The organism is Bacillus sp. ISL-75 (assembly GCF_018613095.1).
This window is the reverse complement of the sequence record NZ_JAGGQX010000007.1, coordinates 1-57,395: the sequence shown is the minus strand read 5'-3', so window position 1 is coordinate 57,395 and position 57,395 is coordinate 1. Positions and strand designations below refer to the sequence as shown.

The 57,395-nt window shown below is 39.1% G+C and carries 60 protein-coding genes and 1 pseudogene (1 of these 61 running past the window's edge); 42 read left to right on the top strand and 19 right to left on the bottom strand.

Features of this window, described 5'->3' with window-relative positions; genetic code table 11:
- The 4 genes from J7E63_RS30290 to J7E63_RS02360 all read left to right on the top strand — a co-directional run.
- A protein-coding gene (locus tag J7E63_RS30290) for a GlgC family sugar phosphate nucleotidyltransferase (protein WP_308161882.1) crosses the window boundary here: on the top strand, positions 1 to 260 show its 3' portion. The gene continues 235 nt to the left of window position 1, outside the view; the window shows 260 of its 495 coding nt (coding positions 236-495); its start codon lies off the left edge, out of view; it ends in the stop codon at positions 258 to 260.
- Positions 261 to 397: 137 nt separating this feature from the next.
- The gene (locus J7E63_RS02370; RefSeq protein WP_215010120.1) at positions 398 to 1,189 is read left to right on the top strand and encodes an HAD family hydrolase; all 792 of its coding nucleotides are present in this window, start codon (positions 398 to 400) and stop codon (positions 1,187 to 1,189) included.
- A 347-nt stretch (positions 1,190 to 1,536) separates the two neighbouring features.
- The gene (gene brnQ / locus J7E63_RS02365) at positions 1,537 to 2,916 is read left to right on the top strand and encodes a branched-chain amino acid transport system II carrier protein (RefSeq protein WP_215010119.1); all 1,380 of its coding nucleotides are present in this window, start codon (positions 1,537 to 1,539) and stop codon (positions 2,914 to 2,916) included.
- 189 nt (positions 2,917 to 3,105) lie between these two features.
- Positions 3,106 to 3,306 carry a cold-shock protein gene (locus J7E63_RS02360; RefSeq protein WP_007083691.1) on the top strand — a complete coding sequence of 67 codons (201 nt, stop codon included), beginning with the start codon at positions 3,106 to 3,108 and terminating at the stop codon, positions 3,304 to 3,306.
- Positions 3,307 to 3,553: 247 nt separating this feature from the next.
- On the opposite strand, the gene J7E63_RS02355 is transcribed toward J7E63_RS02360, so the two are convergent.
- Entirely contained in the window at positions 3,554 to 3,904 is a 351-nt protein-coding gene (locus tag J7E63_RS02355) for a hypothetical protein (RefSeq protein WP_215010118.1), read from the bottom strand.
- Positions 3,905 to 4,186: 282 nt separating this feature from the next.
- A complete protein-coding gene (locus tag J7E63_RS02350; RefSeq protein ID WP_251033321.1) occupies positions 4,187 to 5,029 on the bottom strand; it encodes an HAD family hydrolase in 843 nt (280 codons plus the stop codon).
- A gap of 252 nt (positions 5,030 to 5,281) precedes the next feature.
- Between J7E63_RS02350 and J7E63_RS02345 the strand changes: the two genes are divergently transcribed.
- The 6 genes from J7E63_RS02345 (at position 5,282) to J7E63_RS02320 (ending at position 8,787) form a co-directional block, all read left to right on the top strand.
- Positions 5,282 to 5,563 (top strand): hypothetical protein, encoded by a 282-nt coding sequence (locus tag J7E63_RS02345; protein ID WP_215010117.1) that lies wholly within the window; start codon positions 5,282 to 5,284, stop codon positions 5,561 to 5,563.
- Between the two features lie 118 nt (positions 5,564 to 5,681).
- Entirely contained in the window at positions 5,682 to 5,867 is a 186-nt protein-coding gene (locus J7E63_RS02340; protein ID WP_088088472.1) for a DUF2187 family protein, read from the top strand.
- A gap of 290 nt (positions 5,868 to 6,157) precedes the next feature.
- Complete coding sequence (locus tag J7E63_RS02335) at positions 6,158 to 7,750, top strand: long-chain-fatty-acid--CoA ligase (protein WP_215010116.1); 1,593 nt, start codon at positions 6,158 to 6,160, stop codon at positions 7,748 to 7,750.
- Between the two features lie 182 nt (positions 7,751 to 7,932).
- Positions 7,933 to 8,067 (top strand): hypothetical protein, encoded by a 135-nt coding sequence (locus J7E63_RS30060; RefSeq protein WP_282599543.1) that lies wholly within the window; start codon positions 7,933 to 7,935, stop codon positions 8,065 to 8,067.
- 44 nt (positions 8,068 to 8,111) lie between these two features.
- Positions 8,112 to 8,258 carry a hypothetical protein gene (locus tag J7E63_RS02330; RefSeq protein ID WP_215010115.1) on the top strand — a complete coding sequence of 49 codons (147 nt, stop codon included), beginning with the start codon at positions 8,112 to 8,114 and terminating at the stop codon, positions 8,256 to 8,258.
- An 82-nt stretch (positions 8,259 to 8,340) separates the two neighbouring features.
- Positions 8,341 to 8,787, top strand: coding sequence for a redoxin domain-containing protein (locus J7E63_RS02320; RefSeq protein ID WP_251033331.1), 447 nt, complete (start codon positions 8,341 to 8,343; stop codon positions 8,785 to 8,787).
- Between the two features lie 54 nt (positions 8,788 to 8,841).
- Here J7E63_RS02320 and J7E63_RS02315 read toward each other — a convergent pair whose 3' ends face one another.
- Entirely contained in the window at positions 8,842 to 9,429 is a 588-nt protein-coding gene (locus J7E63_RS02315) for a guanylate kinase (RefSeq protein WP_215010113.1), read from the bottom strand.
- A gap of 287 nt (positions 9,430 to 9,716) precedes the next feature.
- On the opposite strand from J7E63_RS02315, the gene J7E63_RS02310 reads away from it, so the two are divergent.
- From J7E63_RS02310 to J7E63_RS02280, 7 genes are all read left to right on the top strand, one after another.
- The gene (locus J7E63_RS02310) at positions 9,717 to 9,995 is read left to right on the top strand and encodes a hypothetical protein (protein WP_215010112.1); all 279 of its coding nucleotides are present in this window, start codon (positions 9,717 to 9,719) and stop codon (positions 9,993 to 9,995) included.
- A gap of 130 nt (positions 9,996 to 10,125) precedes the next feature.
- Positions 10,126 to 10,791 (top strand): LbetaH domain-containing protein, encoded by a 666-nt coding sequence (locus J7E63_RS02305; protein WP_215010111.1) that lies wholly within the window; start codon positions 10,126 to 10,128, stop codon positions 10,789 to 10,791.
- A 101-nt stretch (positions 10,792 to 10,892) separates the two neighbouring features.
- Complete coding sequence (locus J7E63_RS02300) at positions 10,893 to 12,065, top strand: DUF3800 domain-containing protein (protein ID WP_215010110.1); 1,173 nt, start codon at positions 10,893 to 10,895, stop codon at positions 12,063 to 12,065.
- A gap of 159 nt (positions 12,066 to 12,224) precedes the next feature.
- The gene (locus tag J7E63_RS02295) at positions 12,225 to 13,325 is read left to right on the top strand and encodes an FAD-dependent monooxygenase (protein ID WP_215010109.1); all 1,101 of its coding nucleotides are present in this window, start codon (positions 12,225 to 12,227) and stop codon (positions 13,323 to 13,325) included.
- Positions 13,326 to 13,463: 138 nt separating this feature from the next.
- On the top strand, positions 13,464 to 13,913 hold the full coding sequence (locus J7E63_RS02290; RefSeq protein WP_215010108.1) for an SgcJ/EcaC family oxidoreductase: 450 nt from the start codon (positions 13,464 to 13,466) through the stop codon (positions 13,911 to 13,913).
- 203 nt (positions 13,914 to 14,116) lie between these two features.
- Entirely contained in the window at positions 14,117 to 15,118 is a 1,002-nt protein-coding gene (locus tag J7E63_RS02285) for an LLM class flavin-dependent oxidoreductase (protein WP_215010107.1), read from the top strand.
- A gap of 296 nt (positions 15,119 to 15,414) precedes the next feature.
- Complete coding sequence (locus tag J7E63_RS02280; protein ID WP_215010106.1) at positions 15,415 to 16,581, top strand: pyridoxal-phosphate-dependent aminotransferase family protein; 1,167 nt, start codon at positions 15,415 to 15,417, stop codon at positions 16,579 to 16,581.
- 120 nt (positions 16,582 to 16,701) lie between these two features.
- Here J7E63_RS02280 and serC read toward each other — a convergent pair whose 3' ends face one another.
- Positions 16,702 to 17,799 carry a 3-phosphoserine/phosphohydroxythreonine transaminase gene (serC, locus tag J7E63_RS02275; RefSeq protein ID WP_215010105.1) on the bottom strand — a complete coding sequence of 366 codons (1,098 nt, stop codon included), beginning with the start codon at positions 17,797 to 17,799 and terminating at the stop codon, positions 16,702 to 16,704.
- 188 nt (positions 17,800 to 17,987) lie between these two features.
- Positions 17,988 to 19,283, bottom strand: a complete 1,296-nt coding sequence (locus J7E63_RS02270) for an MFS transporter (protein WP_215010104.1) — start codon at positions 19,281 to 19,283, stop codon at positions 17,988 to 17,990.
- Between the two features lie 204 nt (positions 19,284 to 19,487).
- Here J7E63_RS02270 and J7E63_RS02265 point away from each other — a divergent pair, with 204 nt between their 5' ends.
- On the top strand, positions 19,488 to 19,991 hold the full coding sequence (locus J7E63_RS02265) for a hypothetical protein (protein ID WP_215010103.1): 504 nt from the start codon (positions 19,488 to 19,490) through the stop codon (positions 19,989 to 19,991).
- A 170-nt stretch (positions 19,992 to 20,161) separates the two neighbouring features.
- Here the strand turns inward: J7E63_RS02265 and J7E63_RS02260 are convergent, their stop codons facing one another.
- On the bottom strand, positions 20,162 to 20,503 hold the full coding sequence (locus J7E63_RS02260; RefSeq protein ID WP_374193694.1) for a hypothetical protein: 342 nt from the start codon (positions 20,501 to 20,503) through the stop codon (positions 20,162 to 20,164).
- Between the two features lie 179 nt (positions 20,504 to 20,682).
- Here J7E63_RS02260 and J7E63_RS02255 point away from each other — a divergent pair, with 179 nt between their 5' ends.
- Complete coding sequence (locus J7E63_RS02255; protein ID WP_215010102.1) at positions 20,683 to 20,937, top strand: DUF1292 domain-containing protein; 255 nt, start codon at positions 20,683 to 20,685, stop codon at positions 20,935 to 20,937.
- Positions 20,938 to 20,996: 59 nt separating this feature from the next.
- Here J7E63_RS02255 and J7E63_RS02250 read toward each other — a convergent pair whose 3' ends face one another.
- The 3 genes from J7E63_RS02250 to J7E63_RS02240 form a co-directional block, all read right to left on the bottom strand.
- A complete protein-coding gene (locus tag J7E63_RS02250) occupies positions 20,997 to 21,233 on the bottom strand; it encodes a hypothetical protein (protein ID WP_168244628.1) in 237 nt (78 codons plus the stop codon).
- Between the two features lie 129 nt (positions 21,234 to 21,362).
- Positions 21,363 to 22,283, bottom strand: a complete 921-nt coding sequence (locus tag J7E63_RS02245; protein ID WP_251033320.1) for a DMT family transporter — start codon at positions 22,281 to 22,283, stop codon at positions 21,363 to 21,365.
- A 172-nt stretch (positions 22,284 to 22,455) separates the two neighbouring features.
- Positions 22,456 to 22,593 (bottom strand): hypothetical protein, encoded by a 138-nt coding sequence (locus J7E63_RS02240; protein WP_168244534.1) that lies wholly within the window; start codon positions 22,591 to 22,593, stop codon positions 22,456 to 22,458.
- 161 nt (positions 22,594 to 22,754) lie between these two features.
- Here J7E63_RS02240 and J7E63_RS02235 point away from each other — a divergent pair, with 161 nt between their 5' ends.
- The 4 genes from J7E63_RS02235 to J7E63_RS02220 all read left to right on the top strand — a co-directional run bounded on the left by J7E63_RS02235 (position 22,755) and on the right by J7E63_RS02220 (position 27,164).
- Entirely contained in the window at positions 22,755 to 23,483 is a 729-nt protein-coding gene (locus tag J7E63_RS02235; RefSeq protein ID WP_215010101.1) for a gamma-glutamyl-gamma-aminobutyrate hydrolase family protein, read from the top strand.
- Positions 23,484 to 23,519: 36 nt separating this feature from the next.
- Entirely contained in the window at positions 23,520 to 24,635 is a 1,116-nt protein-coding gene (locus J7E63_RS02230) for a cysteine desulfurase family protein (RefSeq protein ID WP_215010100.1), read from the top strand.
- A gap of 341 nt (positions 24,636 to 24,976) precedes the next feature.
- Positions 24,977 to 25,963 carry an aldo/keto reductase gene (locus J7E63_RS02225; protein ID WP_215010099.1) on the top strand — a complete coding sequence of 329 codons (987 nt, stop codon included), beginning with the start codon at positions 24,977 to 24,979 and terminating at the stop codon, positions 25,961 to 25,963.
- A gap of 418 nt (positions 25,964 to 26,381) precedes the next feature.
- The gene (locus J7E63_RS02220) at positions 26,382 to 27,164 is read left to right on the top strand and encodes a putative protein N(5)-glutamine methyltransferase (protein WP_215010127.1); all 783 of its coding nucleotides are present in this window, start codon (positions 26,382 to 26,384) and stop codon (positions 27,162 to 27,164) included.
- Between the two features lie 361 nt (positions 27,165 to 27,525).
- Here J7E63_RS02220 and J7E63_RS02215 read toward each other — a convergent pair whose 3' ends face one another.
- From J7E63_RS02215 to J7E63_RS02200, 4 genes are all read right to left on the bottom strand, one after another.
- A complete protein-coding gene (locus J7E63_RS02215) occupies positions 27,526 to 28,305 on the bottom strand; it encodes a Cof-type HAD-IIB family hydrolase (protein WP_215010098.1) in 780 nt (259 codons plus the stop codon).
- A 398-nt stretch (positions 28,306 to 28,703) separates the two neighbouring features.
- Positions 28,704 to 29,384, bottom strand: coding sequence for a zinc metallopeptidase (locus J7E63_RS02210; RefSeq protein WP_215004110.1), 681 nt, complete (start codon positions 29,382 to 29,384; stop codon positions 28,704 to 28,706).
- A 182-nt stretch (positions 29,385 to 29,566) separates the two neighbouring features.
- Positions 29,567 to 29,848 (bottom strand): hypothetical protein, encoded by a 282-nt coding sequence (locus J7E63_RS02205; RefSeq protein WP_088088321.1) that lies wholly within the window; start codon positions 29,846 to 29,848, stop codon positions 29,567 to 29,569.
- An 81-nt stretch (positions 29,849 to 29,929) separates the two neighbouring features.
- Positions 29,930 to 30,121 carry a hypothetical protein gene (locus tag J7E63_RS02200; protein ID WP_215010097.1) on the bottom strand — a complete coding sequence of 64 codons (192 nt, stop codon included), beginning with the start codon at positions 30,119 to 30,121 and terminating at the stop codon, positions 29,930 to 29,932.
- 232 nt (positions 30,122 to 30,353) lie between these two features.
- On the opposite strand from J7E63_RS02200, the gene J7E63_RS02195 reads away from it, so the two are divergent.
- From J7E63_RS02195 to fsa, 4 genes and pseudogenes are all read left to right on the top strand, one after another.
- Positions 30,354 to 30,923: a class I SAM-dependent methyltransferase gene (locus J7E63_RS02195; protein ID WP_215010096.1), complete on the top strand. Its 570-nt coding sequence runs from the start codon at positions 30,354 to 30,356 to the stop codon at positions 30,921 to 30,923.
- Positions 30,924 to 31,031: 108 nt separating this feature from the next.
- On the top strand, positions 31,032 to 32,195 hold the full coding sequence (locus tag J7E63_RS02190; RefSeq protein ID WP_215010095.1) for an iron-containing alcohol dehydrogenase: 1,164 nt from the start codon (positions 31,032 to 31,034) through the stop codon (positions 32,193 to 32,195).
- A 226-nt stretch (positions 32,196 to 32,421) separates the two neighbouring features.
- Positions 32,422 to 32,547, top strand: a pseudogene (locus J7E63_RS29460) (phosphogluconate dehydrogenase (NAD(+)-dependent, decarboxylating)); the annotation flags it as partial.
- Positions 32,548 to 32,586: 39 nt separating this feature from the next.
- Positions 32,587 to 33,249 carry a fructose-6-phosphate aldolase gene (fsa, locus tag J7E63_RS02185; RefSeq protein ID WP_215010094.1) on the top strand — a complete coding sequence of 221 codons (663 nt, stop codon included), beginning with the start codon at positions 32,587 to 32,589 and terminating at the stop codon, positions 33,247 to 33,249.
- A 158-nt stretch (positions 33,250 to 33,407) separates the two neighbouring features.
- On the opposite strand, the gene J7E63_RS30285 is transcribed toward fsa, so the two are convergent.
- Positions 33,408 to 33,506: a winged helix-turn-helix transcriptional regulator gene (locus tag J7E63_RS30285; protein ID WP_308161885.1), complete on the bottom strand. Its 99-nt coding sequence runs from the start codon at positions 33,504 to 33,506 to the stop codon at positions 33,408 to 33,410.
- A 205-nt stretch (positions 33,507 to 33,711) separates the two neighbouring features.
- Here J7E63_RS30285 and J7E63_RS02175 point away from each other — a divergent pair, with 205 nt between their 5' ends.
- On the top strand, positions 33,712 to 34,935 hold the full coding sequence (locus J7E63_RS02175) for an AraC family transcriptional regulator (protein ID WP_215010093.1): 1,224 nt from the start codon (positions 33,712 to 33,714) through the stop codon (positions 34,933 to 34,935).
- Positions 34,936 to 35,157: 222 nt separating this feature from the next.
- Entirely contained in the window at positions 35,158 to 37,281 is a 2,124-nt protein-coding gene (locus J7E63_RS02170) for a glycoside hydrolase family 3 protein (RefSeq protein ID WP_215010092.1), read from the top strand.
- 70 nt (positions 37,282 to 37,351) lie between these two features.
- Here J7E63_RS02170 and J7E63_RS02165 read toward each other — a convergent pair whose 3' ends face one another.
- The gene (locus J7E63_RS02165; RefSeq protein WP_215010091.1) at positions 37,352 to 37,756 is read right to left on the bottom strand and encodes a YsnF/AvaK domain-containing protein; all 405 of its coding nucleotides are present in this window, start codon (positions 37,754 to 37,756) and stop codon (positions 37,352 to 37,354) included.
- Between the two features lie 73 nt (positions 37,757 to 37,829).
- Positions 37,830 to 38,354: a YsnF/AvaK domain-containing protein gene (locus tag J7E63_RS02160; RefSeq protein WP_215010090.1), complete on the bottom strand. Its 525-nt coding sequence runs from the start codon at positions 38,352 to 38,354 to the stop codon at positions 37,830 to 37,832.
- Between the two features lie 255 nt (positions 38,355 to 38,609).
- Between J7E63_RS02160 and J7E63_RS30055 the strand changes: the two genes are divergently transcribed.
- The 3 genes from J7E63_RS30055 (at position 38,610) to J7E63_RS02145 (ending at position 42,448) form a co-directional block, all read left to right on the top strand.
- Positions 38,610 to 39,773: an SEC-C metal-binding domain-containing protein gene (locus J7E63_RS30055; protein WP_285289910.1), complete on the top strand. Its 1,164-nt coding sequence runs from the start codon at positions 38,610 to 38,612 to the stop codon at positions 39,771 to 39,773.
- A gap of 14 nt (positions 39,774 to 39,787) precedes the next feature.
- Positions 39,788 to 40,777 carry a Gfo/Idh/MocA family protein gene (locus J7E63_RS02150; RefSeq protein WP_215010088.1) on the top strand — a complete coding sequence of 330 codons (990 nt, stop codon included), beginning with the start codon at positions 39,788 to 39,790 and terminating at the stop codon, positions 40,775 to 40,777.
- A 975-nt stretch (positions 40,778 to 41,752) separates the two neighbouring features.
- Positions 41,753 to 42,448: a YoaK family protein gene (locus J7E63_RS02145; protein ID WP_215010087.1), complete on the top strand. Its 696-nt coding sequence runs from the start codon at positions 41,753 to 41,755 to the stop codon at positions 42,446 to 42,448.
- Positions 42,449 to 42,530: 82 nt separating this feature from the next.
- Here the strand turns inward: J7E63_RS02145 and J7E63_RS02140 are convergent, their stop codons facing one another.
- Together J7E63_RS02140 and J7E63_RS02135 are read right to left on the bottom strand one after the other, a co-directional pair.
- The gene (locus tag J7E63_RS02140; RefSeq protein WP_215010086.1) at positions 42,531 to 42,788 is read right to left on the bottom strand and encodes an HPr family phosphocarrier protein; all 258 of its coding nucleotides are present in this window, start codon (positions 42,786 to 42,788) and stop codon (positions 42,531 to 42,533) included.
- A gap of 72 nt (positions 42,789 to 42,860) precedes the next feature.
- Complete coding sequence (locus J7E63_RS02135) at positions 42,861 to 43,070, bottom strand: hypothetical protein (protein WP_215010085.1); 210 nt, start codon at positions 43,068 to 43,070, stop codon at positions 42,861 to 42,863.
- Between the two features lie 87 nt (positions 43,071 to 43,157).
- Between J7E63_RS02135 and J7E63_RS02130 the strand changes: the two genes are divergently transcribed.
- The 5 genes from J7E63_RS02130 (at position 43,158) to J7E63_RS02110 (ending at position 51,301) form a co-directional block, all read left to right on the top strand.
- On the top strand, positions 43,158 to 43,484 hold the full coding sequence (locus J7E63_RS02130; RefSeq protein ID WP_308161880.1) for a heterocycloanthracin/sonorensin family bacteriocin: 327 nt from the start codon (positions 43,158 to 43,160) through the stop codon (positions 43,482 to 43,484).
- Positions 43,485 to 43,660: 176 nt separating this feature from the next.
- The gene (locus J7E63_RS02125) at positions 43,661 to 45,625 is read left to right on the top strand and encodes a putative thiazole-containing bacteriocin maturation protein (protein WP_215010083.1); all 1,965 of its coding nucleotides are present in this window, start codon (positions 43,661 to 43,663) and stop codon (positions 45,623 to 45,625) included.
- On the top strand, positions 45,622 to 47,568 hold the full coding sequence (locus tag J7E63_RS02120) for a TOMM precursor leader peptide-binding protein (RefSeq protein WP_215010082.1): 1,947 nt from the start codon (positions 45,622 to 45,624) through the stop codon (positions 47,566 to 47,568). Before J7E63_RS02125 ends, J7E63_RS02120 begins: the two co-directional genes overlap by 4 nt.
- A gap of 24 nt (positions 47,569 to 47,592) precedes the next feature.
- The gene (locus tag J7E63_RS02115; protein WP_215010081.1) at positions 47,593 to 49,170 is read left to right on the top strand and encodes a SagB family peptide dehydrogenase; all 1,578 of its coding nucleotides are present in this window, start codon (positions 47,593 to 47,595) and stop codon (positions 49,168 to 49,170) included.
- A 331-nt stretch (positions 49,171 to 49,501) separates the two neighbouring features.
- On the top strand, positions 49,502 to 51,301 hold the full coding sequence (locus J7E63_RS02110; protein WP_215010080.1) for a S9 family peptidase: 1,800 nt from the start codon (positions 49,502 to 49,504) through the stop codon (positions 51,299 to 51,301).
- A 193-nt stretch (positions 51,302 to 51,494) separates the two neighbouring features.
- Here J7E63_RS02110 and J7E63_RS02105 read toward each other — a convergent pair whose 3' ends face one another.
- A complete protein-coding gene (locus J7E63_RS02105; RefSeq protein ID WP_215010079.1) occupies positions 51,495 to 52,172 on the bottom strand; it encodes a cell wall hydrolase in 678 nt (225 codons plus the stop codon).
- A gap of 313 nt (positions 52,173 to 52,485) precedes the next feature.
- On the opposite strand from J7E63_RS02105, the gene J7E63_RS02100 reads away from it, so the two are divergent.
- The 5 genes from J7E63_RS02100 to J7E63_RS02080 all read left to right on the top strand — a co-directional run bounded on the left by J7E63_RS02100 (position 52,486) and on the right by J7E63_RS02080 (position 57,063).
- A complete protein-coding gene (locus tag J7E63_RS02100) occupies positions 52,486 to 53,844 on the top strand; it encodes an amino acid permease (RefSeq protein WP_215010125.1) in 1,359 nt (452 codons plus the stop codon).
- A 264-nt stretch (positions 53,845 to 54,108) separates the two neighbouring features.
- Positions 54,109 to 54,837, top strand: a complete 729-nt coding sequence (locus tag J7E63_RS02095; protein ID WP_088088296.1) for an amino acid ABC transporter ATP-binding protein — start codon at positions 54,109 to 54,111, stop codon at positions 54,835 to 54,837.
- A 15-nt stretch (positions 54,838 to 54,852) separates the two neighbouring features.
- On the top strand, positions 54,853 to 55,659 hold the full coding sequence (locus J7E63_RS02090) for a transporter substrate-binding domain-containing protein (RefSeq protein WP_215010078.1): 807 nt from the start codon (positions 54,853 to 54,855) through the stop codon (positions 55,657 to 55,659).
- Between the two features lie 90 nt (positions 55,660 to 55,749).
- Positions 55,750 to 56,388, top strand: coding sequence for an amino acid ABC transporter permease (locus tag J7E63_RS02085; protein ID WP_215010077.1), 639 nt, complete (start codon positions 55,750 to 55,752; stop codon positions 56,386 to 56,388).
- Positions 56,389 to 56,400: 12 nt separating this feature from the next.
- On the top strand, positions 56,401 to 57,063 hold the full coding sequence (locus J7E63_RS02080) for an amino acid ABC transporter permease (RefSeq protein WP_215010076.1): 663 nt from the start codon (positions 56,401 to 56,403) through the stop codon (positions 57,061 to 57,063).
- The last annotated feature ends 332 nt before the right edge of the window (positions 57,064 to 57,395 follow it).

Below are 57,395 nucleotides of genomic sequence, written 5' to 3'. Positions count from 1 at the left end.
AGTCCGTTGTGTATAGCGGTGTAAAGATTGGAAAGGGGGCGCGAATTAAAAAAGCAGTCATCTTGCCAAATACCATTGTTGAAGAGAACACCTGGATTGAAAATGCGGTCATCGGCAGCCAAACGGTAGTCAAGAATGGGGTCATCATTGTCTCGAAGGATCCTAATACCCATTTAATGGTTGTTGGAAATAATGTAACAGTCGACCCGGCGCTTCAAGATGTAGGATCCAAAACCAATGTGTTAGCAGTATCATCCTAAGAAATTCCATGAAGCGTTTACCGCTTGATTATCGGTTCCCTTGTCAAATAAAAGAATAAAAAATTCACAATTATATATTTTCAATATTTAAAATGGTAAACTAGAAAAAATATCTTTTATACAAGGGGAAGGTTACGATGATTAAAGCGATTTTTTTTGATTTAGATGATACACTGCTATGGGATCAAAAGAGTGTGAAAGAAGCCTTTGCAGCTACGTGTAGAGTAGCTGAGGAACGGTATGGGGTCGATGCGGACCAACTAGAAGAGGCCGTTCGAGAAGCAGCAAGAAACATTTATGCTTCCTATGAATTTTACCCTTTTACGCAAATGATTGGGATTAATCCGTTTGAAGGGTTATGGGGTAATTTTTTAGATGATCAGGATGATTTTAAAAAGATGAAGGAAATGGTTCCTACCTATCGAAAGGACGCTTGGACAGCTGGTTTGAAATCCTTGGGCGTGGATGACACCGATTTTGGATTCGAGTTAGCGGAACGGTTCCCACAAGAGCGTAGAAACCTGCCGTTTGTCTATGAGGAATCATTTAAAATTCTTGATACGTTAAAAGAGAATTACCAGTTGCTGCTGTTAACAAATGGTTCACCCGATCTTCAAAAAACCAAACTGACCATAACACCTGAACTGGTTCCATATTTTGATCAAATTGTTATTTCAGGGGATTTCGGCAGAGGGAAGCCTGATCCGACCATTTTTGAACACGCACTCTCGCTTATGTCGGTTCAAAAGGATGAGGTCCTTATGGTGGGGGATAATTTAATGACAGATATTCTAGGAGCCAATCGGGCAGGAATCAAAACGGTTTGGATTAACCGTCATGACAAAGCCAGAAATGAAGTGATCCCTACTTATGAGATTACCCATTTGGAAGAACTTTTTCCATTATTAGAGGAATTAAAGAAAAAATAGAAAAAACAAACTAGTTGAAAGATTGCCGTATATATAGGGAGTTTCCTATATATACGGCAATTTTTTGTATGGATGAAAATGGTGTGCAACAATTATGGTAATTATTTTTCTAGAAAAGTATTGATGAGAAAAATGAAAAATATATCATTTTCACAACTATTTACCAAAATCTTATAAAATAGGTTGAAAAATAAACATATCTTCTTTCGAAATTATCTAACTAATCTCAAAAATAGGTTGAATTTTTCTCAAGAGGATAGTAATATTATTCTCGGAATATATCATTATATAGATTTTTTTTAAAATTAATTATTTAGGAAGAGAACATCTAGGTGGGAGTAGCTAATATGCAAAATAAATTACCATTTTCAGGGTATTTCGTTATAGGAGTAATGTTGTTTGCCTTGTTTTTCGGGGCAGGGAATTTAATTTTTCCAGCAGCACTTGGTCAAAATGCAGGGTCAAATGTGTGGATGGCGGTGACAGGCTTTTTAATTACCGGAATTGGGCTTCCGTTTCTTGGAATCCTGGCAATGGGGTTCTCGGGGAGCAAGAACTTAGAGGAGCTGGCAAGCAGGGTCCACCCGCTCTATGGGGTTATTTTCACATCGCTTCTTTATTTGACGATTGGGCCATTTTTTGCCGCACCTAGGACGGGCGCAGTAGCCTATGATATTGGGATCGCACCGTTTGTAAGTGAAAGTTTTGGTCAAATTGGATTATTTGTATTCACTGGTTTGTTTTTTATTGTGACCTTGTGGTTTTCATTAAACCCAGCAAAGCTTGTGGACCGTGTGGGGAAAATCTTATCTCCTGCTATTATCATTCTAATTTTTATCTTATTAGTAATGGTTATTGTCAAGCCAATCGGTTCAATTGAGGCACCTCAAGCAACATATGCAAGCGGGGCGTTTATGAAAGGGTTTATGGAAGGTTATAACACAATGGATGCACTTGCATCGCTTGTATTTGGGATCATCGTTATCAATTCAATTCGTTCGATGGGTGTAACGTCTACACGAGGTATCCTTATAGCATCAGCTAAGTCTGGACTGATTGCGACCATTTTTCTTGGAATCATCTACGTTGGCGTTGCTTATTTAGGGGCGTCAAGCACAAGCGTGTTCGGACTTTTTGATACTGGAGGTCCTGTTCTGGGGAAGGCATCTTCCTATTATTTTGGAACATTTGGTACGGTTATGTTGTCGGTTATTATCTTACTCGCTTGTCTAACAACGAGCATTGGCTTGATGACAGCTTGCGGCGAATACTTCCATACACTGGTACCGAAAATCAGTTACAAAATGTGGGTGCTTTTCTTTTCGCTTGTTTCGTTTGTTATCGCAAACTTTGGTTTAGCGAATATCATTAATTTTTCCATACCTGTATTAATGTTTTTATATCCATTGTCGATTACCTTAATGCTGCTGACTTTTTTGTCTAAGCTGTTTAACCATTCACGGATTGTTTATGTAACAGCCATTTCAGTCACCTTTATGATTAGTATTATCGATGGGCTTAAAACATTTTGTGATCTGGTTGGAATCGAATATTTTGGGTGGCTAGCGCAGATTGTTGCGTTTTATGATCGAGTATTGCCTTTTTATAACAAGGGGCTCGGCTGGCTGCTGCCTGTTTTGGTTACAATCTTAATAACAGGGATTTTTGCCAGTGTGCAGAATTTCTCCGCACACCGCGTAAAGAATAAGACTGAAAATGCCTTATAGCATTGTAAAAACATCAAAAAATAAAATTAATTCTAAATACCTATTTGCATTCCTTACCAATCTCTGTTATAGTAAGGAAGAATTATTTTTGTTAGTCGGTAGGATAATAAGTGCTAAACTTTCTGTCTTGAAGATCTGAGCAAGGATAGTAACACAATGTGTGCACAGCACACGAGGAGGAAACAACAAATGGAACAAGGTAAAGTGAAATGGTTTAATGCAGAAAAAGGATTCGGATTCATCGAACGCGAAGCAGGAGACGATGTATTCGTACACTTCTCAGCTATCCAAAGCGAAGGTTTCAAATCTTTAGACGAAGGTCAAGCTGTAACATTTGAAGTAGAACAAGGTCAACGTGGACCCCAAGCTACTAACGTTCGTAAAGCATAATAAGACCCAAAATATAAAAGACTCTCTTTATGGGAGTCTTTTTTTTGTGGGTCAAAGTCGGGGCAAATAAAAAACCCTACTCTGCAGTTGAGTAGGGCGGTCTTATGAAAACGTAAAGTAAATGGTAAACCTAGTATAGCATACATTCATTCCAATCCCTAATTTTTTTAAATTGATAGAAAATTACTAACTATAATACCTTAATAAGCTCATTTAAAATGAATATTTAAGGTGAATGTTCAATACCTTAAGAAGTAACTCGGGTTTGTTTTTGATAACGTGTTTTTAAGATTTCTGTTGGCTTTTCCCAAAAGTAAGGCAAGTGGACTGTATTTTGATTGAATATTTCTATTAATTCATGAAAATTCTTCATTTCATATACATTAAAGGCGACACCATTTTCGGTTTTTACCTGAAAATAACGTGTTGTTGTGTTATTTTCACCTGCAGATTCTCTTTCGTAATAGAGGGTTTCGGTAACTTGCTCCCAGGCGTAGTCGTTTACAAAGATTCCTTTTCGCTTATTAATGATTGTGACAGTGAACCCTTTTTCACGACAGGAAACGGTGGTGTCGTTGCCAAAGTATCGCATCCACAAAAAAATGACAACTCCAATCACAAAGATAAACGAACCGACCCAAACATTGAGAAACGTGAATCCAATCCCGATAACACCAAAAATGATTCCAAAAACAACGGAAGATTTGGAAGACGTTTTATTCGAAAATTCTCTGTTAATGAAAATCCCCCCCTTTAGTAAGAAGGGTATGCAGTCCTTGGTTTTAAATGACTGGACGTGCCTTACAGACTATATAAAAATTAAACGACAAAAAACTGCGTCCCCCATTTTGAGATGACGCAGTTGTTTAAGCAAAAAATTTCAGTTTTTAATTATAGATCGTTGCTCTTCTGTGTTCAATAATTGTAAAAGCTCTCGAACAGCATAGGCAAAACCATCTTCGTCATTAGTCTTTGTGATGATATCGGCTTTTTGCTGAACATGGACAGGGGCATTTCCCATGGCAACTGAAGTGGTAGCTACTTCAAACTGGGCAAGGTCATTGCCGCCATCCCCAAAAGCGATTATTTCATCAAAAGAAAGATTCAACATTTTTTGGTAACGTAATAGAGCTTTTCCTTTATGTGCTTCATTTGAAGTGATTTCCACATTATTTGGAAAGGAGGAAGCGATCGAAATATCAAATTTCCCTGCTAATGCCGCTTTAACCTCTGCTATCATTTCTATTTGCTCCGGGTGTACCAAGGCAATAAGTTTATAGATTTTTAGATTGTCTTTTTCAAGAATTTCATCATAATTGAATTCTTGAAAAAGGGTATCGAGCTCTTGTTTACTTTTCCCATGCAATGGAGGCAATGTCGAAGGAAAACCGCCATAATTGGTGTAAACCAAAATACCAACGCCGAGTTCTTTTAATAGGGTAAAAATACTTTTATAGGTTGAAACTGTTAATGTAGCCTCGTACAGCATTTCTCTCGTTTCTGAATATAAAACGGAACCATTGATACAAAAAATCGGAATCTCCATATTTTGAACGGCTTTTAATTTAATGACATCAGCGTAAGCACGACCTGTGTTCAAAATAAGGCAGTGGCCTGAGTCCTGCAATTCGTTTAAGACCTTCACATTCTCCACGCTTATTTCATGCTGAGAGTTTAATAAGGTACCATCTAAATCGATTGAAATACATTTCATATTTGTCATATTTCCTTTCCATACCATCATAAAACTACTATAGCAGATTTTAACTCGAAAATGTGTTTCCAAATTTATGTTGGTGCCTGACACCATTTTACACGAAAGGATGTTTGGATAGTTGCCATAATCGTTGAATTAACTTTTTTTTCTTCTATAATGAAAACAATAACTTAATGGAGGATGTATTTTTTTTGAAAATCCTCACGTTCCTTTTTCACGAATCGTTTTTACCGATTAAAAGTTAAGGGGTGAATGGTGATGATTTTGAGAAGTAGCGAAATTACTGGATTTCTAAATCATTTTGATAGGTATGCTAATTGGGATGGGACGAAATATTTTCTTACTTTAAATACAGTCAGTCCGAAAGGAACGCTTACGATTATGAAGTATCCTGATGGAAAGTTTACCTACCACCGAAAAAACGAACATTATTGGGACATTAGAGAAATAGATATTGAATTAGAAATGTTATCGGACATTATTTGGGGATTTAGGAAAACTATTAATGAACTTATTTTAGAAAGTACGAACGTACTTTAATTGTTCCGATAAAGCGAAGCCTTTGACCCTTCAAGGGCTTTTTTTTCTGATCATTTTCCTTATAGATGGAAAGTATTTTTTCGGGAATTATTGGTTAATATAAAGTCGAGGTGATGGAATGGCTACGGCAAATATTGGCGATGTTATTTCCTTTAGTCGTGAAGGAAAAAATCATGAAGGTGTCGTTTCTGGTATTAGGGAAAATTCTGTTATGGTCCAATATGGTTATTCGAAAGATAAGGATGAACCACTTACTACCATTGTAAACCATAAAAATTACAAAATTAAGAAGTCGAAAAGTTGACCCTCTTGCTTTACATAATAGTTTGATATAAAGCCCTAAATGTAAAATAAGCCAGAAAAAACTCAAGTGAAAAGAAAAAAGGATAAGTACAAAATTCGAGTGAGGGACTAAGTCTCTACTCGATTTTTTTGTGATAAAGGTAGTTAAATGCTAAATTCAGAAAAATTAAATTATTAATTGACAAATCCCTATTTTTGGGACAAGAATAGAATTGTGATGTATACATCAAAGGGACCAATACGCGAAAAAATTACCCATCACTCTCATTTAATAAAAGAGGAGTTGGTTATATGTTTTCCCCGTTAACCCCATTAGATTGGAAAATCCGGGCGGTGAAGTATTATCCGAATAAAACAGCCGTCATCGATGGAGAAAAGGAATTTACATATCAAGAATTTGGCAAGCGAGTCGATCAGCTTTCTGCTGCTCTCCTTCAAGCAGGAATCATCCAAGGTGATCATGTAGCGGTCATGTTGCCTAACACGCATTATATGCTGGAGTGCTTTTATGGAATCTGCCAGCTTGGCGCGGTCATGGTACCGCTAAATTACAGGCTTACTGCGGATGACCTAGAGTATATCATTCGTCACAGTGATGTGAAAATGTTAATTGTCGATGAAGAATTTTGCGGCCCGATTGAGAAAATAATCGATAATCTTTCCCTCGAACAAATTATTATTGTATCTGTTCCGGGACAGGATACTTCTTTAATGGGCATCGATTATGAGGATTTTTTGCAACATACTTTGGGAGCGGTTACACTTCCAGAGGTGGATATTGATGAAAATCAACTGCTAACTTTAAATTATACGAGCGGGACGACTTCAAAACCCAAGGGAGTCATGCTTACACATCGAGGGAATTATTTAAATGCTGCTAATTTCATGTATCATTTAGGTGTCAACCATGATGATGTCTATCTCCATACATTACCGATGTTTCATGCAAATGGCTGGGGTGGTGTTTGGGCGATTACGGCTACAGGCGGTACCCATGTATGTCTCAGAAAAGTTGACCCGCCCCTTATACTTGAATTATTTGAAAAGAAGAAAATCACGCTTTTATGCGGTGCGCCAACGGTCGTGAATATGCTGGTCAATGAGCCAAAGGCAAAAGAAATTAAGATTACTACCAACCCACGGATGGCGACAGCCGGCGCACCTCCTGCAGCAGTACTGATTCATAAAGCACAAGAAATTCTGGGTTTAAATATGATACATGTCTATGGTCTAACGGAAACCTCTCCTTTTATCCTTTACTGTGAGTGGAAAAAAGAATTTGATGCAATGACAGCTGATGAACAAGCAGCGATCAAGGCTAGACAAGGGATTGAACTTGCTTTCAATGGCGAAACAAAGGTTGTACATCAAGATGGGGAAGAAGTGGCCTGGAACGGAGAAGAATTAGGTGAAATCATCACGCGTGGTAACGTCGTCATGGCAGGTTATTACAAGGATCCAATCACCACTGCAGCAGCAATCAGAGGCGGTTGGTTCCATACGGGAGATTTGGCTGTCACTCACCCAGATGGGTTCATCGAAATACGAGATCGTGCCAAGGATTTGATTATTTCTGGTGGAGAGAATATCTCTTCTACAGAGGTTGAAGGAGTTCTCTATAAGCACCCGGCTGTCTTGGAAACTGCCGTGATTGCGATCCCGGATGAAAAGTGGGGCGAGGTGCCAAAAGCGATTATCGTGTTAAAACCTGAGGCAAAAGTAACTGAAGATGAAATCGTCCAGTTCTGCCGATCAGAATTAGCACATTTTAAAGCACCGAAGGCAGTTGAATTCGTAGAAGCTTTACCAAAAACAGCAACCGGTAAATTGCAAAAATTTCGATTAAGAGAAATGTATTGGACCGGTCCGAAGAGAGTTAATTAATTAGATTGAATTTGGAGTTCATTTCCTTTAGTGAGGAGAAGGACTCCTTTTTTTCGTTTGTCGGCAAGCAAACGGATTAGAAGGGATTATCTAAAAGGAAGCTTTTTCCGTCATGTAAAAAATAACGAACGAATGAACCTGCTAATAAGGTTCATAATAAGTAACAAAAAGGAGGGAGAAGTATGGACCAGAAGTATAATACGGATGATGATGCCAATATTGAATTAAAGAAGGCGTTAAGCAAAAGTCAACCCAGAAGTAATCCAAACATGAGTGAGGCAGAGCAGAAATTAAAATTTCAAAACAAGAAGAGCTAACGGACGATCATAGTGAATCGCCCCTTTAACTTGGAGGTGAGACAATGCCAAAGAATAATCCAATTGAATATACTGGGAAAGTTCTAGACCAGAGAAATGACCTTACAGGTCCAGATGAAGGGAAGGCTTCCTATCCAAATCGACCACAGCATGTTCCAATTCAGGACCCAGCTAGCAATAAAGGTAAATAATTTATGAGGGTACTGAACGGAATTTCTTAGTTAGACTAGAAAGGAGGAATAGATCTTGGAAGCGTTATTGAATATTGGCGAGATGGCCCCAGACTTTTCATTAACGACGACGACAAAAGAAAAGATTGCGTTATCTGATTATCGAGGGAAGAAAAACATAGTTGTTGCCTTTTATGGAATGGATTTTACACCCGGCTGAATTAAGGAAATATCCTCTTGGAAAGAGGATTACAAACGATTCGAGCAATTAGATGCTGAAGTACTAGCTATTAGTGTGGATCATATCCACTCCCATAGAGTTTTTGCAGCGAGTATGGGAACCCTGCCATATCCTTTATTATCAGATTGGTTTAAACAAACGGTAAAAAGTTACTATGTACTTAACGAAAAAGGCGGAACGGCGATTCGTTCAGTCTTTGTGGTAGATAAAACTGGCGTGATAACCTACATAAACACCTCATTTAAAGCTGATAAAAAAGAAGATTATGAAGCGGTTTTTAATGAACTTGGAAAGTTAGCAAACCAGTGAATTGAAATAAAGTGTCAGGCACCCACTCGGTGCCTGACACATTATTATTTCTGATTAATCAGTAACTATGAAACCTCTTTCAAGGAAACCTTCAATGACTTCACTGATTTGGTAGGAAACTTGAGGCGAATCATAATTTTCAAAGGCATGTTCACAACTGTTTTTATAGTTCATGGTTTCATCATAATGGGCCATATGGCGGGCAATGTCTTGATCATTATCTTTGCGTTCCTTTTGTCTCGCAATAACAGTATCGCGATCGGCATAAATGAAAAAGCGCATGACACGATCACCATACATCTGTTTTAATTTTTCTGTTCCCTCAGGATTTAATGTTAGGTAGACAAGGGTATGGGATTCAAATGCCTTAACAATATCCTCTTCGCGAATGCCATAGTGTATTCCATCGATATCAACGCTTTCAAGAAATTCCTGGTTCTCTTGCATTTTTTTGAATGTTTCCTCGTTAATAAAATGGTAGTCTTCCCCATTTTTTTCGTAATGACGAGGAGAACGAGTCGTGTAAGAGAGCACCGTTTCCATATCAAACGCGGTAGCAACCATTTTGGCAACTGTTTTTCTCCCTGAACCATCTGGTCCTGTGTAAATGAATAGCTTTTCTTTATTTTTGATTTTATACATAGATAACCTCCTGAAAATGGATTATATAAAAAAGAATCTACCTGACGGCAAATGCTTTTTAGTATTACACCATAAAATGGTTGAATTGGGATAATTTAATTATAACAGATAGATAGCGAATGGAAAGTTTGACCTTTCTAATTTTTATTAGTGAAAAGCGTTGTTCCTTAAATATATTCAATACTAAGCAGGCCGATTGCATCTATGTCTTAAGTCTGAGGGAAAAATATTCCAGCACTCATTAAGTAATTGAGCAGTTACGTGAATTAGAAAGAAAGCATGAACAAATGAAGCAAAAGTTTAAGGATATGCATCTTCGCCGGATGGAATTAATGGGTCGGGAAAGTGTAACACGGGCTAATATTAAAATAAATCAGGTATCAGAGTCAAATTCATATTCGGACCAATTTTCATCAAAGTTTAAGGATATTGAAAACTATCGGGAACGATTAGAACACAAGGTGAACCATTCCTACTTCCAAAGTACAATTGATGCACGGATAGAGCAGTTAGAAAATGAGATAAGTGAACAGGATGATAATCCTGTAAACCTAACAAAAGAATAATGATAAAAGGGCAGTGATTTAGGAATCACTGTCTTTTATTTGGACCATTAAAAAAGGTATTTATTCAGAAAACCTACGTATATGTAGTATGAATATTTAAAAATCCCATTATTTGAAAGGGGAATTTATTTTGTGGCATGATCCCAATAATTTAAATGGTCCTTTTAATATTTATAGTTACTTTGTAGGTTCGAATCCGATAACTTCCGTAAATCCCACACCAATTTTTCCAAAAATAAATAAAACGGCATTTTTAAGCCCGTTCACCTATATTGTCGGCGACGTTACGATTCGGAATAATACGTATGTCGGTCCCTTCGTCAGTATTCGCGCAGATGAAGGAACGCCTTTCTTTATCGGAAGCAACTGTAATTTGCAGGACGGAGTAATCCTTCATGGTTTAAAAAACAAACATGTAGAGGTTAATAATAGGAAATATTCAGTCTACATCGGCGATGAGGTATCCTGTGCACATGGTTCATTGATTCATGGTCCCTGTCAGATTGATAAAAAGGTATTTATCGGTTTTAAGGCAATTGTTTATCATGCCCAGGTCGGAGAAGGAAGCTTCATCGCCTCAGGAGCAGTTGTTACTGGTGGAGCAACGCTAAGGCCTGGCAGCTTTGTTCCACCTGGCGCTCATATTGATAATCAGAAAAAAGCCGATTCCTTATCAAATGTTCCTAAAAATGAACAGGAATTTGCCCTTGAGGTCCAGCGGGTGAATCAAGAATTTCCATCTGCTTATTCGTTTGTTTTTGGAAAAAATCGCTGTACTTGCGGTTTAACGTGCTAATCAATGAATTTAATAAGGGGAAAATTAACTTTTTGAAGGTTTTAGATCATATATTGTTGAAATAAGTACCTAAAGAAAGAATTTTTGGGTGAGGTGGGAGAATGAACGATATCCAATTTGCGTTTATTGATGAATCTGGTGATTATAGTTTTGATTTTGAAAATAATGATGTCTCAACCCACTTTATTATCGTTTCTATTCTAGCAAAAGAGTCTAATAAAGAAATGTTAGAATTGGAAGTTGAAAAGGTTAGACAAAAATACTTTCAAACCGACGAAATGCATACTGATAAAATGGATAACCCTCATCTAAGAATTCAACTATTAAATGAACTAAAAGATTTACCGTTCAATATATATGCATATGTGGTCGATAAAAGAAAAATTAGAGAAGATAGCGGCATCACATTTGAAAAGACGTTTATCAAATTTATGAATCGGTTAATCTATGATGACCTAAATCGAACGTTTGACCAACTGGATCTTGTGTTAGTGGAACAAGGAACGAAAGAATTCATGACTGAATTTAAAAGCTATATTAAAGAAAAAAGTGTTCCAGATTTATTTAATTATTCCATCTTTGGATTTAATCACAGTAAATCTGAATTACTTCTGCAACTGGCTAATTTTATCGCTGGGACGATTGCAAAAGGGTATGATCAAACCCAGTACTCGGAACATTATCCGCTTTTTCATAAAATCATCAAAAAGAAAATCATTGCCATTAATTTATGGCCGCAAAACTATAAAAACTATTTACATGATTACATATCAAGGAATCAGGACTCTCAATTTGATGAGGTTATTTTTAAACAATCAGTTAATTTAACCCTTCAATATCTTGAAAAGAATAAAAAGAGTGAGGATGCGGATGAAAAAATTAGGATAGATTTACTCAAGTTCCTGTTATTTAATCTAAGAGAAAATCCTAATGAATATGTATTTACGCAAGAAATTCTAGATAATTTAAATGCCATTCGAGTGAACAAAATAAATCACCATTACTTTAGATCGAACATCGTTTCAAAGCTTCGTGATAGTGGGCTGTTAATTGCCAGCAGCAATAAGGGATATAAACTGCCAGTTTGTCTAACAGACTTATATGATTTTGTTAATTTATCGAGCCTAACCATACACCCGATGATTCAAAGAATATCCAAGTGTCGAAATCAAGTTCTACTTGCCACCAACAATGAAATTGATATTCTCGAAAACAACGAATATGAATATCTAAAAAATATTATTGAATTGGAAAAATTAGCGGTTACTGAATAAAAGGTCGGTCCCCACAACATCCATAGTTGTGCGGGACTGACCTTTTTTGGATTGACTGATTACGTCAAATTTGTTATTCTATAATTAACTTTTATTCTTATAAGAAAACTTTTGAAAATAATTTTTTTCAATAATAAATATAACCAGAAGGTGGATAAAATGAAGCTACAGGCAGATGTTTGTATTGTGGGTGGCGGACCAGCAGGGACATTACTAGGGTTTCTTTTAGCAAAAAACGGTGTATCAACTATTATCATAGAACGATCTTCTGGAGTTAACAGGAAATTTAGAGGAGAACATATAAATTCTGAAACAGAAGCCATTTTAAAAAAACACCGATTGTTTGAAAAGATAGAAGAGCTAGGCATACTTAAAATGAAAAAAGTTGAATTCTTTGCTGGTAAACATATCGTTCAAACAATTACCCCTTCAACCGATGAGGATCACGTAGGAATTCATGTTCCTCAAGTTCATTTACTGAGTGCAATCAACCAAGAATCAGAACAATATAAAAACTACCGTCTTCTATTTAATACAAAAGTAACGGAGTTAATGCAGGATGAGCATGGAGTCTATACTGGTGTAAAAGCGATAAGGGACGGTCAAGAAATAATGATCACAAGCTCGGTTGTCGTTGGTGCAGATGGCCGCTATTCGACAGTCAGAAAGCTTGCGAAGATACCAACGATCGAGATGACGCATGGATATGACGTATTGTGGGCCAAAATTCCCGCTCCTGCAGGATGGGAGCCAACAACAAGAATGGTGCTTGTCAATGGCCATCAGCTTGCCTTGTTCACACAGACGGGAGGATTCATTCAAATTGGCTGGAATATTGAAGAAGGATCTTTTCCTTCATTAAGAAAGCAATCGTTACAGCCATTTCTTGAACCATTGATCGAAAGCTTTCCAGAATTGAAAGAGCTGGTATTAGAGCATCTTTATACATGGAATAACTTTGTTCCCTTAAAGGTGCAAAGCTCTCGTTCTGAAACGTGGGTAAAGGACGGATTAATCATCATCGGAGATGCAGCGCACACAATGACTCCCACAGGTGCAATAGGCATTAATTGTGGGATGAAGGATGCACATGTGCTAGCGCCGATCTTAACCAAAGCGCTTTTGGAAAAAAACATAACTTCTCAGCGAATGAAAATATTTGAAGAGGCTCGGAAAACAGAAATCAAAGAACAGCAGGAAATGCAAATGAAACAAGAAGCGTCATTTTCGGAAAAATTTGCTCAGTTTGCTCTAAATTAAATAATGGACCTTCACCTACATCTTTTAATGGAGTCGGAGAAGGTCCTTTTTGATTTGTGGGAGATTGTCCTCAAATTTGAAAAGAAGGAATGGATTGTTTTACGATGATATCAAAGCCATGAGAGGAGTTATTAAATTATGATGAATTCTGATTCTAAAGAAGTACAAGCAGTTTATAAAAAGCTTTTGGATGCGTGGAATGAACGCAGTGCAGAGGGGATGGCAAAATTATTTACGGATGATGGCGAGAGTATCGGATTTGATGGAAGTCAATCCATTGGCAGACAAGAAATATTTTCACACCTACAGCCAATTTTTGAACACCATTCAACGGCACGTTTTGTAAGTAAAGTGAAGGATGTACGTTTTCTAAGTTCAGAGATCGCTATTTTGCGGGCAATTGCAGGAATGGTGCCACCAAAGCAATCAGACATTAACCCCAACGTGAACACACATCATACGCTTGTAGTTGTAAAAAGAAACGGGGATTGGCGTATTCAATTGTTTCAAAATACTCCGGCCCAGTTTCATGGCAGACCAGAGTTAGTGGAAAAAATGACTGCAGAGCTGAGAGAGTTAATAAAATAAAGCTGCTTGTTCTTGTACTTAAGAACATAAATGTCACTTTCTATAATTACAATAATAAAGTTTCGGAAAGAAAAGGGTGTCAGGCACCATGTGAATTTTTCACATGGTGCCTGACACCCTTTTCCTGTTAAGCATTTATTTTTGATTTCTGCCTTCCTATTGTTACTATAGTAGTAATCTCTATAGGGAAAGGAATAATATATATGGCAACAATTAATATACCTGTATCTGTTTTGAATTTAGCTCCGATCCGGAAGGGGCAGAGTCCCAGCCAAGCGATTGAGGCAATGGTTGACCTTGCCCAAGCGGTCGAGAAAATGGGCTATCAACGCTATTGGATCGCAGAACATCATAATACAGCTACACTTGTCAGTTCAGCGACATCGATTTTAATTAAACATGTTTTGGAACATACAAATACGATTAAAGTAGGGTCTGGAGGGATCATGCTGCCGAATCACTCCCCGCTAGTAGTGGCTGAACAATTCGGTACTATGGCCACAATTTACCCAAATCGTGTGGACCTCGGTCTGGGCCGTGCACCTGGAACAGATATGATGACGGCAAGCGCGCTAAGACGATCGAAAAATGATCCAGTTTATACTTTCCCAAATGATGTCCAAGCCTTGCTTACTTATTTTGGCCCAGCAGAGCAGCAAAGCTATGTGAAAGCCTATCCTGGTGTTGACACGAATATTCCGATTTATATACTCGGTTCTTCCACTGATTCAGCGTATTTAGCGGCAAGCTTGGGACTTCCTTATGTATTTGCGTCCCACTTTGCACCAAGATATATGGAAGAAGCAATCTCGATCTATCGGAATCGTTTCAAGCCATCGGAATATTTGGAGAAACCGTATATGATGGTTTGTTTAAATGTTATTGCGGCCGAAACGGATGAGGAGGCTCAATTTTTATCGACAACGATGCAGCAGTTTTTCCTAAATGTTGTTCGAGGCACTCAAAATCCGCTACAACCACCTGTTGAAAACTTGGATGAGCTTTGGAACCCAATGGAAAAAGAAATGGCGGCATCGAAGCAAAGTGTGACGTTGATAGGGAGCAAGGAAACAGTCCGCCAACAGTTGACTAAATTTCAGGACTATTATCATGTCGATGAACTCATAGCCGTATCGTATATTTATGACACTGAAAAACAAAAGCGTTCGTATGAAATATTGAAAGAAGTAGTTGACGGCCACTAAACCAAACGAAAAGGACCAGAAGAGACAATGGATCTCTCTGGTCTTTTTCGTTTACACGAATATGTGGAAGGTTTTGTTACAGCTTTATTGAATTCGTATGCTCCCCTTTCTATAATCAATAAAAATAACGCGATGGAGAATTCCAAAATGAATCATAACAGGTTAGTGCCCTCAATTAATGGCTTTGTACTTTTTGAGAAAATTCACAATTAGTCAAAATTGAGATAAAGGTTTAAATAGATGAGTATAGAAATATATTTATGGAGAAACAGGTTGCTAATTAGGGGGATGGAAAAATGCGTAATCAAGAGATGCTGCTAATACCCGGGCCAACGCCGGTAGTTGATTCAATTTATGATGCTATTGCACAGGAAACTAGGGGACACACAGACTCGAGATTTGTCGCTATCTACAAAAATGCGATCGAGAAAACAAGGGAAATGCTGAAAACAGATGGTGAAGTGTTTGTTATTTCCGGCTCTGGAACGGTAGCTATGGAAATGGCGCTTGTCAATACAGTTGCCGCTGGGGAAAAACTTTTAGTGATCAGTCACGGTTATTTCGGTGATCGTTTCATTAAATTAGGAAAAGCATTTGGGATTGAAGTAGAAGTACTCCAGGCAGAATGGGGTACTCAAGTATCTCCAAGTGATGTCGAAGCGAAATTAGTGAATGGCAATTTTAAGGCGGTTACAATTACCCACGCAGATACGTCGACAGGAGTAGCTGCCAATTTAGACGTACTTGTGCCGATTATTAAAAAAAATGGAGCACTCGTCATTCTCGATGGTGTTTGTGCGACTGCTGCAATGGAAGAAGATATGAGTAGGCAATATCATGGGTCTAATGGAAAAATCGATGTCATTTTAACAGGTTCACAAAAGGCCATTGGCGTGCCGCCTGGTCTAGCCATCGTTGCCTTTAACCAAACTGCTCTAGCTGCACGTGCCAAAATGGAACGTGTTCCTGCTTATTATTGTGATATCTATAATTGGATTCCGATTATGAACGATCCAGGAAAGTACTTTGCTACACCTCCAGTGAATCTCATCTATGCCTATGACGAAGGGATGAGATTGGTATTGGAAGAGGGGATGAAACGAAGATACCAGCGCCACTCCGCATTCGGAAAAGCGGTTAGATCGGCCCTTGCCGTATACGGGATGAAGGCGTTAGCAAATGAAGAAGTCGCTGCCGCCACACTTAGTTGTATTCTTTATCCTGATGGAATGGACGATGCTGCTTTCCGTTCTTCACTTGCAAAAAAGGGAGTGATTGTAGCTGGAGCGCTAGCCCATTTTGCAGGAAAGGCGTTTCGGATTGGACATATGGGGAATACGACGGAACAAATGCTCGAAGATGCGGTCGTTTTGATCGGAGAAACGATGAATGAGCTGGGATATCCGGTTGATTCAGAGAAAGCGGTCGATTGTTTTAAAAAGCAAGTGGCTATTCGCATTTAGTGTTCGTTTATAAAGCCTGTTTAACTCGAAAAATCACGACCAAGGTAAGTAAGAGCGGTTTATAAAGCCCGATTAACTGAAAAAATCACCCTCTAATAAATAAAGAGGGTGATTTTTTCATTAGCTATTTTCTGCTTGGAATTGAATCATAAACTCCTTGAATGCCTTACATGCCTCAACTGGAACAGCATTATAAGCTGATACACGGCATCCGCCGATTGAGCGATGACCGTTTACGCCAACAAAGCCTTCTTGTTTCGCTTGCTCGAGGAATTTCTTTTCTAGGTCTTTCGATGCTAAGTTAAAAGTAAGGTTCATGAGAGAACGACTGTCCGGTTCAGCATGGCCAATGTAAAAACCATTACTTGTATCAATTGTTTCGTAAATCAGATTCGCTTTTTTATCATTAAGCTCAGCAATCGCAGATAAACCACCTAGCTCACGAGCCCAGTTTAAGACCTCACCGAGCATGTAAATGCCGAAGGTTGGCGGTGTGTTATACAATGAATTATTTTTAGAATGTGTGCTGTACTTTAACATTGTTGGGATATTTGTGTTTGCTTGTTCAAGCAAATCCTTGCGTATAATCACAACCGTTACGCCTGAAGGACCAAGGTTTTTCTGGGCACCAGCATAAATTAACGCAAACTTGCTGACATCAATCGGCTTAGACAGAATATCACTAGACATGTCTGCGATTAACGGAACAACGCCTGTGTCTGGGAAGTTCTTCCATTGGGTACCATAAATGGTATTGTTGGAAGTTAGATGTAAATAAGCATCCGATGGATCGTACTGTATTTGATCAAGCGTTGGGATGCTGCGGTAGTTGCCTTCTTTTGTGGAAGCCGCATGATAAACATCACCAAATAGTTTTGCCTCCGTGAATGCTTTCTCTGACCAAGAGCCTGTCATTACATATCCGGCTTTTTTTCCAGATTGTAAAAAATTCATCGGAATCATTGAAAACTGAAGACTTGCTCCGCCTTGCAGGAAGAGTACTTCATGGGTATCAGGAATAGAAAGCAGTTCCTTCAAGCTGTCAATCGCCTGATTATGTACTTCTTCATAAGCTTTGCTTCGATGGCTAAGCTCCATGACTGACATGCCTGTACCTCGAAAATCAATCAGTTCTTCTTGAGCTTTTTCTAAGACGGAAATAGGTAACGCGGAAGGGCCTGCATTAAAATTATAAGCGCGTTGGACTTGCAGTTTCATTTTTATCACTCCATTTTTCTTTTATATGACTATAACATACTTATAAAATTCCGAAAATAAATTTAATTGTGAAATCGTAAAAATTTTGCTTTTTTTATTAAAAGAAATCAAAAAGGGAAAAGGATGGCCACTGGCGAACCAGAGACAGGTTTCCTTTTTCCCTATACTTTTTGTCAAAAACTCTAGCTTTATTCATTCATTCTCTGATTACTACGAGACCAGATCACGACTGGGATCAGCAGTAGGGAAAGGATCCCTCCAGCAATTGAAAGTCCAGCGTAACTAGTTTGTGCGACCACTATCCCAGAAAGCGCTCCCCCGGATGCCCCAGCCAAAGCAATTAAAACATCTACAGTTCCCTGTGTTTTGGCCCGGTTAGAGGGGGATGTTGAATCAACGATCAGTGCCGTGCCGCTAATTAACCCAAAGTTCCAGCCAAGCCCGAGCAAAACGAGTGCGATGATAAGAACCAACAGGGAATCAGCAGGGGCACTGCCAGCAAGAATGCCTGCTCCAAGCAGAGTGGCACCAGATGCGATGGCCATTGTAGTTCGGCCTATCTTATCGACGAGAATACCTGTTACTAATGAGGGAAGGTACATGGCACCTATATGGAAGCCGATTACCATTCCGACTTCCCTCAGACCATGCCCATGATGTTTCATGTATACGGGTGTCATTGTCATGATGGATGTCATGACAATTTGAGTTAAAACCATAATGGTCGCAGCAACCACGATTCCTCGTTTATTGATAGCTAGATTACTAGATTGCTTCTCTAAGCGATTACTTCTATGCATTTGCTGATCAACTGCAATCGCTTCTGCAACCATCAGAGGATCTGGGCGCATGAAAGCTAATAGGACTAACCCCGCAAGGATAAAGGCAGTCGCGCCAAGGATGAACGGACCGGCTAGAGCAGGGACACCGATTGACGTGGCAAAGCGGCCCATTACATCGACCAAATTCGGCCCCGCCACAGCGCCGAATGTGGTTGATACCATGGCAATACTGATAGATGTTGCTCGCTGTGTAGGTTTTGCTAAGTCGGTTCCGGCATAGCGTGCTTGTAAGTTTGAAGCTGAGCCTGCACCATAGACCAAAAGCGAGGCGAAAAGAAGAAAGATATTACTTGTGATGGCGGAAACGATCACTCCAATCGCACCGATACCGCCAGTCAAGAATCCTCCCGCAAGTCCTATTCGGCGGCCGAAACGTTGTGAGACTCGACCGATAAGCAACGCTGCCCCAGCTGAACCCAGCGTTAACAATGCTGCTGGTATCCCTGCATAACTATCCGTCCCTAACATATCTTGGGCAAGAAGTGCGCCAACCGTAATTCCAGCAGCAAGTCCTGCCCCTCCAAAAATTTGTGATATGACAACGATCAGTAATGTCCGTCGATATAACTTTTCCTGCTTTTCTGGTGAATCTATGTAACTCTTCAACCAATCTGGTTTTGAATCGACTGGGTTATGTGCCATACGAAACCTCTTTCTGAAGGACAAACCCTTCTTCATTTGATTTTTATTTTATCAAAGAAAAATAGCAGTTTATATTGAAAAATGTCGAAAAATTCAATATTTGTTCATATGAAGTAGGCGGTGATGGAGTGAATGTATGATAGGATAATAGTGGTTGTATTACTATATGTTTACAGCTAATAAATTAGAAAAAGGAGTTAGAAAATGGGACTGGATATGTATTTATTTTCTTTACCTAAGATCACTGGAATGGACTATGATGAAATTGTTTTAGCAAATGTGCAAATGAGTAAGCATAAAGCACAACAAGATGAAATCTACCAAAAGTTAAAGCCTCACATTAAGCATTTTAAGGAATATGATTCATCATGGTCTAGTATTTATGAAGAAGTTGCCTACTGGCGTAAGGCCAACCAAATTCACAATTGGTTTGTCGAAACGCTCCATAACGGGGAAGATGACCCTCTTTTCACACAAGAAGTCACAAAGGAAAATCTCCAGGACCTCAATCATCTATGTCTTCAAGTTCTGAAACAAAAGGAACCTCCTTATAATATTTTACCAACAAAACCTGGTTGTTTTTTTGGTAACCTCTCTTATGATTCTTATTATTACAGGGAAATTGCAGAGACCCAAGCCCTATTAGCAGCCCTCATTAAACACTTCAATTTTGAAACCCACTATTTATTGTACCAGTGTTCTTGGTAAACGCACTTATTTTACCTTTCAAAAAAATTCAATGATCATACAAACAAACCATTAAGGTTATGTGGAAAGAGAAAGAAGTCTAAGCGATCGAACAATGAAAAAAGAGAGAGTGGGTTCGCCAATATGCGGTTTAACTAGTCCTTATTTCCTTTTTAATCAAATTCAAAGTATTATTGTTTATACTCTGCATCATAGGAATTTTCACCGGCATGAACCGACAGCAGGGTATCCGCGTACCCAACGAGTTTATTTACCACCTCGTCTGCGACTGCATAGACAAGAGGGTGGACATCTGGTTGAAATAGAGCAGGATCGTCAATTATCACCGTGGTATTAATAAAAATGTCTCGATTACCGTAAAAATCATAATGGACAATAGCTTTCCCAGCGGCTCCTCCTGTTCGAGGATCTTGATATCCAGGCAAAAAAAGATACCACTCTTCAGCCGTGGCCGAACGAAAATTTTTCGTAAAAGTCATGCCAGAAACCAATCGATCGATTTCTTGTTGCATCTGCGGTGTGACTGCCTCAATAATTTTTTCTGTCATAATAGTCCCCTTATTAAAGCTTGTTATATTACTTTTCCCAATTTCCAATCGAGTATTTAATGTTATTAACAATATTTTTCCACTGAACTTTTTTGTGGGTAAGGGAACAATATTTCTGAGTACTTTTGTTGAGGTGAGGGACGATGAAGCATGATGAACCACGTGATTATATAACTATTGAAGATGACCACGGGAATCTTAAAGAATTTGCTGTTGAAGCCTTGTTTGATATGAAGGATGAATCCTATGCTCTACTAAATGCAGAGGATGAAACCATCGTAATGAAGATTGAGGGTGAGGAAGGTAACCAAGACTTAGTGGGTATTAATAACCCCTCTGAAAGTGAAGCGATATTGGCTGCATACCAAATCGCCGTGGAACATGCTCCGGCAGAATAAAACATAACGCAACGAAAGGTATCCCGAATAATAGGGGGTCCTTTCGCTGCGTTTTTTTATCAATAATAATTAAAGCCAAGATAGATGATATAAATAATGATAGCTGCAATTGCGATAATCCAAACAAGAAACACTGGATTCAGTAAATAAGGATGTCTTTGAGTTTTTTCATTGATTTGCGTATCAAATTCACCTGATCTAGTACTGACCATTCTTCCAGTCCCTAACGTAAAAATTAAACCGCCAATCAATACTAACAATGCAATACCAGACAAAATGAGATGCCAATTACTCATTTATATAACCACCTTTTTTTCATATAATTTGAAAAAAAGTAGAGAAATATGCATTTATCTTTTTGATAAGTAGGTTAAGGAAAGAAAACGGCGGTGATTAGCTAAATCACTGCCGTTTTGACCTTTAAGTTATGCTGCTTGTAATTTTCTTCTAAAAAGTTTCGTGTTGGTTCCAATATATACCCCGGTTAAAACAAAGGCTGCACCTATACCTTGAGCCAATGTAAAGGTCTCATCTAAAAAGAAGGTAGCCATTAAGACAGCTGATAACGGCATCACATTAATAAAGATAGAAGCCTTTGCAGCACCAACCTCTTTTATGCCGTAATAGTACATGATAAATGAAACAACTGTTACAAATATGCTCATATGCGAAATGGCGATCCAGGTTGAAACACTAGCGTTTTGTACATCTTGCCATGATGTTTCCGCATATGCGAACGGAAATAAAAATATGGTACCAAAAGCAACAGCATAAGTAGTGGATTCCACCGCGCTGAATTTTTTTAAAACGACTTTACCAACCACACTGTACAATGCCCAGCTTATTACCGCACCAAGTAAAACAAAGTCAATCGTCTCAAAACCGTATTGGAACAGTGAGAGTAGGTGACCATCGGTAATAATAAAGGTAACCCCAGTTAGGGCAATCACCATTCCAATCATATGGTTTTTGGTGATTGTTTCTTTTAAAAATAATCCTGATAAAAGGACAATCAGTACTGGGTTTGAGGCAATAAATAAGGAACTCTTAATAACCGGTGCATGTTTGGTAGCTATAAAAAAACAAATATTATAAATTGCAATGCCTGTTAATCCAAGTACGGCAAATAATCCATAATCTTTGAAAGTTGGCCTCTTTCGATTTTTTTCCATCAGCCACATAAGCGGAAACAATAGAATCGCAGCCCCAAAAAAACGTAAAAAAGCAACGGTTGCTGGTTCAAAGTCTTTTACGGCGACTTTACCAGCAAGAAACGCACTTCCCCATGTAGCCGTGGCAAAAAATAACATCCCATAAATAAGCCATAGCTTCTTATTCTTGTTCATCCAATCCCCTACCATCTATTTCAATTTAATAAATAGATTTTAACATCTTTTTCGGATTTCGAAATAAATTTTAATAAAATATTTAAATTATTTAATTAAATAAAAAATCATACACACTTTTTAAGCATTAAAAAAGCTGGATAAGGAGTTTTTCCTTTTCCAGCTTTATCTTTTAAGTTAGATTTTTTAATTCTGATAAATGAACCAATTGTACATTATGAACACTTTCTATTTCTTTAATCTCGCAGTATCCAGAATCGTACGTATAAAGGATAATATATTTCTTTCCATTGTAAAGAACATGCTCCATAGTATCTCCACCCTTTGATCATGTTAATATTATTGTATATTTGCAATACAGATTAATATATGGGGTTCATTTTAAGATTATGTAAATTTTTTCAGTGCTGTATTGAAAAATCATTGTGCTAAGATATCAATATTAGTGTCAAAGTCATAGGGGGAAGAAAGATGAACAGAAAACCAATTATCGGCATAACGGGTGCCTATGTTAAACATAACGACTATATGGAAGGTGTTTATGTGCACCATGATTACCATAAAAGTGTTGTCGCCAATGGTGGGATTCCTATTATCCTTCCATATATTAACCCCGAAATTTCTTTAGAAACGCTTGGTTTATGTGATGGAATTATCCTAAGCGGGGGAGAGGACGTCGATCCTAAACTTTTTAATCAGGATCCACATCACCACTTAGGTCCAACTACACCAGAGAGGGATTTGGCAGAGATCGCGATTGTGAAATATGCGCTTGAGAACGATATTCCCCTTCTTGCGATTTGCAGAGGTGTGCAAATTTTGAATGTCGCTTTGGGAGGAACATTAATTCAGGATATCCCGAGTCAAGTCATTGAACCAATCCAACACTCACAGAAGATTGATAGGAGTCAAGATACCCATTGGGTGACCATCTCCAAAAATAGTAGATTGTTTGAAATAGTAGGATCTGATCGAGTCCGGGTCAATAGTCTTCACCATCAAGCAATCGGTGAGGTAGCCAAGGATCTTTGTATCGTTGCACAATCATCCGATGGAATCGTGGAAGCAGTAGAGTATCGCCATCCAACCACATTTACGGTGGGTGTTCAGTGGCATCCTGAATCCATGGCAAGTACAAACGCTGAGATGAATAATTTGTTCTTAGAATTTATTAAAAACAGTGCAAAGGTAATGGTTTAATAATCGGTTTAGAAGTGGAAGGGAAGGAATCAATCGATGGAAAAAATTTATCTTGATTACAATGCCAGCACACCTATGGCTCCTGAAGTAGTAGAGGCCATGAAACCGTTGCTTGATGACTTTTATGGGAATCCATCCGCCTTACATTGGGCGGGGAGACCTGTAAAAGAATTATTACATAGTGCCCGAAAACAGGTTGCTGAGTTAATAGGATGCTCCCCTAGAGAAGTTATTTTCACAAGTGGGGGAAGCGAGGCCAATAACCTTGCATTAAAAGGTTTTTATTTTAAAAATCGGCATAAAGGAAACCATATCATTACTTCTAAAATTGAACATCCAGCGATCATGAATCCATGCAAATTCCTCGAACAAATTGGGGCAAAGGTCACATATATAGACGTGGATCGGACAGGGAAAGTTACACTAGAAGAAATAGAAAAGGCGATCACTAAGGAAACGATCCTGATTTCGATTATGCATTCCAATAATGAAACAGGAACCTTACAGCCAATCCAAGCGATCGGGGATATAGCTAAAGAGCATGGGATAGCTTTTCATACGGATGCTTCTCAATCGGTTGGAAAAGTCCCGGTTAATGTGGATGATTTGAAGGTAGATATGCTCACGATTGCCGGCCATAAACTCTATGCTCCGAAAGGAATTGGAGCACTCTTTATACGAGAGGGAATCCAACTGGAACCACTAATACACGGGGCTGGGCATGAGTTTGGACTGCGTGCCGGCACGGAAAATACTTTACTAGCAGTGGGATTAGGAATGGCTTGTGAAATTGCTAAACAACAGGTAGGAAATCGTAGCATAAAAGATTTGACCGACTATTTTTGGCAGCAATTACAGGATGCGTTTGGAGACCAGGTAGTATTGAATGGACACCCTGAGGAACGTCTGCCCAATACTTTAAATGTAAGTTTTGTAAGAAAAATCGGTCAAGACTTGTTGTCAGCCATCCCATATTTAGCAGCTTCAACTGGATCAGCCTGTCATGCCGGCAGCATTGAATTATCACCGGTATTAAAAGAGATGGATGTTCCTGAAGAGGTGGGGATGGGTGCGATCCGCTTTAGCTTAGGCCGGTTTACGACGAAAGATGAGATTGATCAAGTGATGCAATCGTTAAAAGGAATATTGTAATTTCTTCGGTCTGGGACTAACTATTCGCAGTTAGTCTTTTTTCTCTGGGATTAAAGGTTCCTATCTTTGCATAAGCTTTTAGAATCGCTCTATCTTACTGATGGTAGATTATTTATTGGGTTAGGGTAAGAAAGAGGTGCTTTTTCTTACCGAAGTTAGATAATTTATCGGGATAGAGTAAGAAAGAGCCGTTTATCTTACCGAAGTCAGTTAATTTATCGGGTATAGGTAAAATAGTGCCTCTTTTCTATATTCACTAGTATCTTTAACTCATTTACTCAATGTAATTGGCGTATTATAATGTTCTTAATACGGAACGACATGAAGGAAGGTGTGTTGGAATGAAAAAAAGAATATTAGGTAAAACTGGGCTGGAAGTATCGGCGCTTGGACTAGGCTGTATGGGGATGTCGGATTTTTACAGTGGGAGAGATGACGACGAGTCTATTAAAACAATCCATTGTGCCATTGAAATGGGGATTACGCTTCTCGACACAGCTGATATGTATGGCGTAGGTAAAAATGAAGAATTACTCGGACGGGCTATTAAAGGTCGTCGGAATCAAGTGGTTGTTGCCACTAAATTTGGAAATGTAAGATCTGAAGATGGAGCTTTTCTGGGAATAAATGGCCGCCCTGAATATGTCAAAGAAGCCTGTGAAGCTAGCCTTCGCCGCTTAGGTGTGGATCATATCGATCTATACTACCAGCATCGAGTCGACCCAAACACACCAATTGAAGAAACAATCGGCGCCATGTCGGATTTAGTTAGGGAAGGGAAAGTGCGCTTTCTAGGTATGTCAGAAGCAGCCGCCCAAACTATTAGACGTGCTTTTGCTATTCATCCGATTACCGCTGTTCAGACCGAGTATTCCCTTTGGTGCCGTGACGTCGAAGATGATATTCTGCCCACTTGCCGGGAACTGGGAATCGGTTTTGTCCCTTACAGTCCATTAGGAAGAGGATTTCTAACAGGGCAGATTCAGAAATTTGAAGACTTAGCAGCCGATGATTATCGCCGCTTTTCTCCTCGATTCCAAGGAGAAAACTTCCAGAAAAATTTGGAACTGGTCAATAAAATTAACGAAATAGCACGGGAAAAAGCTAGCCAGCCTTCCCAGCTTGCCCTTGCCTGGCTGCTAGCTCAAGGAAATGACATTGTTCCAATCCCAGGCACGAAGAGAGTCCAATACTTAGAGGAAAATGTTGGTGCACTTGATGTATCATTAACAGAAACTGACTTAGCACGTATAAACGAAGTTGCTCCTCGGGGCGTTGCAGCTGGAGAACGTTACCATGAAGCTGGCATGAAAGGCGTTAATTTGTAATAAGCAAAAGGTAGATATTTGGGAGCAGCATAGGAGAAAAAAGAGGTGTAAATCCATAACAGGTCAGTTAACTCTCGCAAAACATTAAAAATGTAATGTAAAATAACCATCAAATTGTAAGTTAATTTGATGGTTATTTTTTATTAATAGATTGTGAAAGTTTGTACTTAAGCTTTGGTCCGTTTAAGAAGGAACATTAACTTTCACAGAGAATATATGAATTAAAAGAGAGGAGAAAAAAGATGAAGAGAAAAAATTTATTAGTATTACCTTTACCAGATTTTAAACCAGAAACTGAGTGGGTTATCTACCATAGGGGACAGATTTTCCAGATTCTTGCGAATTTAAAGGAATAAATAAAAGCCAACTTATAAGGAAAGATTGGGTGGTATCAATAGTAAAGCAAATTAAATTTTATATGGATGACCAAACTGAAGAAATTATCATCCATAAGCTTCGGACTTCTGGTAGTGTTTTTGCAGAAGAAGAGGCACTGCTACTTATATCTGAAGCACCGACATTGGATGACCTTATGAAAATGGTTGAAATGCGAACCGAGGGGATACCTCTTGAACACGTCATTGGGTACACAGAGTTCTGTGGTCTGAGGATAAAGATAGACTCTGAGGTCTTCGTGCCTCGCAAACGAACAGAGTTTCTTGTCCGTCAGGCCGAACCCCTAACTTGTTTAGGGGATATCGTTGTTGATATGTGTTGCGGGTCAGGAGCTGTAGGTGCAGCTCTTGCAGCAACTTTAGGACGGGTAGCCTTGTACTCTGTTGACCTCGACCCCGCTGCAGTAAGCTGTGCTAGCGGCAACATAACAGCTTTTGGTGGCCACGTTTTTCAAGGGGACTTGTTTACAGCCCTACCCCACTCCCTTCAAGGCCGTGTGAACATCGTAGTTGCTAATGCTCCTTACGTACCTACCGAGGCGATCAGGCTGCTTCCCCGGGAGGCTCGCCTGTATGAACCAAAACTGGCCCTTGACGGAGGGAAGGACGGACTTGACCTACAGCGTATGGTAGCGAAAGAGGCACCTCTCTGGTTAGCTCCGGGAGGGCACCTTTTGTTAGAAACAAGCGAACAGCAAGCATACCAAACCTTTGAAATTTTTTCTAGTATGGGGCTTATCCCTAAAGTAGCCAGAAATGATGAATTGGACGCCACGGTGATCATCGGTACTAAACCTAGCCTCTAAAGTAAATAGACAACTAGACTTAACCTAATATGATCATTGCTTGGTACGATACACAATGAAAAATCCTTCTTCAACATAAGAGTGCAAGTGCTTTAGTTCATTAAGCTTTAAAAGATTAAAATAAGGAATGGCTCAGAACAGTGAACTGAGCCATTTTTTAAATACAAAATTTGATGCAAAATACGTTGCTGAGAATCTTCCTAAATAGGGAGAAGTGTCATGATTATTTTTTACTTCCTAAAACAGTAATAAAACCATCCAAAATCTCATGACTAACAGAAAATCCTTTATATTTATAGAATTCTAAGGCAGCTTATGTATTTCTTCTAAGCTCTACTTGGAAATAAAAGGGGAGCGACGATTAAATTAAACCGAGGCGCTTTAATCCGTAGCGAACTCCGTCTTCTTCGGCGGAGAGTGTGACCATATCGGCTACTTGTTTCAATTCATCGCGGGCATTTCCCATGGCTACTCCCATTCCGACCAATGACAGCATTTCCATATCATTTAAACCATCGCCAAAGGCAACAGCTTCATCAGGTGCAATGCCGAACCTTTCCAACAATTTAGTCAAACCAACTGCTTTATTGGAATTGGACAAATTCACGTCACAGGTTCTTGCTCCTGAACTCCATCTTCTGAAATCTAATTCCGGAATCTTTGTTTGATAAGAAGCCTCTTCCTCCACGTCACAATGAAGGAATATTTGATAAATATCCTGTTCTGTCCAAAATTGAGGCGGGGCAAGTTCGGGCTTCCACGGATCATGTTGGTACGCTTCCACGACGAATGGATGGCTTAGATCGGTAGCTTTAAAGCTCGTACCTCCCAAAAAAGTCAGTGGATGTTGATAATCATTGGACAAAAGATGTACTTTCTCTAAAACATGTTTTTCAATCGCATTCTTGTATATTTCTTTTCCTTCATGATAGGCATACGATCCATTAAAAAAGACCATCGAGTCGACCCCAGTTTCCGAAAGGATGGACTCTGAAAAATAGGGAGCTCTCCCCGTTGCTATAACCACGTTTATTTTTTTCTCTCGTAACCGCTGAATCGCATCCTTTGTGGCAGGACTTAGCGTTTTTCCATGCGGGACGATCGTTCCGTCAATATCTAGGATGACAACCTTGTAATTCATATAACACACTCCTACAATGCAATCTTGCTTTGTTACGCAGGTATACTGCACAGTATAACATATTGAATAAAAAACCTATAAATGCAACTCTTATACATTTTAAAATGCAATAGGTAATATTATCAAATGGGTATATATAAATGAAAATTGTTTTGGATAGAATTATTCAATTCATTATTACTGTAATAATATTATGTAAACTAATTTTTATTAGGCTTAGAAAAAACAATTATTGTTTTGGGGTGGTAGACCAAAAAAAGACTGACTAAAAATAGTCAATCTAAGGTGACGAAAGGTGCTTCCTTTCGTCTTAGTATATAGTATGCAAGAGATAGGACAAGTGATACTATAAGCTTGATTAAAATTTACTAGGACTATCCACAACATCAATTATCTTATTAGTCCTCATCATTCCGCATACCTGTAAACATTAGAACAAAACGAAGTAATTCAGCTACAGCTACTACAGTCGCAGCCACATATGTTAATGCCGCAGCATTTAGTACTTTCCTCGCCCGATACTCTTCTTCATTTCTAATCAAACCAGAACCAATCATTACATTCAGTGCTCTTGAACTTGCATTGAATTCCACTGGTAATGTAATAACCTGAAATAGCACGGCCGCAGCCATTGCGATGATTCCTAGTAATAAAAGGTTGGCTGAAGAAAGAAGTAACCCTATTAAAATTAAGATAAATGAAAAATTAGAGCCGATATTAGCCACAGGCACTAATGCATGTCTCACGCGTAAAGGTACATATCGGTCCCTTTGCTGTAAACAGTGACCCACCTCGTGAATCGCAACTGAAATCGAAGCAATCGAAGTACCATTGTAATTAGTGGAGGAAAGTCTAACACTTCTACTTTTTGGATCATAGTGATCTGATAAATGACCAGACACTTGTTCGACTGACACATCATACAAACCATTTTGATCCAAGATTCTTCTAGCCGCCTGGGCTCCAGTTAAACCCGAGGAAGCTCCTACTTTTAAAAATTTAGAATAGGTATTTCTCAAGTACATTTGCACTAATAGTGGAATGATCATAATTAGAACAAAATAAACAATAAAACCCATGAAAGATGCTCCTTCTTTAGATGTCTAATTTACATACATTATTATACTTTATAGTGCACTTTTTTAGTATTAATGTGCTTGTTTCATTAAGGCCTAAAGATGTCATGAGATATGGAGAAAGATAATAATTGAAGTGGGAGAAGCCTCAAGTGCTTTTTTAATGGTGAGATAAGCGATTTATACTATTTCCTTTGTTTATTTCTGAAAGCAATAATATTTGTTTTTAATGAAGCATATGTTCCGATCGCTGCATAACCATAAAACCAACCCATAAATATTCCGCCAAGGGTGTTGTGCTTGTGACTAATAAAAATTGAGATTCCCAGGCCAAAAATAAGTGCAATCGTCGGTACAAACCATTTCGGTATTTTGAAAAAAACCTTAATTAGTTGAGTTAACAGTATAATGATTGGAATTGCAAATATTGCATCCCAAAAATTCGTTTTAATAGTGGGAAAATCCATCGGCAATCACACCTTTTTTTGGTTAATATGTGCAAATTCCATAGATTTATTAATCACTATTAAAGGAAAAGTTATTAATGTTTAGTTCATCGTAATATACCAAGCCAATCCTCCGATTGCACCTAGGATGACAATCACATAAATAGCCGTCAACCGTATTGTGTTTTGTTTTGTTGAACTTTTATAGTCCTCATCAGGTTTTCCTGTTAGCGCGAGTGTACCAATCAGGGCAGCTACTAATACGATAATAATAAGAGCCATACCAAACTTCATATGTTTCATCCTCACTAAGATTAATAATCAAAAGAAACTGAATTATTTAATAATAAATAATTTTTTGCCAAAATTATGGACTTTTCATTAAAGTTTCAATGTATGATTCTTATATTAAGGTTTATGATATAGAAAATAACCATCCAATTAACAAAAAATTTGACCATCCACTTTTGACTTATTGATCACTACTAACTCGAATTATTATCCAGTCACGATTAAGGAGTTCCAAATGAATCCGAAAAATAAATGGAATAGCAAATATAAAGATCGTATAAATCAATTGGAAGCACCAATGCCGAATGAGAGATTAGCAATCCTGTCACCTTATTTAACCGGCGGGTCTGCGCTCGATCTTGCATGTGGGCTTGGTGGAAACAGTCTGTTTCTGGCACGATTAAATTTTCAAGTACAAGCAATTGATATATCAGATGTAGCTGTCAACTATCTCGAGGAAATAGCAGGAAAGCAAAAGCTCGCTATTTTTCCTCGTTTGTGCGATCTGACGGATATGACCCACCTTAATTTGAATAATAGTTCTTTTAGTTTGATTGTCATTACGTATTATCTTGATCGATCACTATTTCCGCTGGTTAAATCAATCGTTAAAGACAATGGATATTTCTTTATGGAAACCTTTTATAAGTCTCCAAAAAAAGAGAGTCAGGGAGTATCCGACCAATATAAACTGCTACCTGGAGAATTATTGGCTGAGTTTAGTGATTGGAAAGTTCTTTTTTATGAGGAAAATGAACAAGAGGGACGACAGACGATTTTTTGTCAGAAACAAAAAATCGTCTGAAACCATAAGAGCATTCTTTAAGTGTCAGGCACCATTGATAATAATAGGAATGAAAGCGATTGTTTTTAATCTCTTAAAAGTTTACTATATTGTGTGGGAGGGATAAACATGATAGATTTTGTTTTTCAAAATAGTACAAAGTTAATATTTGGTAAAGATCAAGAGCAATTAGTAGGTCAAGAGGCCGTTGTTTATGGAAAAAAACTTCTCTTGCATTATGGCGGAGGTAGTATCAAGACTAACGGACTATATGATAGAATTCTGCAGTCATTGCTTGAACAGGGCATTGAAATAATTGAATTGGGCGGAGTAAAGCCGAATCCTCGAGTCAGCCTTGTTAGAGAAGGAGTTGCCCTTTGTAAGGAACATAAAATTGACCTTATTCTTGCTGTAGGTGGAGGAAGTGTAATTGATTCGGCCAAAGCGATCGCTGCTGGTGCGAAATATGATGGGGATGTATGGGATTTCTTTGAAGGGAAATCTACAGTTCAAGACTGTCTGCCAATCGGAGTTGTGTTAACCATACCTGCAGCGGGAAGTGAATCTAGCTCGGGCACGGTTATAACGAACGAAGATGGATGGTATAAGCGATCGACGGGTCATTCGACCATGCGTCCTAAGTTTTCCATTCTAAACCCTGTTCTTACATACACCTTACCATCTTATCAAACAGCGTGTGGGATCACAGATATGATGGCGCATATCTTGGAAAGATATTTCACTAATGAAAAGAATGTAGAATTAACAGATCGATTGTGTGAAGGGGCATTACGAGCCATTATAAATAATGCACATACAGTCATCGAGGACCCAACCAATTACGATGCAAGAGCTGAGATCATGTGGTCAGGCACAATTGCACATAATGATTTGTTAGGGACAGGAAGAGTTGGTGATTGGGGAAGCCACGATATTGAACATGAGATCAGCGGCATTTATGATATTGCACATGGAGCAGGTTTGGCGATTGTATTCCCAGCCTGGATGAAACATGTGTATAAACATGATGTAAATAGATTTGTTCAATTTGCTAATCGAGTCTGGGATGTAGAAATTGACTTAAACAATTTAGAAAAAACCGCTTTAGCAGGAATCAAGAAAATAGAACAATTCTTTAGCTCCATCGGTATGCCGGTAACATTGAAAGAAGCTGGTATTGGTGAAGAGCACTTGGAGGAAATGGCTAAAAAGGGAACAGAAAGAGGACCACTAGGCAATTTTGTTAAGTTACATGAAGCTGATGTTGTACAGATTTTACATTTGGCTAAATAAGAAAAAAACCTCGCTCACAGCATTGTAGCGAGGTTTCGTTTTGTTAATTTTATTTGTAGAAAATTTAACTGATAAAATAAATATCATTAATTCAAGATATTTTACTTGACGATTTTTGTCGGATAGATATATTCTTGTTACATACTTAAGAATTATAGTTTAACAAAATCTAACAAAATATCGGGGCTATTTGAGGGGAAAATAATAAAGGTCTTTTGATTTAATTGCTACGCCAGTTATTGCCAAGTCTTTATTCATATGATATCGTTCCTTTGAGAAGGTCACCTTTACAGGTAAAGTTGTAGCAGCATTAAGAAATGTGTTTGGTGGACATGCTGTCGAAAAGAATTAAAAAAAGCATTTATTTTATTAAAATTGGAGGAAAAAGATTATGAAATTTTTTATCGATACTGCAAACCTAGAGGAAATCAAAAAAGCCTATAAAATTGGTGTGTTATCAGGAGTAACAACCAACCCTTCTTTAGTAGCAAAAGAGGGAGTAAAATTCGAAGACCGTATTGCTGAAATCCTTAATGCTGTACCTGAGGTTGAGTCTGTATCTGCCGAGGTAACGCCTAATGCTTTGACTGCTGATCAAATGATTGAGGAAGCAAACGAACTTATTAAAATTAACGGTGGCGATAAAAATATCACCATTAAACTTCCAATGACGTTAGATGGATTAGAGGCTTGCCGTTATCTAACGAAAAAAGGTGTAAAAACCAACGTTACCTTGATTTTTAGTGTGAACCAAGCATTGCTCGCGGCACGAGCAGGTGCAACTTATGTTTCACCATTCTTAGGCCGGTTGGATGATATTAACGAAGATGGTGTAGAATTAGTCGCAAAAATTGCTAAGATGTTCCAGATTCAAAACTTGGATTCACAAATCATTGCTGCATCTGTTCGTCATCCAGATCATGTAACCCGTGTAGCGATGGCTGGAGCTCATATTGCAACGATTCCATTCAAGGTAATTGAGCAATTATCAAAACATCCATTAACAGACCAAGGGATTGAAAAATTTGCTGCAGACTGGAAAACGACTGTTTAAAAGCAGATTACTAATACGTATTTCTAAATAGAGTTATTTAAGCACCTTTATCTTAGTAATGATAAAGGTGCTTTTTTTTTTATATTCAAGAGCATTGAGCATTAAGAAACAGTAAAAAAATACCTCTCCATAATAAAATTATGAAGAGGTATTTTAATCTATAACCATTTATCTGCCCATTCTTCAAGAGCTTTAAGAGATCGTCCAAGTTCCGTTCCTTTTTTGGTTAACGAATATTCGGTCCGTGGTTTCCAAATCCTTAGGAAGTTTGATAATTTCGCATAATCTTCTATAATAAAACAAAAAGAAAATCCTCTGAAATCAAGATATTTTCGCGATTCCGGAGAGATAGTTAGTCTAAGAAATGAATTTATAGTATTAAAATTTTGCTGGATTTTCAGTGGATTACATGTTTCTTTGATTTTATTACATAGTTTTAAAGGATTCTGAAGGGTGATATTAGTGGATGAACTGGTAAGTAAATTTTGGCTAATTAAAAATGCTTTTAATATTGATGTACAAGCGGTCGATCATCAATTTCAAACGATTCTGCACATATCTGATGATAGGGAACCCCTAATTTTTGCAGAAGCTCGAAAGAAAATCTATTTGGATCTTAAAAAAGCTTTAGAAAAGGCAAATAAAAACAGTTTTTGTATTCATACAGATTCATTCCAACTATCGTATATGGCGATGCCTATAAACGAGGAAGAACTGTTTCATGGAATGGTTTTGGTTGGGCCTTTCTTGAATGAGCGGGTCACTGACCATTTTATCTGGAATGCGATGAGGGAAAATCACCTTGAAAATAATTGGGTAAAACCATTGGAGAAATTTTATAAATCCTTACCCTATTTGGGACAATCATACATAGCAATTGGCGATTTGTTAGTGAATCTATTAACGAATCCGCGAGTTGACTCCCATTTTATTACGACAAAAAAGCATAGTGAGCAATATCAACCGGATGTACAGCCGCAGGATTATGGCCAAGATGGTTTGGAAGTTAAGCTAAGGTATGAGGCAGAAAAGAAATTTTTACATTTTATCGAAACTGGGGATAAGGAAAATGCAATGAAAGCTTTGATTGAATTCACAGGTGATTTTTCATATAGAGTTCCAGGGAATCCTTTGCGAGCGAAAAAAAACCTTAGCTTTTCAAGTAATACTATGAATAGGATGGCTGCTGCTAAGGGAGGGGTTGAACCTCAATATTTACATGCTATTTCGGAAAAATTCGCACTTAAGATTGAGGCAGCGGTAGCGATGTCCGATTTAGATGCGATAAATTTCAGTATGATTGAAGAATATTGTGATGCGGTTAAGAATTTTGCTGTTAATGGATATAGTTCTGTTGTAAGGAAAGCATTAATGTATATAAATATCCACTTTAAGGAAACTATAAATGTGCAATCTGTAGCAGCTGAAATTGGATTTAATCGAGCATATCTTGCGAAGAAATTTAAAAAAGAATTGAATATAAGTGTCATTGATTATATTCATAAAAAGCGGATTGAAGAGGCAATTTTTCTTATGGAACAGGGTCATTTATCTATTACAGATATTGGTATTCAAGTGGGTTTTAGCAGCTATAATTATTTTTGTAAAGTATTTAAAGAAATAAAAGGAATGACAGCTACAGAGTATAAAGGGAGTAAACCATTAGAAAAAAAGGAGTATGATTAAAATCATTGACTCTTCTAACGTTAACTTTGTAATTTTATAAATTTGATTCAATTTCACTCTAAATAAATTTTATTTATAAAAAATAATTTAAAATAGTGTTCAATTTTATATAAAAGTTAACAATAATGGATGTGGAAACGAACTCAAATTGCTAACATGAATCTATCACTTGTCCCAACTTTTCCCGAAAGATGGGGATGAACAAGTTAAGGAGGCATTCAAATGGAAGTTAACCATAAACAACCGAATTTAGAAGTAAGAGTCAAGAACATTATTGAAGTTGATGGATTAAAATTTAAAGATCTGAATAACAGTGGGAAATTAGAACCATATAAGGATTGGCGTTTAAGTCCGAGAGAACGTGCGGAGAACCTAGTCTCATTGATGAATACCGATGAAAAGGTCGGAATGATGCTTATTAATTCTCGTCAGATGGGTCTTTCTCAAAAAGATAAGAGTAAGACAAGCCATGATGGTGTGTTAGATGAAGGAATTGTTGAAAAGGGCGAAACTATTTTTGCACTGGCAAAAGTATATGGAACCACGCATACGATTGAAAACATGCATTTGCGCCACTTTATTCTAAGAGACAATTGGAGTCCATCCGAAATGGCAGAATGGGTGAATACCATGAATGAAGTATGTGAGGGAACACGCCTTGGTATTCCTTGTTTAATCGCATCGAATTCAAGAAACGAAAATACTGAATTCATTTTTGGTATGAATGATGCAGCTGGGATTTTTTCCACTTGGCCTGGAACGTTAGGACTTGCTGCAGCGGCAAAAGGAGATATGAAAAATGGCGGTGATGCCTCTCTTATTAGCCAATTCGCCCAAATCGCACATGATGAGTGGGATGCGGTTGGATTAAGAAAAGGATATATGTATATGGCGGATACTGTTACGGACCCGAGATGGCAGCGGATATATGGTACATTCGGTGAAGACCCAGAATTTATTTCTGATGTTATCGGCCGCATCATTGACGGCTTTCAAGGGAAGACCCTCGGAAATCATAGTATTGCTATGACGACCAAGCATTTTCCTGGCGGTGGACCAAGGGAAAATGGATTTGATCCACATTATGAAGAGGGTAAATGGAACCTGTATCCAACGCCAGGAAGCCTAGAAAAGTATCACCTGCCTCCGTTTCGGGCAGCGGTAGAACATGGGACTTCATCGATGATGCCATATTATTCGATTCCTAGTATCAAGAAAAGTGTGGTTCAAGAATTCGAAGGGGAAGACATTCCTTTCGAAGAGGTTGGTTTTACATTTAATCATTATTTCTTAAATACGATCCTTAGAGAAAAACTAGGGTTCAAGGGTTATATAAATAGCGACAGCGGCGTTACAAGTAAAATGAGCTGGGGCGTTGAAACCTTAAGCGAGGCGGAACGTTTTGCTAAAGCGATTAATGCGGGGACAGATCTTATTTCTGACACTAATGATATTGAAAACCTAAAAAAAGCGATCGAAAAGGGATGGATCAGTGAGAAGCGGATTAATGAGGCCAATGTACGACTGCTTACAGAAATGTTTGCATTAGGACTATTTGATGACCGTACGTATGTTTCACCCGACCATGCTGCTGAAGCGGTGAAAAATCCAGCAAACTGGGAAGCTGCTTATGAAGCGCATAAAAAATCGGTAACTGTGCTTAAGAATCAGAAGCAGACCTTACCTTTAACAGCTGAAAAGCTTGAGGGTAAGAAGGTTTATGTGGAAGTTTTCCACAAGGAGACCGAACGAGCAACTTCTTATACTGAAAAAGCTAGACAGGAATGTCAAGAGCTTGGTCAATTTACTTTAACCGATAACTATGAAGAAGCTGATGTAGCTATATTGTTTTTAAGTCCAAAATCTGGAGCTTATTTCAATGCGACACCAGGACTATTAGAACTTGAAATATGCGAAGATAAAACGGTAGCTGCTTTGGATGGTACTTCCTACCAAGAAACGACTTTGAGTGGGATGAACCATTTAAAGGAAGTGGCCGACAGTATCCATATTCGTGGCGGCAAAGTAATCATGAGTGTTAATGTCATTCTGCCATGGATCCTTGGAAATGTTGAACCATTGGCAGATGCATTGATCGCTGGATATGATACCTACTATAAGGCACAGTATGAGGTTATGGCGGGCAATAGCTCACCAGTAGGTGTGTTACCGTTGACATTGCCAGCGAGTGAAGCGGTCATTGCGGTTAATGAAAATGGTGAGTGCGTGTCGAGAAATGATGTACCGGGTTATGTCAAGGACGAATATATGCCTGAAGGACTTAACTATGCTTATAAAGATAGCGATGGGAATATCTATAAACTTGGTCATGGATTAACCTATTAATTTAGCTAAGAGTCATAATGTAAAAACTCGCCAATATTATCGTGGAGAGTTTTTACATTATTATAGCTTTCTACAATTTATCATCAACCACTACTTTTACATCCCCAATTGTATCTATTTGGACTTTTTCTTCTTTCACATTTTCGTTAATCTGAATAATCTCTTCAAACTGATTCCTAAAAATTTCTACATCATTAAGGATAGTTGGGTTTAATATGACTTCAATACGATCTTCGCTTAGAGGAATATGACTGGTTTCAATTTGTGTAGTTGTTCCACTTTCTGGATTTAATATCTTTTTCTCAATAATTAGCTCTTCACGGATTATAGGGACGACAATTTGTTTCTCCACGGTATACGTTTTCTTATATACGCTAACATCTGCTGTCTCAACCCACTTCTTGTTAACCTGCAATTCTTCCTTATGTAGTTGGAGCGTTTTATCTTCTCGATGGTCATTCTTCTTTTCAGGCAACTTAATCTCTCCTCCATTGGAAAGTAGTGAAAACACCCTTCCATTGCCCAGCAATGAAAAGGTGTTTTTGTTTTTAGCTATTATTTATATCGTTAAAGCTTGACCCGTCGGAAACGATATCGACACTTCCGGTTGTATCAACATGAGCCTCTTCGTGTCTGAGTGTCTCTTGGACTTTCTGAGTATCCTCAATTTGACGTTTCGAAGCAGAAATCTCCTCGGTCGCAACCGTATACTTGTTTACCTCAACTTGCTCCTGGGTAACAGGAATAGTAATGGTTTCCTGAGATATAGTGGATCCATCGCTACGTTCGTTATTCAACGGTGTTCTTTTTATGACAACTTCCTCGTGCATTACAGGAACGTCGACAGTTCTTTGTTCTTCAACGACATCTTTAGAAATAACTACTTGTCCAGCATCGACATTATTCTTTACAATGTCTAACTCTTCCTTATGAAGCTGGAGAGAGCCGTCAGTTTTAGTATCTTGGGTACTTGTACTGGGATCGTTCCCTTGATTGCTCATAGTGGTTTGGCTATTTTCACTTTCAGTGTTTTGTGATTTATCATCACCGAATAATCCTAAATAGTCGCTCATAAAAATCCCCCTTGTATGTTGTTTATGGTCAAGCCTTTTTTATAATGTACTCATGTGGGTTCTTTATACTTTAAAATCATTAGAATAAAAGGTATGAAAAGATGATATTCGAGCTGATGTAAGATTCACTTTGTATGAAATATTTTCATGGCATAAATATTGTTTAATTATGAAACAATCATGTTTGGAGCTGGTGACTAAAAAGAATATAATTAAATTGAGTTTGATCAAATGTATTGTGGAGGGGATTTCATTTTGACATTTTTAGAAAAAATTAAACCGCACTTGATTAGCCATGATATATTAATTCAAGAAACGGTGCTTCATGCATTACACGATTATCCAAACGTCCCAGAAGAATGGACAATAGAATTATTGAAGGAAGCCTTTAAAAACCAGGACAAGCAATCCTCAATTTTAATCTACATAGAAAACATGAAAATCAATGAAGACGCTGTCAAAGTTTTACTAGAAAATATGCCAAAAATGGACAAGACCAAGATCCACTTAGCGGTGAATTTGTTGGAACGTATCGATCCAAAGCTCGCTCTAAAATATAGAGAGCAACTACATAGATTCATTGGTGAGGATCGTTGGCCATTATATGAGCTAATAGTAAATGGTACGAAAGAAGAAGTTTGGAATAAATATGCAAAAACAATAAATACTCTTGACCAAGCCGATTCTTATCAGCATCCACTTTACATACAAGCTAAAAATCTGGCTGCATGCATCGTTCAAAATGGCTGGATCACTAAAGAAGAAATCGATGTGTTTATCCAAGAAGAATTAATAGAGGATTGGTTTTCATTTAATGGTATCTTGACGGTGTATATGATTGGATTACTGAAACTTGAGAAGCATATCCCATTTCTAGCCAGTTTGTTAAACCGTGATGAAGATATCTTGTTAGAAGAAGTTGCATCGGCGTTAATTCGGTTTCAATCCGATGAGGTAGTCGAAGCTGTTGGTCCTTATTTAAAGCAATCGGATTCGATTATTTTTGCTAGTTCCGTTATCGAAAATATTAAATCAGACCTCGCGGTTCAGGTTTTGAGAGAGGCCTATCAATATTCAGATGAACTAGAAGATCAGGATATGCTGATTGAAGCACTCTGTCATCAGCTTTCTAAAGATGCGCTTCCTGAAATTAGCGATCATATGAAAAAAGAATACTTCTCAAGCCTAGTAGATATTGAACAGACGGTTTATAGTTATTATTCCATTTTAGGTGAGCCACATCCGGAACTAATGGATTGGAAGCTAGCAGCACTTGGAAGAGAAATAGAATTTAGAAATAAAAGCAAGCAGGGTGAAATTTCCCAAAACAGTCCAATTTTAACGGAAAATAAAGTTGGGCGGAATGATCCGTGCCCGTGTGGAAGCGGCAAAAAATATAAAAAGTGCTGTGGCAAATAAGGAGATTAAGTGCGATGAAGTTTGATAAAGTTCGTTGGGGGATCATTGGATGCGGTGATGTGACAGAAGTGAAAAGCGGTCCAGCCTTCCAAAAAATTAATAATTCTGAGTTGGTTGCCGTTATGAGAAGAACGGGGGAACTTGCCAAAGATTATGCAAACCGGCACAATGTTAAAAAATGGTACGATAATGCGGATGAACTCATAAACGATTCAGATGTAGATGCTATCTATATTGCAACACCGCCTGGTTCGCATAAGGAATATACAATCAAGGCAGCAAAGGCAGGGAAACCTGTTTATGTAGAAAAGCCAATGGCCCGCAATTTCGATGAATGCCAGGAAATGATTGCTGCTTGTGAAGAGGCAGGAGTCCCATTATATGTGGCTTACTACCGGAGGGCACAACAGCGATTTTTAAAAATAAAAGAGCTGTTGGAGAATGGGGCAGTTGGTAAGGTACGGTTTGTATCATCAACACAATATCAAAAAGCTACGGAAGATGTGTTGGACCCACAACATCTTCCATGGCGAGTTCAACCGGAATTGGCAGGCGGGGGACTATTTTTTGATCTAGCCAGCCATACGCTTGATCTATTAGATTTTTTACTTGGACCGATTACGTCTGTGCAAGGATTTGGTTCCAATCAAGCAGGCTATTATCGTGCCGAAGATATCGTAACGGGTACATATCGGTTTGAATCTGGCGTCCATGGTGTCGGAAATTGGTGTTTTACTGCTTTTGAAGATGTCGATGTGAATGAAATCGTGGGGAGCCGAGGGAAAATAACCTTTTCCACTTTCGGAAACGAGCCCATCGTTTTAACGACAGCGAGCGGAACGGAGCAATGGAGTTTCGAGAGACCAGAGCACGTCCATCAACCACTTGTCGAAACGATTGTAGCCGACTTAACAAGTGGCAGCGGTCAGTGCCCTAGCAGTGGAGTGACAGGAGCCAGAACGAACTGGGTCATGGGAGAAATGGTGAAGGATTATTATCAATAGTTTTGAACTAGGACCAACCTAACACGGTTGGTCCTAATTTTTTAGGTCGGTCATCTTATGCCATCGAAAGTGTTTGGCCCTTTCAGAAAATGATTGGTGCCTGACACTTTTTTTTATTTATTTTCAGTGTTTTTAGTGGATGTAAGCGCATACATTTATAGTGAACACTGGAGGTGATGTGGTTGATTTATCCTTATGGGAATGATTATATCAAATACTTAAACGATGAAGGTTCTTATGGGATCACGTATGAACAATGGAAGTTTAAAAATAGTAAACAATACTCAGACAAGTGCAGACAATGCGGACATGGGAAACACCGCTTTCAACCTTGTCCAAAGTGCAATTATTAAGCGCCTTAGGGCGTTTTTCTTTTTTTCAAAATGGATTTAAAGATACTATCGCAGAACTGATCGATTGGATGAGGAATAATCAATAATAATGGCTGTGAAGCCGGGGACTAATTAATTGGGGTTAGCCCCTTTTTCTTTGGAATCCACAATAACACTTATATTCTTATTCGCTGATAGAACAAAGGAATTCGCTGATAGAACTAAGGAATTCGCTGATAGGATTGTCAAATTCGCTGATTAAACTAAAATATTCGCTGATAGAACTGGAAAACTTTGATAGATTTCGTGATTCGCTCATTGAATGCGAAAATTCGCTCATAAAATGCAAAAATTCGCCCATTAACTATAAAAATTCGCTCATAAAATGCAAAAAATCCGCTCATAAAATCTAAATCTGCAAAAACGCCTGAATTTTTTTAGGAAAATAAAAAAAATTTCACCTCAAATTGACGGGTTGAACAAATTATTTTCTTTTATTGTCAAAAATGCGGGAACTTTTCATTATAATTCATGATATTTTAAGAAAATCAGGATTTAATATTGCCTTTAACATTATATAGTTTTCTCATACCATCTAGGAAATACTATTGTGGTTAGTAAATTGAAACAAGGAGATCGCATAGTGAAAGATAAAATCCCCTCATTATCGTCCAACTCATTTTATTTGGGTATTTTGTTAGCGGTCGTTGGAGGTTTTTTAGATGCCTATACTTTTATCAGCAGAGACGGTGTATTTGCCAATGCCCAAACAGGAAATATGGTCCTGCTCGCTGTAAAAGCAGAGAACAGGGATTGGCAAGCCTCGCTGCTTTATATCCCGCCCATTTTAGCATTTATCTTAGGTGTTTTGGTATCAGAAATGGCTAAAATTCCTCGTGTTAGACAAGTTCTACACAGCTATAGAAGGTCAATTCTTATCTTAGAATGCCTTGTATTAATTATTGTAGGTCTATTACCACGAAGTGTGCCGAACATCGTAGTAACTGTATGTATCGCATTTGTATCCTCTTTACAAATTTCCACTTTTAATAAAATCGACAAGTGGACCTACAATTCAACCATGACAACAGGAAATCTCCGGACGGCAACCCAAGCAGCCTATTTGGCCTTAAAAGAAGATAATGATGAAGCCAAAAAACAATTCAAAGAATTTTTTGTGATCATTCTTTCTTTTTTATTTGGCGCGTTGACCGGGACATTTTCCACCACCTACATAGGGAGCACCTCTATCTGGATAGCTTCTGGGATTTTAGTGATCGCACTTATTTTGTATCACCGGGATCGAGGGTATATAAGCAAGTCCTTAACGTTAAGATAGAATGTTAGTTGCCTGGTACTTTTGAAGAAGAGGCTGGAACAAAGGAGAACCAGCCTCATCCTGTCTTCCTGTTGAAATCTTCCTACTCAACCATTTCCAACGTTTGAATTACTTCTCTGAGTGCTTCTATTTCATCGTCCCCGGAAACTTCTAATATAATTTCTGCCTGTTTAGGGATCGCTAACGATAAAACACCGAGTACCGATTTTACACTAACCTTCCGTCCTTTATAAGTAAGAAAGATATCAGCATTAAATCGAGAAGCGTTTTGAACTAATTGATTGACCGGCTGAGCATATAAACCTGCATTCCTGTTGATTGTTACTGTTTGTTGTATCATGATTATCCTCCTAGGCTGCGATGTTGTAGCATCTGTAAATAATGCACTTTTCTTATGTATGAAACTACGTCACTAAAAATGCACCATTGACTCAATATGGGCCATTTTGTGTGGTAGTCCTTCTAACAACAGGGAGAAAATAGGAGGATTTAATTTTCTAGATAACTTAGTAATCGAACTCATTTTGAATGTCCAATAAAAATAGGCTTTTGAATCAGTAGCAATACCCAGCCAAAGTTCATATTTTGATGGAGAGAGTACTTGATGCATCGGTGAATTCACCTGTTATACACCTATTTTTCAGATTATGTTTGTTCTATTCCCCTTTCATGTGCTAGCACAAATTGTTGATTTAAAATAGACGGAGGTATGAAAATGAATCCTTTCCAAAATGAACTTCAAATGTTGAATGTTGGTGATTTCCAAGCGAGTCAGGCAGTTCCTTTTGACCAAAACCAATACTACATTGATGATCAGTCCCGACAATTCGGTGTTATGGGTGGTTTTGGTGGTATGAGTGGTTTTGGTGGTATGAGTGGTTTTGGCCGTTGTTTTAGCTGCTTTAGCTGTTTTAATTGCTTTAACTGCTTTAACTGCTTTAGTTGTTTCCGTTGCTCTAGTTGCTTTAGGTGTTCACATTGCTCTAATTGCGGCGGCGGCCATCGTTGCGGTGGAGGTCATCGCTGCGGAGGTTAATGGTTCTATTTTTCTAATGTAAAACTGGTGGTTAAGGAGAAGAGGCCGTCACTGCGTGAGTTTTTTGCAGAGCCTCTTCTCTTTTAGCTTAGACATAAGGGACAAATTGCGGTACATAGAATTATAGTGAAGTGATGTTACAGAATGGAGTAAAGCTACGGCTAAGGAGGAGCGAAATGACAAGTTTGAACCCTTCTATGCGTCTGAAAGTGAAAAGGGACACGTTTTTTCTCCCCGATTCAAACAACGGTGTGTATTTTCGGAACAACATTAGCTCGTTCCGTATGGAAGGCAGTACGATCAATCAGTGGGTTGAAAAGCTGATACCGATGTTCAACGGGGAGTACACTTTGGAGAATTTAACAGAGGGATTGCCGGGCCCATACCGAGATCGAGTGTATGAAATTGCAGAAGTGCTGTATCGAAATGGGTTTGTCCGTGATGTAAGTCAAGACCATCCGCATCAATTGGAGGATCAGCTTCTTAAAAGGCATGCTTTTCAAATTGAATTTGTCGACAGTTTTGTCGATTCGGGAGCGTACCGTTTTCAAACCTATCGTCAGGCAAAAGTGTTGGCAGTTGGCTCAGGTCCTTTTTTTGTTTCGTTAGTTTCTTCGTTAATTGAATCCGGATTGCCCAAGTTCAAATTGCTAATCACTGACACGGTACCGACTAATAGACGGCGGTTAACGGAACTCGTGGCACATGCCCGTAAGACAGACCCTGAGGTGGAGGTAGAGGAGGTCAGCCTGAAGGACGATGGGGTAAATTTTTGGCGGGAGAGTGTGCAACCGTTTGATTCAATTTTGTATGTGTCACAGGAAGGCAATTTAGAGGAGTTGCGGCTTCTTCATACGGTTTGTGTGGAAGAGAAAAAGGCATTCCTCCCTGCTATTTGCTTACAGAAGGTGGGAATAGCGGGTCCGTTAGTGAATCCAGAATCTGAGGCGAGCTGGGAGTCTGCTTGGCGCCGCTTGCACCAATCTGTGCTATTCAAAGACCAGCAAATTACTGCTTTCTCTTCCACTGCCGGCGCAATGTTGGCCAATGTAATTGTATTTGAATTGTTTAAAGAGGTTACAGGAGTAACCGAACTGGAACAAAAAAATCAATTCTTTTTGCTTGATCTTGATACGTTGGAAGGACACTGGCACTCGTTTATTCCCCATCCACTGGTGACCGGACGAATATCAACTAAATGGGTAGAAGATTTCGATAGGCGGATTGGACAGGGATTAAGCAATGGTGAGCCGAGTGAATTGCTACTTTTTTTCCACCAATTGACATCAAAAGAGTCAGGGATTTTCCATATTTGGGAGGAGGGAAATTTAAAGCAACTTCCGTTAGCTCTGTGTCGTGTTCAGGCTGTCGACCCTTTATCTGACGGACCGGCTAAGCTGTTAGGAGACATTGTCTGTTCAGGACTGACACATGAGGAGGCTCGAAGGGAAGCCGGTCTTGCTGGGATTGAAGCCTATGCGTCACGAATGGTCGATTTGCTCGCTACGAGGCTACTTCCACAACAGGAAGTAGAGGGTAGAATGCTAGAATTGCAGGAATTTGTTGGGGTTGGGACTGGGGAAACGTTTGCGGAAGGAGTTTGCCGCGGGTTGCAAAAGTGTTTGGCCGAAGAGCTGAACATTCAACAGCGTAATCAGAAGATATCTGTCTCTCGGGTGCAGTTGAGTATTGTAGAAGATGAACGTTGCCGGTTTTATTTACAGGCACTGACGACGATGGAGGGAGCACCTGTTATTGGCTTAGGAGAGGAAGTGTCCGGTTTCCCTGTGGTATGGGTCGGAACGAGTGACGGCTGGTATCGCAGTGTAGATTTGAATATAACATTGGCGTTACGGAATGCGTTACAACAAGCACTAATCAAGGTTCAAAACCCAAATACTTGCCTCACCGAGCAAGCGTTTCATGTTTCATCCTTGCTTCTGGAAGAAATGGTGCCGCTAAGCCTAGTAATCCCTGCTTGTGAAGAGAGGATAAAATCCGAGAACTTGCAGTCCGCTATGGAAGTATTGGAACGAGATCATAAGCGGCTTTCGGTTTTCGAACAAGAAATAGAACCATTTTTGAAAGAAGGATTGGCAGGGGTGTTTGGTGTGTTGCTTCGAGAGGAGGAATCTAGGTGAGCGCTGTCGTGTTGGTTGTTGGAGAAGGGGTGGTGGCGGACAGTGTATGCGAAGAACTGTTCGCTCATTACCATGTAGTTCGCCAGACCGAATTCGAGGCGGTTGTACCGAAAAAAACTGATTTGGCTCTGGTGCTTCAGGATGCCTGGAATCCTTCTGTTCATCAAAAGGCAGAAGAGATATTTCGGCTAACAGGCACACCCTGGCTGCGAGGCTTCGTTTCATTTGGAGAGGGTGTAGTGGGGCCACTAATTCGACCAGGTACGCCCGGGTGTTCTCAGTGTGCGGATATGAGACGTCTCATGGCTGGACGCGACCGTAAAGAGATGTGGGAGATGAAGCAGAGGCTGAAGGAATACAGAGGTATGCAGCCTGAAGGCTGGGCATCCTTCACAGGACTCTTGCAGCTGTCATACCAGATCAGGGCAGAGGTACAGCGAATTTTGCTGGGTGAACAAGCACTTTCGGAAGAACAGGTATGTTTAATTAATTTGAAAACATTAAAGAGTTCATGGCATTCCTTTCTCCCTGACCCGCTGTGTCCGGTTTGCAGCCATTTACCAGACGATTCGGAGGATGCTGCTAAAATCTCATTGCAGCCAAGTCCGAAGATCAGCCTAGACAGTTACCGCTGCCGTTCGTTGGATGATCTGAATAAAGTTTTAGTTAAAGACTACCTAGATCATCGAACGGGCCTTTTGAATGGTAAAATGGTTGACCTCGTGCCGCCATTTGCCGATGTCAGTGTGAATCTGCCTTTGTTCGAAGGGGATGAGGGAACAGCAGGCAGGACAAATTCATATGAGGTAAGTGAGTTGACTGCCATTTTAGAAGGACTCGAGCGGTACTGCGGTCTGGAGCCACGCGGGAAACGTACAGTCGTCTTTGATAGTTTCAGCAATTTGAAAAATAAGGCACTCAATCCTTTGAAAGTAGGTGTGCATGCAAAGGAACAATATGAGCAGCATGGTTTTCCTTTTCAACCGTTTAATCCTGAACGACCAATGAATTGGGTATGGGGTTATTCGTTTTTGGAAGAGCGTCCAATTCTTGTGCCAGAGTTGCTTGCCTATTACAGCTTGGGCTGCGGCCAGCGTGGATTTGTCTATGAAACTTCCAACGGATGTGCATTAGGCGGAAGTTTGGAGGAGTCTATTTTTTACGGAATTATGGAAGTGGTGGAGCGTGATTCATTTCTAATGACTTGGTACGCGCAGCTGAACCTGCCGCGTCTAGACCCTTCCTCAGCTGATGACCAAGAATTGCAGTTAATGATCGAACGTATGCGGTCGGTCGCGGGATATGATCTTTATTTGTATAACTCGACGATGGAGCACGGAATTCCAAGTATTTGTGCGATTGCAAAAAACAGGAGGCAAAAGGGAGTGAATCTCATTTGTGCCGCTGGCGCACATCTCGACCCTGTAAGGGCGGTAAAAAGTGCGGTTCATGAGTTGGCTGGCATGATGCTGACTCTTGATGAGAAATTAGAGTCTAACCAGGAAGAGTATAGCCGAATGCTGCAAGATTCATCACTGGTCCAACAGATGGATGATCATGGTATGCTGTACGGTTTGCCGCAAGCGGAAGATCGCCTGGATTTTTTACTTGAAGATAATCGTCCGTTGCGAACATTTGCCGAGGAATTCAAGTGGAAATCGAGGCATACGGACCTTACAGATGATCTGCTGGACATTCTTCAAGTTTTTCACCCATTAAATCTTGATGTGATTGTGGTGGACCAGACGGCACCAGAATTAAAACGAAACGGATTGTATTGCGTGAAAGTGCTGATTCCGGGGATGCTGCCGATGACATTCGGACAACATCTTACCCGTGTAACTGGGCTGGAGCGTGTGCTCAGGGTACCGATGGAACTCGGTTATTCAAAACAACCGCTGACACTTGAACAATTAAACCCACATCCGCATCCGTTTCCATAAGAGGCGAACTAGGAGGCAAGGAGGATGAGTCTAGAGGAGTTTTTGCACAATCTGCATTTTGACATTGATAAGGCAAGTGTGCCTAACTGGGAAGTGGATTGGGAAGATGCGCCACTTTCTTATAAGCTCTACAGTGGCTTACCTGTGGTACCATTTTCTCTAGAAGTACCGCTGACACTTGAAGGACAAGAACAGCCAGCAAAGCCTGATCTTCGTAAAGTCGGTCATTTCCTCTGGTATGTATACGGCCTTACTCAAGTTAGCCAGTCAGTCTTTCCCTTGGATTCCAAAGATAAAACGGCGAATCTAATACAGTCATATCGGCGATTCGCTCCTTCCGGCGGGGCATTGTATCCAAACGAATTATACGTTTATCTTAAGGTAGAGGATTTGCCTGTTGGGATGTACCATTATGATGTGGCCCATCACCGCTTGGTATTGTTGAGAGAAGGAAATTTCGATTCATATATCGCCCGTGCTCTTGGTAACCGCTGTGATATATCTGCCTGCTTTGGAACTGTATTTGTGTCAACCATGTTTTGGAAAAATTTCTATAAATACAATAACTTTTCTTACCGTCTGCAAGGGTTGGATGCCGGAGTGGTAATTGGGCAGTTACTGGAAGTAGCAAAACGTTTTGGCTTTGCATCAGGGGTTTACTATCAGTTTCTAGATCGGGCCTTGAACCATCTTGTTGGGCTTTCCGAACAGGACGAGAGTGTTTATGCGGTTATCCCGCTTTCAGTAGAACCTACCATTTGGTCTACTAACGGGAGTGAAAAAGAAGGTTTTGTCTCTGCCGCCGAATTGTGCCGAGAGTTAACATCGATTCAGCCCCATCATTACATCCGGTCACGGAGGGTTAAAGAGTATCCAATGTTAACAATGTTGAATGAAGCGTCCATGCTTGATTCAACGCAAGCGTTTCGGCTGATCGAGGCGAAAGAGAGTTTGAATGGTAACGGTCATGCGGAAGAGATGCCTCACGTGAACCGGTTGTCATATGATCTGGCATCGGTCTGTCGTAAGCGATTCTCGCCAGATATGGATTTTGTTTTGGGAAAGGTAAGTCAACCTCAACTGGCCGCTCTGCTTCAGGAGGCGATAGCTTCCTTCTCGTATCGTAATGATTTGGATGAAGCACATAGGAAGAGCGAGCCTCGTGTCTCTTTGTATGGCTGTTTATATAATGTTGAAGGTATTCCAAATGGTGCCTATCATTATGACAGTGCTGCTCATGCGTTACGATTGGTGGATCTCGGTGATTATCGACTCCAATTGCAATCCGGAATGTCTCTAGATAATGTGAATTTGCTCCAAATACCTCTCTGCTTACATGTGTCAGGAGACAGGGAATCATTCAGAACGGCACTGGGTTACAGAGGATACCGGATCCAACAAATGGAAGCAGGCATGCTAGTACAACGATTACTGTTAGCGGCGTCAGCCCTCGGAATGGGGGGGCATCCACTCCTCGGTTTTGATGTAAAATTGAGTGATGAGATTTACAAGATGGAACCACTAGGAAAAACTAGTCTAATCCAAATTCCAATTGGTCCCTATCGACATCGTCCTTGGTTGAAGGGAAGTTTGCATAGTTAGGATTAATAGGATTACTTTCGTTCTAAGGTTAGTGAGGAAGAACTTCATGATGTTCCAGTTAATCCTATGGTTTCAAAAAACGAGTTTAGTCCAGAAGCGAAATAGGCAAGTATTCATGAGGATTTATATTAAGATGCCTTCACTTCCAATGAATGGGTGAAGGCTTTCCCAATTGCTTCGAGTGGATTTGAACATTTCTATCAGGAAGGATAAAACTCTGTCTTATCTTTATGATTCTGATAAATGATGTTCATGAATCCTTCTTAATGACACCTTTTCATATTCTCCTGAATGATTCAAAAAATGCCTTAATTGGATGGGGGGGATGTTTATGGCTGCCATTGGTATAGAACCGTATTTGCATGTTCGTTTTGCCAAAAATCCAGTATACGATCCAATTGGCCACAAGTTAAGCTTTATCGCAGATTATACTGGTTTGCCACAGGTTTGGGAACTTAATCTAGGGGAAGGGTGTGAAGGATGGCCTGTCCAAACTTCCTTTACAAAAGAAAGAATCACCTTTATTAGCTATCTAAATGGCAAATCTAATTTGATTATTGGTATGGATGTTGGCGGAAATGAAAATCAGCAATTGTACTTACTTAAGCAAGAAGGAAAACTAATTGAGTTGACAAACTCACCAGACCATATACACCGTTATGGCGGAAGCTCGCCAGATGGAAAATGGATTGCCTGGTCGAGTAATCGCCGGAATCCAGCCTTTTTTGATATCTATATTCAAAATCTGGAATCGTTGGATATTCGTCTTTTGAATACTGGTGATGGAATATTTTCAGCGGTTAAATGGGCTCCTGACGGTAAATCCATTTTGGTCCAGAAAATAAATTCCCCTCTAGATAATGATCTGGGCATAATCGACCTTTCAACAGGGGCTATGAACTGGTTAACAGAACATAAAGGGGAAGCAAGTTTTAAAGATGCCCATTTTAATAAGGATGCAGACCATATATATTTATTATCGAATAAAGACAAAGAATTCTATGGGCTTGCTCTAATAAATTTAAAAACCAAACATCTCGAGTGGCTAGAGCTGGGTAAGTGGGATTTTGAGGATTTGGCAATGAATAGCGATAAAAATTTGTTAGCTTATTCGATAAATGAGGGGGGAATTTCCAAGGGGGTACTTTTAGACATAAATCGAAGTTACCTTTATACGTGGAAAACTCCAATCGGAGTCATATCAAATCTGAAATTTTCCCCTGATAGCCAAAAACTAGCGTATGTGTTTAAGGGACCGACATATCCCTCTGATATATGGGAACTTGACCTAAACACCATTCAGGCAGAGAGGCTTACTTACGTTTCCCGTTCACCAGTCCTGGAACATAAATTAGTTGAGCCGGAGCTTATATCCTTTCGCTCTTTCGATAACCTGGAAATCCCTGCCTTTTATGCGAAGCCGAGAGATTCCACTGAAAAACATCCTGTTGTAATATACATTCATGGCGGGCCTGAGAGTCAAGCACGTGTGGTATACAACCCAATTCAGCAGTATTTATTAAACCAGGGTTATGCCGTGTGTACACCAAACATTCGAGGAAGTACAGGTTACGGAAAAACATTTACACATTTGGATGATGTCCGAAAAAGAATGGACGCTTTAAAGGATCTTATTTTTTTAGTGGAATGGCTAAAGGCAAATGGGAACGTAGATCCTAAAAAAATCGGGATCATGGGCGGGAGTTATGGCGGGTTTATGGTTCTTTCTGCCATCAGTCACTATCCACACCTTTGGTCTGCTGCTATTGATATTGTGGGAATGTCCAGCCTTAGAACATTCCTTCAAACAACAAGTCCATGGCGTAAGAAGCACAGGGAGAGTGAGTATGGGACAATAGAAAGAGACGGAGAATTTTTTGATAGAATTGATCCATTGAATTATTCAGATCGAATAACCACCCCATTATTAGTAATTCACGGGAAAGGTGATCCGCGTGTACACATAAGTGAATCTGAGCAAATGGTCAACAAACTAAAGGAACGGCAACACACAGTTGACTTTATTCGCTTTGAAGATGAAGGCCATTCTATTGACAAACAAAAAAATAAAATTACTGCCTATAAGGCAATGGTAAATTTTCTCGATCGATATATCGGTAATGGATCCTAACTCGGGTGATGTATTTCTAACAGGAGTGAACTAGACGGTATTGTCTCTTCCGCCAAATTTTTTAACAGAGAATAGGAAAGAGTCTCCCCATACTGGAAGACTCTTTTTTTTCTGTGATAAGGTCCTATTTGAAAATAGAGTAACAATAACCAATGAAAGTGTAATCACACGCGTTTCAACGGCTCTTAGTTCATTATTTAGCAAATACATGATCACCAATGGTTTTCACTACTTCACGCGTACGGATCCAATCATCCGTTGCAATTTCTGGGTTATAAAAATAAATGCAATCATTTAAACGATCATCCCTCGTTAATGCTTCTTCTACTGCTCGTTCCGACTCATCTGATGCTGGCTTTTTAATTTCACCATTTTGAACCGGAGAAAAGGCATAGCTATTGCCTACTACTTGTTTAATTACAGCGGTCACTGTATTTGGGAAACGAGGAGATTCAACTCGATTTAATACAACAGTCGCAACTGCAACTTTTCCTTTATAAGATTCACCTTTTGCTTCAGCTTCTACTAATCTGGCAAATAAGTCTTTCTCTTCATTTGAAATTGACAATTCTGGTTCCTCTTGTTTTTTTTCTGGCGTTTCTATTTCAGGTTTTGATGATTTTTTTTCTTCTACTCTCGGTTGATCAGGGTTTTTCAACATTTCTTTTATATCAACCCAATCGTTCGGTTGATTACTAACATGTTCTATATGATCAGTGTCTAATCCATATTGTTGTCCTAGTTCCCAAGCGCTATCTCCATTTACTACTGGAGATTGGGTAATAGCCTCGGCCGTATTAGTTTGTAAACCTATAAATGCAAATGTAGCTACACAAGCTACAACTAATTTTTTCATGTAATTGTTTTTCATGTGGCTACCTCCTGTAAATTCGTATGGTATTACTTTATCATGTGCTAGTACACAATTTACAGAACGCTACTGTTACATTTCTTTTTAATTTGATGAACAACATTACAGGTAAAATAGATTTATGACAATTTTCCTATATAAATGACATATTCAACCCAATAATACGAAATAGAGGAATATTTTACTTGGAATTTCTTGTAATGTAATGGAAGTATTCGGTGAAGAGTGAATTTATTGAATTTTCTTTCATGTGGAAAGGTATATCGATCTTAGTTATTGTAAAAGAATAATTAAGAAGGGTGGAATATAAGTGTTGGGCAAAAATCACGAAAGTGAGCAACTACAACGAGGTTTAAACAACAGGCACATCCAGCTAATTGCACTTGGAGGTGCGATTGGAGTAGGTCTGTTCTATGGTTCAAGTGCAACGATTCAAATGGCTGGTCCATCAATTTTGCTCTCATACTTAGTCGGAGGCTTAGTTATTTTTACCATTATGAGAGCATTAGGGGAAATGGCTGTAGATGAGCCGGTTTCCGGATCATTTAGTTCATACGCAAATCGTTATTTAGGGCCGTTTGCGGGTTACTTAACCGGTTGGACCTATTGGTTTATGTGGGTTGTCGTTGGGATGGCGGAAATTACAGTTGTTGGTGTCTATGTAAACTACTGGTTTCCAGAAATACCACAATGGCTGACAGCTCTTGCAACACTTGTTGTAATCACAATGGTAAACCTTACAAGTGTTAAAGCATTTGGAGAGTTTGAATTTTGGTTCGCGATGATAAAAGTGGTTGCGATTATTGGAATGATTGTTGTTGGATTAGGAATGATCCTCTTAGGTATCGGCAACGAAGGCCAGCCCATAGGTTTTAACAATCTTTGGACTCATGGAGGATTTATGCCAAATGGGATAAAAGGTATTTTCATGTCATTGGTTCTAGTGATGTTTTCATTTGGTGGGGTAGAACTGGTCGGTATTACCGCAGGTGAGGCTAAAAATCCTCGAAAGTCAATTCCATCTGCAATCAACAATGTGGTCTGGAGGATTTTAATTTTTTATATTGCTGCACTAGGCATCATGATGAGTTTATATCCTTGGAATGAAGTAGGGACGAATGGCAGCCCGTTTGTGTTAATTTTTGATAAAATCGGAATTCCTGGGGCCGCCCATATAATTAACTTTGTCGTGTTAACAGCAGCTTTGTCTGCATTTAATAGTGGTTTATTCAGTACTGGAAGAATGCTATACAATTTATCTCTTCAAAATAATGGACCGAAATATTTTGGAAAGCTCAACAAGCATTCTACACCACGACGTGGAATCCTATTTTCGTCATCATTTTTATTAGTGGCAGTATTTTTAAATTATATTGTTCCTGAAAAAGTATTTATCTATATTTCTTCTGTTGCAACGGTTGCGGTTATTACTAGCTGGACCATAATACTGATTACACAAATAAAGTTCAGACAATCAAAAACGACAGAAGAAGTAAAAAAACTAGCATTTAAAATGCCGTTATATCCAGTTTCAAGCTACTTAGCCCTTGCTTTTTTAGCACTTGTCGTGGTCTTAATGGCATTTATTGAGGGAATGCGAGGAGCATTAGTTGTAGCACCTATATGGTTTATGGTCCTTTATATAGGATATAAATTGAAAAAGAAGGAATAATCAGAGAGCTCGATTGACAAAGAAAACGTAAGCCGCCAATCTTACAATTAAAGGTGTCAGGCACCATCCAATTTTTATGGATGGTGCCTGACACCTTTTTGTTTTAAGCATCTATAACCCAAGAAAGTGTTAAATATCGGGAAATTATAGGTAATTTGTCATGATTTGACAATTCGACAAAATATAAATATAATTTAAGTTATTCTGAAAATTGCTAATAATAGAATTTTCGCGTGTAATAGGTTTTAAATCAGGAGGTCAAGAATGATTGTATTTAATCAGGTACATAAGTTTTATGGGGATTTTCATGTCTTAAAAGATATTAATCTTACAATCAATCAAGGTGAAGTAGTTGTAGTAATCGGTCCATCTGGATCAGGGAAAAGTACCTTGTTGCGCTGTATCAATCATCTGGAAACCATCTCTGACGGGACACTCACCGTAAATGGGATATCAGTAGGGGATAAAAAAACAGATATCAATAAGCTGAGGCGCAATATTGGTATGGTTTTTCAGCACTTCTATTTATATCCGCACAAAACAGTTCTTGAAAATATCACTCTTGCGCCGATGAAAGTATTGGGCCAATCCGAAAAAGAAGCTAAGGAAACAGCCCGACATTATCTTACCAAGGTAGGCATATTAGATAAGGCTGAATCTTATCCTTCCCAGCTTTCCGGAGGTCAGCAGCAGCGTGTAGCCATCGCCCGTGGCCTTGCAATGAACCCGGAGATCATGCTTTTCGATGAACCAACCTCAGCACTTGATCCTGAAATGATCGGCGAGGTACTGGATGTAATGAAAGCCTTGGCCAAAGAAGGTATGACGATGGTGGTCGTAACCCACGAAATGGGCTTTGCCAAGGAGGTTGCTGACCGAATCGTTTTTATGGATGAGGGGCGAATATTAGAAGAAGCAGTTCCGGCTGAATTTTATGAGAATCCGCGTGAAGAACGGGCTCGCTTATTTCTCAGCCGTATATTAAATCATTAATAGGGAGGAAATGGAATGTTCAAAGCAAAAAATTTCGTAAAAATGGCGGTAGTGTCAACTATGGCTGCCATCCTACTTGCAGGTTGCGGCGGGGACAAGGCCTCTAAAGAAAGCAGCAAAGATGTACTTGCTCAGATTAAAGAAGAGAAAAAAATCGTATTTGGTGTAAAACATGATACTCGTTTGTTTGGATTGAAAAATCCTTCGACAGGTGAGGTGGAAGGGTTTGACATTGATCTTTCTAAAGCACTGGCCGAAGAAATGTTTGGCAAAGAGGTTAAGCCTGAGTATGTAGAGGTTACTTCGAAAACGAGGGTAGGACTCTTAAATAATGGTAAGGTTGATGCGGTTGTCGCCACTATGACCATCAATGAAGAACGTAAAAAAGAAGTCGATTTTACGGATGTATATTTTGATGCCGGGCAATCATTGCTAGTGAAAAAAGGAAGCAAGGTTAAGGGCATTGAAGACTTGAAAAAAGGAACAAAGGTGCTTGCTGTTAAAGGCTCGACCTCATCCGTAAATATTCGTGAGAAAGCTCCTGAAACAACCGTACTTGAATTTGAAAACTATGCTGAAGCATTTACAGCCTTAAAGTCAGGTAAGGGTGATGCCCTGACCACAGATGATGCAATCCTTTATGGTATGGCAGAAGAAGATCCGTCCTTTGAATTGGTCGGAGGAACGTTCACAGAAGAGCCTTATGGAATAGCTGTTAAAAAAGGAAATAAAGAGCTTGTCGATGAGTTGAATAAAGCTTTAAAAAGCCTGAAGGATTCAGGTAAGTACGATGAAATTAAGGATAAATGGATTAAACATTAATTATTTATATCGGGTTTCTCGTCAGGTTGGGCAGCAGTCCGCAGGCAAGTTTTCGGACCTGCTCATTCTGATGAATTAGGAGGGGATCGTTTGCTGGATTTCTCGATACTAACAGATAATATCGATTCATTTTTGGAAGGATTAAAAATAACGATTATTGCCAGTTTAATAGCTTTAATATGCAGCTTTATTTTAGGAACACTTATTGCAGTCATGCGAATTGCCCCATTTAAACCTCTTAACTTGCTTGGTTCGGTATATGTTGAATTTATCCGTAATATACCGGTACTGGTTATCGTGTTTTTCACTTATTTAGCTGGAAACTTTGGCGGAATGACTGCAGGAACCATCGGATTGACCATCTATACAGCCGCTTTCATTGCTGAAGCAATCCGTGCCGGAATTATGTCTGTTCCAAAAGGGCAAATGGAAGCTGCCCGCTCGACAGGATTGAGTTACGGCCAGGCAATGAGAATGGTTATACTCCCTCAGGCTATTAAGATCGTCATCCCTCCTCTTGGCAACCAATTTATCAATTTAGTTAAAAATTCATCATTGTTAGCCGTAGTCGCAGGTGGGGATTTAATGTATCAGGGGGATTTAATTTCGGCAAAGACATACATAACTTTTGATACCTATATTTTTGTGGCCTTATTTTATTTAATTTTAACAATACCTTTAAGTCTTGGCGTAGGATTTTTAGAAAAACGCATGGCTAGAAGTAGTTAAGGAGCTGTGTAGATGGATTTTCTAGCACCGTTCATTGAAGTGTATACACTGGACAATATTAAATTTTTACTGGAAGGGTTTGAGGTCACTCTTAAGGTCGCTGCCATTTCAATTGTGCTTAGCTTCATTATTGGCGGTCTCACAGGAACGCTCAGATATGCGAGGATTCCCGTTGTTTCTAAATTACTTGCCGTGATTGTTGAGACGATTCGAAACCTTCCTTTGCTGCTGATCATTTTCTTCACTTATTTTGCATTGCCCGAAATTGGGATTGAAATGGAAATAACTTCAGCGGCTATTGCAGCATTGACGGTTTTTGAATCGGCGATGATATCGGAAATTATCCGAAGCGGTTTAAACTCCATCGAAAAAGGACAGGTGGAAGCAGGACGTGCGTCTGGCCTGACCTACATCCAGACATTACGCTATATCATCATGCCCCAAGCGCTGAGAAGAATGGTACCTCCAATTGTGAGTCAATTTATTTCTCTGCTTAAAGATACATCGTTAGCTGTCGTCATCGCCTTACCGGATTTATTGCACAACGGTCAAATTGTTTATGCGCAAAAGGGATCGTATGTGATACCTGTTTTTGTCATTGTTGCGTTGATGTACTTTATTGTTAATTATGCTTTGTCACTAGTTGCACGAAGGTTAGAATTAAAGCAGACGTAAGAACGAATACAATAAGTGGTTAAAAAGAAAAGAAGATGAATTTCATCTTCTCAGATTGTCGAGAAAGAGTATTTTTCTCGGCAATTTTTTATTCTCAGCATTTAATTATTCATTGTACCTGCTAATGGGCCTGTTGATTTCCGCTCTAGGCACTTCGCTTTCCGCGGGCGTGCCGGGGAGCCTCCTCGTCGCTATGCTCCTGCGGGGTCTCCCCTGCCCCGTACTCCCGCAGGAGTCTGCGTGCCTTCCGCGGAAATCAACAGAGCTATAAAATCAATGATGCACTGCTCTTAACACAACCAAACAATAAAAAATTAAGTGGTGAAATCTAT

What these genes read in the sequence shown, in the direction of transcription:
- J7E63_RS02200 (WP_215010097.1), bottom strand. Translation starts at nt 30,121, where the DNA reads ATGAAGTTTGGTATGGCTCTTATTATTATCGTATTAGTAGCTGCCCTG.
- J7E63_RS02330 (WP_215010115.1), top strand. Translation starts at nt 8,112, where the DNA reads ATGCCAAAGAATAATCCAATTGAATATACTGGGAAAGTTCTAGACCAG.
- J7E63_RS02190 (WP_215010095.1), top strand. Translation starts at nt 31,032, where the DNA reads ATGATAGATTTTGTTTTTCAAAATAGTACAAAGTTAATATTTGGTAAA.
- J7E63_RS02080 (WP_215010076.1), top strand. Translation starts at nt 56,401, where the DNA reads ATGGATTTTCTAGCACCGTTCATTGAAGTGTATACACTGGACAATATT.
- J7E63_RS02215 (WP_215010098.1), bottom strand. Translation starts at nt 28,305, where the DNA reads ATGAATTACAAGGTTGTCATCCTAGATATTGACGGAACGATCGTCCCG.
- J7E63_RS02300 (WP_215010110.1), top strand. Translation starts at nt 10,893, where the DNA reads ATGAACGATATCCAATTTGCGTTTATTGATGAATCTGGTGATTATAGT.
- J7E63_RS02340 (WP_088088472.1), top strand. Translation starts at nt 5,682, where the DNA reads ATGGCTACGGCAAATATTGGCGATGTTATTTCCTTTAGTCGTGAAGGA.
- J7E63_RS02270 (WP_215010104.1), bottom strand. Translation starts at nt 19,283, where the DNA reads ATGGCACATAACCCAGTCGATTCAAAACCAGATTGGTTGAAGAGTTAC.
- J7E63_RS02265 (WP_215010103.1), top strand. Translation starts at nt 19,488, where the DNA reads ATGGGACTGGATATGTATTTATTTTCTTTACCTAAGATCACTGGAATG.
- J7E63_RS02280 (WP_215010106.1), top strand. Translation starts at nt 15,415, where the DNA reads ATGCGTAATCAAGAGATGCTGCTAATACCCGGGCCAACGCCGGTAGTT.
- J7E63_RS02310 (WP_215010112.1), top strand. Translation starts at nt 9,717, where the DNA reads ATGAAGCAAAAGTTTAAGGATATGCATCTTCGCCGGATGGAATTAATG.
- J7E63_RS02250 (WP_168244628.1), bottom strand. Translation starts at nt 21,233, where the DNA reads ATGAGTAATTGGCATCTCATTTTGTCTGGTATTGCATTGTTAGTATTG.
- J7E63_RS02125 (WP_215010083.1), top strand. Translation starts at nt 43,661, where the DNA reads ATGACAAGTTTGAACCCTTCTATGCGTCTGAAAGTGAAAAGGGACACG.
- J7E63_RS02105 (WP_215010079.1), bottom strand. Translation starts at nt 52,172, where the DNA reads ATGAAAAACAATTACATGAAAAAATTAGTTGTAGCTTGTGTAGCTACA.
- J7E63_RS02130 (WP_308161880.1), top strand. Translation starts at nt 43,158, where the DNA reads ATGAAAATGAATCCTTTCCAAAATGAACTTCAAATGTTGAATGTTGGT.
- J7E63_RS02295 (WP_215010109.1), top strand. Translation starts at nt 12,225, where the DNA reads ATGAAGCTACAGGCAGATGTTTGTATTGTGGGTGGCGGACCAGCAGGG.
- J7E63_RS02245 (WP_251033320.1), bottom strand. Translation starts at nt 22,283, where the DNA reads ATGAACAAGAATAAGAAGCTATGGCTTATTTATGGGATGTTATTTTTT.
- J7E63_RS02195 (WP_215010096.1), top strand. Translation starts at nt 30,354, where the DNA reads ATGAATCCGAAAAATAAATGGAATAGCAAATATAAAGATCGTATAAAT.
- J7E63_RS02170 (WP_215010092.1), top strand. Translation starts at nt 35,158, where the DNA reads ATGGAAGTTAACCATAAACAACCGAATTTAGAAGTAAGAGTCAAGAAC.
- J7E63_RS02370 (WP_215010120.1), top strand. Translation starts at nt 398, where the DNA reads ATGATTAAAGCGATTTTTTTTGATTTAGATGATACACTGCTATGGGAT.
- J7E63_RS02090 (WP_215010078.1), top strand. Translation starts at nt 54,853, where the DNA reads ATGTTCAAAGCAAAAAATTTCGTAAAAATGGCGGTAGTGTCAACTATG.
- brnQ (WP_215010119.1), top strand. Translation starts at nt 1,537, where the DNA reads ATGCAAAATAAATTACCATTTTCAGGGTATTTCGTTATAGGAGTAATG.
- J7E63_RS02220 (WP_215010127.1), top strand. Translation starts at nt 26,382, where the DNA reads ATGGATGACCAAACTGAAGAAATTATCATCCATAAGCTTCGGACTTCT.
- J7E63_RS02205 (WP_088088321.1), bottom strand. Translation starts at nt 29,848, where the DNA reads ATGGATTTTCCCACTATTAAAACGAATTTTTGGGATGCAATATTTGCA.
- J7E63_RS02290 (WP_215010108.1), top strand. Translation starts at nt 13,464, where the DNA reads ATGATGAATTCTGATTCTAAAGAAGTACAAGCAGTTTATAAAAAGCTT.
- J7E63_RS02225 (WP_215010099.1), top strand. Translation starts at nt 24,977, where the DNA reads ATGAAAAAAAGAATATTAGGTAAAACTGGGCTGGAAGTATCGGCGCTT.
- J7E63_RS02115 (WP_215010081.1), top strand. Translation starts at nt 47,593, where the DNA reads ATGAGTCTAGAGGAGTTTTTGCACAATCTGCATTTTGACATTGATAAG.
- J7E63_RS02240 (WP_168244534.1), bottom strand. Translation starts at nt 22,593, where the DNA reads ATGGAGCATGTTCTTTACAATGGAAAGAAATATATTATCCTTTATACG.
- J7E63_RS02360 (WP_007083691.1), top strand. Translation starts at nt 3,106, where the DNA reads ATGGAACAAGGTAAAGTGAAATGGTTTAATGCAGAAAAAGGATTCGGA.
- J7E63_RS02335 (WP_215010116.1), top strand. Translation starts at nt 6,158, where the DNA reads ATGTTTTCCCCGTTAACCCCATTAGATTGGAAAATCCGGGCGGTGAAG.
- J7E63_RS02315 (WP_215010113.1), bottom strand. Translation starts at nt 9,429, where the DNA reads ATGTATAAAATCAAAAATAAAGAAAAGCTATTCATTTACACAGGACCA.
- J7E63_RS30060 (WP_282599543.1), top strand. Translation starts at nt 7,933, where the DNA reads ATGGACCAGAAGTATAATACGGATGATGATGCCAATATTGAATTAAAG.
- J7E63_RS02210 (WP_215004110.1), bottom strand. Translation starts at nt 29,384, where the DNA reads ATGGGTTTTATTGTTTATTTTGTTCTAATTATGATCATTCCACTATTA.
- J7E63_RS02285 (WP_215010107.1), top strand. Translation starts at nt 14,117, where the DNA reads ATGGCAACAATTAATATACCTGTATCTGTTTTGAATTTAGCTCCGATC.
- J7E63_RS02140 (WP_215010086.1), bottom strand. Translation starts at nt 42,788, where the DNA reads ATGATACAACAAACAGTAACAATCAACAGGAATGCAGGTTTATATGCT.
- fsa (WP_215010094.1), top strand. Translation starts at nt 32,587, where the DNA reads ATGAAATTTTTTATCGATACTGCAAACCTAGAGGAAATCAAAAAAGCC.
- J7E63_RS02230 (WP_215010100.1), top strand. Translation starts at nt 23,520, where the DNA reads ATGGAAAAAATTTATCTTGATTACAATGCCAGCACACCTATGGCTCCT.
- J7E63_RS02345 (WP_215010117.1), top strand. Translation starts at nt 5,282, where the DNA reads ATGATTTTGAGAAGTAGCGAAATTACTGGATTTCTAAATCATTTTGAT.
- J7E63_RS02150 (WP_215010088.1), top strand. Translation starts at nt 39,788, where the DNA reads ATGAAGTTTGATAAAGTTCGTTGGGGGATCATTGGATGCGGTGATGTG.
- J7E63_RS02110 (WP_215010080.1), top strand. Translation starts at nt 49,502, where the DNA reads ATGGCTGCCATTGGTATAGAACCGTATTTGCATGTTCGTTTTGCCAAA.
- J7E63_RS02160 (WP_215010090.1), bottom strand. Translation starts at nt 38,354, where the DNA reads ATGAGCGACTATTTAGGATTATTCGGTGATGATAAATCACAAAACACT.
- J7E63_RS02255 (WP_215010102.1), top strand. Translation starts at nt 20,683, where the DNA reads ATGAAGCATGATGAACCACGTGATTATATAACTATTGAAGATGACCAC.
- serC (WP_215010105.1), bottom strand. Translation starts at nt 17,799, where the DNA reads ATGAAACTGCAAGTCCAACGCGCTTATAATTTTAATGCAGGCCCTTCC.
- J7E63_RS02095 (WP_088088296.1), top strand. Translation starts at nt 54,109, where the DNA reads ATGATTGTATTTAATCAGGTACATAAGTTTTATGGGGATTTTCATGTC.
- J7E63_RS02235 (WP_215010101.1), top strand. Translation starts at nt 22,755, where the DNA reads ATGAACAGAAAACCAATTATCGGCATAACGGGTGCCTATGTTAAACAT.
- J7E63_RS02260 (WP_374193694.1), bottom strand. Translation starts at nt 20,503, where the DNA reads ATGCAACAAGAAATCGATCGATTGGTTTCTGGCATGACTTTTACGAAA.
- J7E63_RS02350 (WP_251033321.1), bottom strand. Translation starts at nt 5,029, where the DNA reads ATGACAAATATGAAATGTATTTCAATCGATTTAGATGGTACCTTATTA.